Origin of the sequence: Pacificimonas pallii, assembly GCF_019204005.1 — a bacterium.
Classification (GTDB): Bacteria; Pseudomonadota; Alphaproteobacteria; order Sphingomonadales; family Sphingomonadaceae; genus Pacificimonas; species Pacificimonas pallii.
Window position 1 is genome coordinate 1 of sequence record NZ_JAGSPA010000006.1, and the last position, 54,185, is coordinate 54,185.

The 54,185-nt window shown below is 61.3% G+C and carries 54 protein-coding genes and 1 riboswitch; of the genes, 27 read left to right on the forward strand and 27 right to left on the reverse strand.

Annotation, left to right across the window (positions count from 1 at the left end; genetic code table 11):
- The coding region (locus KCG44_RS13965) for a hypothetical protein (protein WP_218446737.1) at positions 1–248 on the forward strand (248 nt) is incomplete at its 5' end.
- A 192-nt stretch (positions 249–440) separates the two neighbouring features.
- On the opposite strand, the gene KCG44_RS13970 is transcribed toward KCG44_RS13965, so the two are convergent.
- The 6 genes from KCG44_RS13970 to KCG44_RS13995 all read right to left on the reverse strand — a co-directional run bounded on the left by KCG44_RS13970 (position 441) and on the right by KCG44_RS13995 (position 7,968).
- Complete coding sequence (locus tag KCG44_RS13970) at positions 441–941, reverse strand: Rid family hydrolase (RefSeq protein ID WP_218446738.1); 501 nt, start codon at positions 939–941, stop codon at positions 441–443.
- Positions 938–2,818, reverse strand: a complete 1,881-nt coding sequence (gene thiC / locus KCG44_RS13975) for a phosphomethylpyrimidine synthase ThiC (protein WP_218446739.1) — start codon at positions 2,816–2,818, stop codon at positions 938–940. Before thiC ends, KCG44_RS13970 begins: the two co-directional genes overlap by 4 nt.
- A gap of 51 nt (positions 2,819–2,869) precedes the next feature.
- Positions 2,870–2,977: riboswitch (TPP riboswitch) on the reverse strand.
- A gap of 34 nt (positions 2,978–3,011) precedes the next feature.
- Positions 3,012–4,793, reverse strand: coding sequence for an asparagine synthase-related protein (locus tag KCG44_RS13980; RefSeq protein ID WP_218446740.1), 1,782 nt, complete (start codon positions 4,791–4,793; stop codon positions 3,012–3,014).
- Between the two features lie 33 nt (positions 4,794–4,826).
- Positions 4,827–6,407, reverse strand: a complete 1,581-nt coding sequence (locus KCG44_RS13985; protein WP_218446741.1) for a lipopolysaccharide biosynthesis protein — start codon at positions 6,405–6,407, stop codon at positions 4,827–4,829.
- A gap of 124 nt (positions 6,408–6,531) precedes the next feature.
- A complete protein-coding gene (locus KCG44_RS13990; protein ID WP_218446742.1) occupies positions 6,532–7,035 on the reverse strand; it encodes a DUF2141 domain-containing protein in 504 nt (167 codons plus the stop codon).
- 180 nt (positions 7,036–7,215) lie between these two features.
- Positions 7,216–7,968 (reverse strand): sterol desaturase family protein, encoded by a 753-nt coding sequence (locus tag KCG44_RS13995; RefSeq protein WP_218446743.1) that lies wholly within the window; start codon positions 7,966–7,968, stop codon positions 7,216–7,218.
- Positions 7,969–8,114: 146 nt separating this feature from the next.
- On the opposite strand from KCG44_RS13995, the gene crtY reads away from it, so the two are divergent.
- The 4 genes from crtY (at position 8,115) to KCG44_RS14015 (ending at position 12,813) form a co-directional block, all read left to right on the forward strand.
- Positions 8,115–9,308, forward strand: a complete 1,194-nt coding sequence (gene crtY / locus KCG44_RS14000; RefSeq protein WP_218446744.1) for a lycopene beta-cyclase CrtY — start codon at positions 8,115–8,117, stop codon at positions 9,306–9,308.
- 153 nt (positions 9,309–9,461) lie between these two features.
- Entirely contained in the window at positions 9,462–10,952 is a 1,491-nt protein-coding gene (locus tag KCG44_RS14005; protein WP_218446745.1) for a phytoene desaturase, read from the forward strand.
- Between the two features lie 149 nt (positions 10,953–11,101).
- Positions 11,102–12,070, forward strand: coding sequence for a phytoene/squalene synthase family protein (locus tag KCG44_RS14010; protein WP_218446746.1), 969 nt, complete (start codon positions 11,102–11,104; stop codon positions 12,068–12,070).
- Complete coding sequence (locus KCG44_RS14015) at positions 12,067–12,813, forward strand: fatty acid desaturase (protein ID WP_218446747.1); 747 nt, start codon at positions 12,067–12,069, stop codon at positions 12,811–12,813. The genes KCG44_RS14010 and KCG44_RS14015 overlap by 4 nt, the downstream gene beginning before the upstream one ends.
- A 120-nt stretch (positions 12,814–12,933) precedes the next feature.
- Here KCG44_RS14015 and KCG44_RS14020 read toward each other — a convergent pair whose 3' ends face one another.
- Together KCG44_RS14020 and KCG44_RS14025 are read right to left on the reverse strand one after the other, a co-directional pair.
- Complete coding sequence (locus KCG44_RS14020) at positions 12,934–14,151, reverse strand: sulfotransferase family protein (RefSeq protein ID WP_218446748.1); 1,218 nt, start codon at positions 14,149–14,151, stop codon at positions 12,934–12,936.
- Positions 14,148–14,660, reverse strand: coding sequence for a sterol desaturase family protein (locus tag KCG44_RS14025; RefSeq protein WP_218446749.1), 513 nt, complete (start codon positions 14,658–14,660; stop codon positions 14,148–14,150). The genes KCG44_RS14020 and KCG44_RS14025 overlap by 4 nt, the downstream gene beginning before the upstream one ends.
- Positions 14,661–14,731: 71 nt before the next feature.
- Between KCG44_RS14025 and KCG44_RS14030 the strand changes: the two genes are divergently transcribed.
- Together KCG44_RS14030 and KCG44_RS14035 are read left to right on the forward strand one after the other, a co-directional pair.
- Positions 14,732–15,031: a GCN5-related N-acetyltransferase gene (locus KCG44_RS14030; RefSeq protein WP_218446750.1), complete on the forward strand. Its 300-nt coding sequence runs from the start codon at positions 14,732–14,734 to the stop codon at positions 15,029–15,031.
- An 82-nt stretch (positions 15,032–15,113) separates the two neighbouring features.
- Entirely contained in the window at positions 15,114–15,461 is a 348-nt protein-coding gene (locus KCG44_RS14035) for a hypothetical protein (RefSeq protein ID WP_218446751.1), read from the forward strand.
- Between the two features lie 77 nt (positions 15,462–15,538).
- On the opposite strand, the gene acnA is transcribed toward KCG44_RS14035, so the two are convergent.
- Positions 15,539–18,226 (reverse strand): aconitate hydratase AcnA, encoded by a 2,688-nt coding sequence (acnA, locus tag KCG44_RS14040; RefSeq protein WP_218446752.1) that lies wholly within the window; start codon positions 18,224–18,226, stop codon positions 15,539–15,541.
- A 224-nt stretch (positions 18,227–18,450) separates the two neighbouring features.
- Here acnA and dcm point away from each other — a divergent pair, with 224 nt between their 5' ends.
- From dcm to KCG44_RS14065, 5 genes are all read left to right on the forward strand, one after another.
- The gene (gene dcm / locus KCG44_RS14045) at positions 18,451–19,680 is read left to right on the forward strand and encodes a DNA (cytosine-5-)-methyltransferase (RefSeq protein WP_218446753.1); all 1,230 of its coding nucleotides are present in this window, start codon (positions 18,451–18,453) and stop codon (positions 19,678–19,680) included.
- Positions 19,681–19,682: 2 nt separating this feature from the next.
- Positions 19,683–20,153: a very short patch repair endonuclease gene (locus KCG44_RS14050; protein ID WP_218446754.1), complete on the forward strand. Its 471-nt coding sequence runs from the start codon at positions 19,683–19,685 to the stop codon at positions 20,151–20,153.
- A complete protein-coding gene (locus tag KCG44_RS14055; RefSeq protein ID WP_218446755.1) occupies positions 20,125–21,366 on the forward strand; it encodes a type II restriction endonuclease in 1,242 nt (413 codons plus the stop codon). The genes KCG44_RS14050 and KCG44_RS14055 overlap by 29 nt, the downstream gene beginning before the upstream one ends.
- 283 nt (positions 21,367–21,649) lie before the next feature.
- The gene (locus KCG44_RS14060) at positions 21,650–21,850 is read left to right on the forward strand and encodes a dodecin family protein (RefSeq protein WP_218446756.1); all 201 of its coding nucleotides are present in this window, start codon (positions 21,650–21,652) and stop codon (positions 21,848–21,850) included.
- 520 nt (positions 21,851–22,370) lie between these two features.
- The gene (locus KCG44_RS14065; RefSeq protein ID WP_218446757.1) at positions 22,371–23,243 is read left to right on the forward strand and encodes a hypothetical protein; all 873 of its coding nucleotides are present in this window, start codon (positions 22,371–22,373) and stop codon (positions 23,241–23,243) included.
- Positions 23,244–23,273: 30 nt separating this feature from the next.
- On the opposite strand, the gene KCG44_RS14070 is transcribed toward KCG44_RS14065, so the two are convergent.
- The 3 genes from KCG44_RS14070 to KCG44_RS14080 are packed head-to-tail and all read right to left on the reverse strand — an operon-like array spanning position 23,274 to position 26,171.
- Entirely contained in the window at positions 23,274–24,380 is a 1,107-nt protein-coding gene (locus tag KCG44_RS14070) for an endonuclease/exonuclease/phosphatase family protein (RefSeq protein ID WP_218446758.1), read from the reverse strand.
- Positions 24,381–24,386: 6 nt separating this feature from the next.
- Entirely contained in the window at positions 24,387–25,100 is a 714-nt protein-coding gene (locus KCG44_RS14075) for a dienelactone hydrolase family protein (protein ID WP_218446759.1), read from the reverse strand.
- A 3-nt stretch (positions 25,101–25,103) separates the two neighbouring features.
- On the reverse strand, positions 25,104–26,171 hold the full coding sequence (locus KCG44_RS14080; protein WP_218446760.1) for a phosphotransferase: 1,068 nt from the start codon (positions 26,169–26,171) through the stop codon (positions 25,104–25,106).
- A 97-nt stretch (positions 26,172–26,268) separates the two neighbouring features.
- Between KCG44_RS14080 and KCG44_RS14085 the strand changes: the two genes are divergently transcribed.
- Positions 26,269–27,105, forward strand: a complete 837-nt coding sequence (locus KCG44_RS14085) for an oxygenase MpaB family protein (protein ID WP_218446761.1) — start codon at positions 26,269–26,271, stop codon at positions 27,103–27,105.
- A gap of 75 nt (positions 27,106–27,180) precedes the next feature.
- Here the strand turns inward: KCG44_RS14085 and KCG44_RS14090 are convergent, their stop codons facing one another.
- Together KCG44_RS14090 and KCG44_RS14095 are read right to left on the reverse strand one after the other, a co-directional pair.
- Positions 27,181–27,771 (reverse strand): peptidoglycan-binding domain-containing protein, encoded by a 591-nt coding sequence (locus KCG44_RS14090; RefSeq protein ID WP_218446762.1) that lies wholly within the window; start codon positions 27,769–27,771, stop codon positions 27,181–27,183.
- Positions 27,768–30,122: a DUF8508 domain-containing protein gene (locus tag KCG44_RS14095; protein WP_218446763.1), complete on the reverse strand. Its 2,355-nt coding sequence runs from the start codon at positions 30,120–30,122 to the stop codon at positions 27,768–27,770. The genes KCG44_RS14090 and KCG44_RS14095 overlap by 4 nt, the downstream gene beginning before the upstream one ends.
- A gap of 485 nt (positions 30,123–30,607) precedes the next feature.
- Here KCG44_RS14095 and KCG44_RS14100 point away from each other — a divergent pair, with 485 nt between their 5' ends.
- A complete protein-coding gene (locus KCG44_RS14100; protein ID WP_218446764.1) occupies positions 30,608–31,000 on the forward strand; it encodes a hypothetical protein in 393 nt (130 codons plus the stop codon).
- A gap of 201 nt (positions 31,001–31,201) precedes the next feature.
- Complete coding sequence (locus tag KCG44_RS14105) at positions 31,202–31,873, forward strand: PEP-CTERM sorting domain-containing protein (protein WP_218446765.1); 672 nt, start codon at positions 31,202–31,204, stop codon at positions 31,871–31,873.
- 145 nt (positions 31,874–32,018) lie between these two features.
- Here KCG44_RS14105 and KCG44_RS14110 read toward each other — a convergent pair whose 3' ends face one another.
- The 4 genes from KCG44_RS14110 to KCG44_RS14125 form a co-directional block, all read right to left on the reverse strand.
- Positions 32,019–32,579 carry a type 1 glutamine amidotransferase domain-containing protein gene (locus KCG44_RS14110; protein ID WP_218446766.1) on the reverse strand — a complete coding sequence of 187 codons (561 nt, stop codon included), beginning with the start codon at positions 32,577–32,579 and terminating at the stop codon, positions 32,019–32,021.
- Between the two features lie 287 nt (positions 32,580–32,866).
- On the reverse strand, positions 32,867–33,154 hold the full coding sequence (locus KCG44_RS14115) for a hypothetical protein (RefSeq protein WP_218446767.1): 288 nt from the start codon (positions 33,152–33,154) through the stop codon (positions 32,867–32,869).
- Positions 33,151–33,471, reverse strand: coding sequence for a TehB family protein (locus KCG44_RS14120; RefSeq protein WP_218446768.1), 321 nt, complete (start codon positions 33,469–33,471; stop codon positions 33,151–33,153). Before KCG44_RS14120 ends, KCG44_RS14115 begins: the two co-directional genes overlap by 4 nt.
- A 16-nt stretch (positions 33,472–33,487) precedes the next feature.
- Complete coding sequence (locus tag KCG44_RS14125) at positions 33,488–33,895, reverse strand: group III truncated hemoglobin (RefSeq protein ID WP_218446769.1); 408 nt, start codon at positions 33,893–33,895, stop codon at positions 33,488–33,490.
- Between the two features lie 100 nt (positions 33,896–33,995).
- Between KCG44_RS14125 and KCG44_RS14130 the strand changes: the two genes are divergently transcribed.
- Positions 33,996–34,466, forward strand: a complete 471-nt coding sequence (locus KCG44_RS14130) for an RrF2 family transcriptional regulator (protein ID WP_218446770.1) — start codon at positions 33,996–33,998, stop codon at positions 34,464–34,466.
- A gap of 102 nt (positions 34,467–34,568) precedes the next feature.
- On the opposite strand, the gene KCG44_RS14135 is transcribed toward KCG44_RS14130, so the two are convergent.
- Positions 34,569–34,859 carry a hypothetical protein gene (locus KCG44_RS14135; RefSeq protein WP_218446771.1) on the reverse strand — a complete coding sequence of 97 codons (291 nt, stop codon included), beginning with the start codon at positions 34,857–34,859 and terminating at the stop codon, positions 34,569–34,571.
- A gap of 300 nt (positions 34,860–35,159) precedes the next feature.
- Entirely contained in the window at positions 35,160–37,043 is a 1,884-nt protein-coding gene (gene sppA, locus KCG44_RS14140) for a signal peptide peptidase SppA (protein WP_218446772.1), read from the reverse strand.
- Between the two features lie 234 nt (positions 37,044–37,277).
- On the opposite strand from sppA, the gene KCG44_RS14145 reads away from it, so the two are divergent.
- The 3 genes from KCG44_RS14145 (at position 37,278) to KCG44_RS14155 (ending at position 40,558) form a co-directional block, all read left to right on the forward strand.
- Positions 37,278–37,565 (forward strand): co-chaperone GroES, encoded by a 288-nt coding sequence (locus KCG44_RS14145; protein WP_218446773.1) that lies wholly within the window; start codon positions 37,278–37,280, stop codon positions 37,563–37,565.
- 65 nt (positions 37,566–37,630) lie between these two features.
- Complete coding sequence (gene groL / locus KCG44_RS14150; RefSeq protein WP_218446774.1) at positions 37,631–39,283, forward strand: chaperonin GroEL; 1,653 nt, start codon at positions 37,631–37,633, stop codon at positions 39,281–39,283.
- Positions 39,284–39,634: 351 nt separating this feature from the next.
- Positions 39,635–40,558, forward strand: a complete 924-nt coding sequence (locus tag KCG44_RS14155; RefSeq protein ID WP_218446775.1) for a beta-1,6-N-acetylglucosaminyltransferase — start codon at positions 39,635–39,637, stop codon at positions 40,556–40,558.
- 411 nt (positions 40,559–40,969) lie between these two features.
- On the opposite strand, the gene KCG44_RS14160 is transcribed toward KCG44_RS14155, so the two are convergent.
- On the reverse strand, positions 40,970–42,580 hold the full coding sequence (locus KCG44_RS14160; protein WP_218446776.1) for an AbgT family transporter: 1,611 nt from the start codon (positions 42,578–42,580) through the stop codon (positions 40,970–40,972).
- Between the two features lie 320 nt (positions 42,581–42,900).
- Between KCG44_RS14160 and KCG44_RS14165 the strand changes: the two genes are divergently transcribed.
- Positions 42,901–43,809 carry a hypothetical protein gene (locus tag KCG44_RS14165; protein WP_218446777.1) on the forward strand — a complete coding sequence of 303 codons (909 nt, stop codon included), beginning with the start codon at positions 42,901–42,903 and terminating at the stop codon, positions 43,807–43,809.
- Between the two features lie 25 nt (positions 43,810–43,834).
- On the opposite strand, the gene nhaA is transcribed toward KCG44_RS14165, so the two are convergent.
- The 3 genes from nhaA to KCG44_RS14180 all read right to left on the reverse strand — a co-directional run bounded on the left by nhaA (position 43,835) and on the right by KCG44_RS14180 (position 45,589).
- On the reverse strand, positions 43,835–45,037 hold the full coding sequence (nhaA, locus tag KCG44_RS14170; RefSeq protein ID WP_218446778.1) for a Na+/H+ antiporter NhaA: 1,203 nt from the start codon (positions 45,035–45,037) through the stop codon (positions 43,835–43,837).
- Between the two features lie 106 nt (positions 45,038–45,143).
- Positions 45,144–45,362 (reverse strand): HP1242/YdcH family protein, encoded by a 219-nt coding sequence (locus KCG44_RS14175; protein WP_218446779.1) that lies wholly within the window; start codon positions 45,360–45,362, stop codon positions 45,144–45,146.
- A gap of 11 nt (positions 45,363–45,373) precedes the next feature.
- The gene (locus tag KCG44_RS14180; protein WP_218446780.1) at positions 45,374–45,589 is read right to left on the reverse strand and encodes a hypothetical protein; all 216 of its coding nucleotides are present in this window, start codon (positions 45,587–45,589) and stop codon (positions 45,374–45,376) included.
- A gap of 115 nt (positions 45,590–45,704) precedes the next feature.
- Between KCG44_RS14180 and KCG44_RS14185 the strand changes: the two genes are divergently transcribed.
- Positions 45,705–46,601: a hydrogen peroxide-inducible genes activator gene (locus KCG44_RS14185; RefSeq protein WP_218446781.1), complete on the forward strand. Its 897-nt coding sequence runs from the start codon at positions 45,705–45,707 to the stop codon at positions 46,599–46,601.
- A gap of 76 nt (positions 46,602–46,677) precedes the next feature.
- Here KCG44_RS14185 and KCG44_RS14190 read toward each other — a convergent pair whose 3' ends face one another.
- Positions 46,678–47,820 (reverse strand): HD-GYP domain-containing protein, encoded by a 1,143-nt coding sequence (locus tag KCG44_RS14190; protein ID WP_369411994.1) that lies wholly within the window; start codon positions 47,818–47,820, stop codon positions 46,678–46,680.
- 263 nt (positions 47,821–48,083) lie between these two features.
- Between KCG44_RS14190 and KCG44_RS14195 the strand changes: the two genes are divergently transcribed.
- Positions 48,084–48,851, forward strand: coding sequence for an ArsR/SmtB family transcription factor (locus KCG44_RS14195; protein ID WP_218446783.1), 768 nt, complete (start codon positions 48,084–48,086; stop codon positions 48,849–48,851).
- Between the two features lie 298 nt (positions 48,852–49,149).
- Positions 49,150–50,520 carry an MATE family efflux transporter gene (locus tag KCG44_RS14200; RefSeq protein WP_255536594.1) on the forward strand — a complete coding sequence of 457 codons (1,371 nt, stop codon included), beginning with the start codon at positions 49,150–49,152 and terminating at the stop codon, positions 50,518–50,520.
- Positions 50,521–50,700: 180 nt separating this feature from the next.
- On the opposite strand, the gene KCG44_RS14205 is transcribed toward KCG44_RS14200, so the two are convergent.
- Positions 50,701–51,024: a hypothetical protein gene (locus KCG44_RS14205; RefSeq protein WP_218446784.1), complete on the reverse strand. Its 324-nt coding sequence runs from the start codon at positions 51,022–51,024 to the stop codon at positions 50,701–50,703.
- Positions 51,025–51,121: 97 nt separating this feature from the next.
- Here KCG44_RS14205 and KCG44_RS14210 point away from each other — a divergent pair, with 97 nt between their 5' ends.
- Complete coding sequence (locus KCG44_RS14210; protein ID WP_218446785.1) at positions 51,122–51,280, forward strand: hypothetical protein; 159 nt, start codon at positions 51,122–51,124, stop codon at positions 51,278–51,280.
- Positions 51,281–52,012: 732 nt separating this feature from the next.
- Here the strand turns inward: KCG44_RS14210 and KCG44_RS14215 are convergent.
- Positions 52,013–52,378 (reverse strand): thiol-disulfide oxidoreductase DCC family protein, encoded by a 366-nt coding sequence (locus tag KCG44_RS14215; RefSeq protein ID WP_218446786.1) that lies wholly within the window; start codon positions 52,376–52,378, stop codon positions 52,013–52,015.
- A 458-nt stretch (positions 52,379–52,836) separates the two neighbouring features.
- Between KCG44_RS14215 and KCG44_RS14220 the strand changes: the two genes are divergently transcribed.
- The 3 genes from KCG44_RS14220 to KCG44_RS14230 all read left to right on the forward strand — a co-directional run.
- A complete protein-coding gene (locus tag KCG44_RS14220; protein ID WP_255536595.1) occupies positions 52,837–53,193 on the forward strand; it encodes a type II toxin-antitoxin system RelE/ParE family toxin in 357 nt (118 codons plus the stop codon).
- 53 nt (positions 53,194–53,246) lie between these two features.
- A complete protein-coding gene (locus KCG44_RS14225) occupies positions 53,247–53,537 on the forward strand; it encodes a helix-turn-helix domain-containing protein (RefSeq protein WP_218446787.1) in 291 nt (96 codons plus the stop codon).
- Positions 53,538–53,662: 125 nt separating this feature from the next.
- Positions 53,663–54,185, forward strand: a 523-nt coding sequence (locus KCG44_RS14230; protein WP_218446788.1) for a hypothetical protein, incomplete at its 3' end; no start/stop codon positions are given.

Below are 54,185 nucleotides of genomic sequence, written 5' to 3' on the forward strand. Positions count from 1 at the left end.
ATCCAGTACGACACCCCGAAATGAATGAAATCCGCGACCGATTTTTTGAGAACGGCTTCAGCGTAGCCCGCAGCTATCGAGACTTTGCAAGGGCTGTCGATAAATCGTCAGTTTCTGACAAGGAGCATTGGTCAGAAGAAGTTCGAAAACAGGCGATATTGAGATCGCCCAAAATCTGTAACATCAGACACTTAAATGATATACAATGTGACATGGCAGCAGCAAGTAAATCTCATCACCAACCATAAATCTGCTGTTCCTGTGGGCATCGACAGGAGAACCGATAGGCCGATCAAAGGATACAAACCTGGAAATTAAGATGCGCGCGCGCAAGATGTGCGTCGCATTGCGATGAGAATTGCAGGGACACTATACATAATTCACTGGTGTTTCCCAGCTACCACCTGCCCACCTGCCCATCTCCCCCATATCTACCATGCTCATTCTGCGTTACCCCGTTGCCGCCGCGCGGCCACCTTTATCTCGACCAGTCCCTCTGGTTCATACAGGCCAGAGACTTCGACGGCGGTCCATGCGGGGAAGGGGGCTTTGATGTAGCGGTTCTTCACTGTCACGAACGGGGTGATTTGCGCCGCGATGTCGGTGTGGAATGTGTCGAACAGGACGACGTCGCCCCAGTCGACACCGGCGCGCTTCAGGATGCTACCGATATGATCGAAGGCGCGGGTGAAGCCGGGCTCCATGCCTTCATCGCCGGGTGCCGGCGCGGCGATGATGCCGGACAAATAGACCATGTCACCGACGATGACCGCTTCGGAATAGCCGACGGCCTCCTGAAAGGCGCGCGCGTCGGCGTTTTCCGGTATCAGCGTTTCGAACGGTTCCTGCGCCGCGGCAGGAAGGGCCGCGATCAGGGACAGGGACAGTGGCAGGGCAAACGCGCCCAAAGCGGCGCATGCTTTGGCGAGGGGACGGGTCATTCGGCTGGTTCCGTCGCGGGCAGGTAAATCTCGCCGCCTTCCTCTTTGAACTTCTCGCTCATCTCGGCCATGCCCTGCTCGTTGGCGGTCATTTCGTCCGTGTTCAGCCTGGCGGCATAGTCGCGGACGTCCTGGGTGATCTTCATCGAACAGAATTTTGGCCCGCACATGCTGCAGAAATGCGCGACCTTGGCGCCCTCCGCCGGCAGCGTCTGGTCGTGATATTGCATGGCGGTTTCGGGGTCGAGCGACAGGTTGAACTGGTCGCGCCAGCGGAAATCGAAGCGGGCGCGGCTGAGAGCGTCGTCGCGCAGCTTCGCGCCGGGGTGGCCCTTGGCGAGGTCGGCGGCGTGGGCGGCGATCTTGTAGGTGATGACGCCGACCTTCACATCGTCGCGGTCAGGGAGACCGAGATGCTCCTTTGGCGTGACGTAGCATAGCATGGCGGTGCCGTACCAGCCGATCTGGGCGGCGCCGATGGCTGACGTGATGTGGTCATAGCCGGGCGCGATATCGGTGGTGAGCGGGCCCAGCGTATAGAAGGGGGCCTCGTGGCACTCCTCCAGCTGCAGGTCCATGTTTTCCTTGATCTTGTTCATGGGGACGTGGCCCGGCCCCTCGATCATGACCTGGCAATCCTGGTCCCAAGCGACCTTTGTGAGTTCGCCAAGCGTCTTCAGTTCGGCGAACTGGCTCTCGTCATTCGCATCGGCAATGGAGCCGGGACGCAGGCCGTCGCCCAGCGAGAAACTGACATCATAGGCGGCGCAGATCTCGCAAATCTCGGCGAAGCGCTCGTACAGGAAGCTCTCCTTGTGATGCGACAGGCACCATTTCGCCATGATGGAGCCGCCGCGCGAAACGATGCCGGTGACGCGCTTTGCCGTCATGGGGACATAGGCCAGACGCACGCCGGCATGGATGGTGAAATAGTCGACGCCCTGCTCGGCCTGCTCGATCAGCGTGTCGCGGAAGATTTCCCAGGTCAGATCCTCGGCCACGCCGCCGACCTTTTCCAGCGCCTGATAAATGGGGACGGTGCCGATGGGAACGGGGGAATTGCGCAGGATCCACTCGCGCGTGTCGTGAATATTCTCGCCGGTCGAAAGGTCCATGACCGTGTCCGCGCCCCAGCGGATGGCCCAGACCATCTTGTCGACTTCGCTGGCGACATCGCTGGCGACCGCGCTGTTGCCGATATTGGCGTTGATCTTGACGAGGAAGTTGCGGCCGATGGCCATCGGCTCGACCTCCGGATGGTTGATATTCACCGGGATGATCGCGCGGCCGCGGGCGACTTCGTCGCGGACGAATTCAGGGGTGACGAGGCCGGGCAGCTGCGCGCCGAAACCCTCGCCGCCCTGCGAGGCCTCCATGGCCTTTTCACGGCCCAGATTCTCGCGAATGGCGACATATTCCATCTCGGGCGTGACAATGCCGCGGCGGGCATAGTGCATCTGCGTGACCTTGCTGCCGGATTTGGCGCGCAGCGGGCGCTGAACGACGTTGGGGAAGGGTAGCGTGCCGGACTTGCGCGTCGGCTTTACGCTATTGTCCTCGGGCTTCACGGCGCGGCCATCGTAACGTTCGACATCGCCGCGCGCCTCGATCCAGGCGGCGCGAACGGTTGCCAGGCCCCGGGTGATGTCGATATCGACGCTGTCATCCGTATAAGGCCCGGTCGGATCATAGACGCGGACGGGCGGTTCCAGCGAGGTCTTCTCAAGCTGGATCTCGCGCACGGGGACGCGGATATCGGGATGCTGCCTGCCGCTCAGGTAGAGCTTGCGACTGGCGGGGAGCGGCCCGGTCGTGACTTTCATTTCGGAAATGTCGCTGGTGTCGGGCAGTTCGGTACGCGCGGGAATGTCGGCCATCAGATTATGCTTCCTCGTCGGGGGACGAGCGGCGCGGACGGCGGGCGCGAACTGCCCGTGGTTCTCCATCCCTACGCCGGTACGACCCGGGTCAGGTTCAAAGGGTTCCGCCGCGGCGGCAGTCTCAGCCCGGAACAGCGGGCACCCCTGGGAACAAATGCTGATCCTAAAATGGGCTTTCGGGCCGTGAGAGTCAATCGGCGGGCGGGTGGTGATCGTGCGGCACATCGGCTCCGAATTTCGCCGGACGGCCGCCATGGGGCACGATCTTCAGATCGCGGGCATAGCGGGCCAGCCGCTCCACGAACGAACGGTCGTGCAGCGGTGTTTTCGCCAATGCTGTGGCCATTTTCAGGCGCAGGGGGGCGACGGCGTCTTTCGCACCGCGCACGCTGGTGCTGCCCAGCGCCGCGATGCTGCTGCGCCTGCGGTCGAGGAAGATATCCTTCTCGAACCGGCCTTTATCCCATTGCAGAACGATATCATCGGGAACGGGTGTCGGTCCGGGCAAATGGCCCGGATAGACCTGCCACGGCACGCGCCAGACATCCTCGTTCAGCCGTCGAAGCAGGTCATTTTGCAGGCGGTGCAGCAACAGATGCTCGATCGGGCTTTCGAACACCGCCCTGATATAGTCGGCATCGAAGAAGGGATGGCTGACCGGCGCGCGGTAAATGTCGATATTTTCGTAATAAGGGTCGCAATGCGTTTCCTGGTCCGTGCGGAGCAGGTACATGCGCAGCCGTGCATCGGGCCATGTCCGGTGGACGTCGGTAAGTTCCGCGACGAGGCGCGCCTCGACTTTGCCGAGCAGGTCATCGCGCGTGGCCGCCGGAAGCAGTTTCGCGAAGCTTAGATATTCCTGCATGCGCCGCGCCGCTTCCTCCCGCGGCGTGCGCCTGCCAAACGCCGCCACGCTTTTGGGTGTCATGTAGATGTGGCCGCACAAGACGCTGCCGCCATCGCCCAGCCACAGCTGGTCCCGCGTATCACTGGCAAGGCGCGGAAGGTTGGCGGCAACCAGCGCGCTGAATGGCATGACCGTCAGCCACGGTGCGGCGTCGACGGCGAAAATATGATGGTCGGTGCCCATGGCCTGCGCCGCCCCAATGCTGAGAACATGATCGGCAAGGCGGGGCGGGGCGACGGCCATGGTGCGCACGGGCTCGCCAAGTTCGCGCAGGGCAAGGACCACCAGCCGGCTGTCAAGACCGCCGGAAAGCGCGGCGTAGCGCAGCTTGCCAGCGTCTCTCAGCCGGCGGCGCACGGCATTGAGGAAGCGGCGCTCGACCAGGGCAAGCGTGTCTTCGAAGCTGCGCTCAATCCGCTCCACTTCGCTCCAGTGAAACCATGCGCGCAGATCAATCCCCGCATGACTGGCGGTTATCGTTTCCCCGCCGCGCAGGCGGCGCATGCAAAGATAGGGGCTGTTGCTGGCGCGGCGCTGTCCGGCGATGAGCGTTTCCGCCGCCGAGACGGGATCCACTTTCAGCCGGTCACCCAGCATCGCCATCAGCGTTCTGAGATTGCTGGCAAAAGCAAAAAGATGATCGTCATGATAGATATGTATCGGCCGGGTTCCGACATGACCCGCGGCCAGGCGAAAGCTGCCGTCAGCGCGCAGCGCCGCGGCGGAATATTCGCCTTTCGCCCTGTGCAGGACATCGTCACCGTCACCCATCAGACCTATCGCCAGCGCGGCACGGCCGGTATTCAAATCGCTGCTGTCGGAAGTCTGCGTCTCGGTTACGACAGGGTCGCCGGCAACGAAACAACGCCCGCCATTATGGGATCGGCAGGCCCCGTCAGCCGGCGTCGATACATAGGTCGCAAAGACCGAGGTATCGACCTGTTCAACCCTGATTTCGTCCGCGGGATCGCGCGAAAGGTTGCGCAGCGCAGCGTTGAGGGTACCGAAATCCTGCGGCGAAAGTCCGCCGGGCGCCAGCTCTCGATAGCCCGCAAAACCACTCATCGCGCGATCGCCGTTTCGCTGGCGGACCCGGTATTAGTCATCCTGCCTTTTCCTGCGCAGCTTCTGCCGAACGGTCTGCAAAACTCCGCCGCCATAAAGAAGAATATTCGCCCGCAATTTCTGCAAAAGTCCGCCGCCATAGTGAAGAATGTTCGCCTCCAGACCATCCTGCGGTCGGCCCGCCATACGCCACAGGACGGACGTGACGATCGTGTAGATGATGATGCCGAGCGCAACATAAGGCAGGGTCCACAGCAACGTCAAAGCGGAACCGAGCGTCGCGGGATCATAGGTGCGGGGCAGCAGGAACAGCGCCGCCGCCATCACCGATGTCGCCACGGCCGGACGAAAAGCGGTCGCCAGCATCGTCAGTATGGACATACCGATCATGCCGCGCAGAAAGAACATATTGAAGATCACGCGGATCAGACGAACGACGCCCACGGCCAGAACACCGCCCAACAGACCCTGCTCCAGCATCGCATAATAGATGAGCGGCCAGCTGATCACGGCGAGGATCACGGCGCGGTAGAAAATGCCGCGCAGCTTTTGTAGCGCCATGGCCAGGCTGTCGACCACGGCGATCGACATGGTGAGCGCGCCCACCGGGGCGAGCACCTGAACGATATAGGCGTCGTCGAGCCACTTTTCCCCGACCAGCACCATCAGCGCCTCGGGCGCGAACAGGGCGAGACCGACGCCAAGAGGCAGGGAAATGCCGAACAGCGTGCCCATCGCGGTCTTTACACTGCGGATCAGCCGTTCGCGGTCGTTCTTGACCGCGCCGAAGCCCGGAAACAGCGTCTGGCGCAGCGGCGCGGTGATTTCGGCCAGGGCAAGGTCCGACACCTCTTTGCCCATGGTGTAACTGCCGACGGGATCCGTGCCAAGATAGCGACCGAACAGGATGCTACCGGCCGACTCCTGCAATTGTGTCGCCATGCCCGCAAATGTGAGCCACGATCCGTAGCTGAAGAATATGCGCCATTCCGACAGACTAAACCATGGGCGGATCGGCACGCGCCACCAGGTGAGCACACTCTCGACGGAGCGGGAGGCAATCATGCCGATGACGATGGCCCAGTAGCTTTCCAGAATGAAAGCGGCTGAGACGGTAAAGATTCCGGCGACGATCTGCGCGACGGTGACGCGCCAGAACTCCTTCGAAAAGTCCACATTGCGCTGGTAGAGGAAGAATGCCGGGTTCTTCAGCCCGTCGAAGATGAGGACGACGGATAGCCAGCGGCAGACGTCCCGCAAGGCAGGCGCGTTGAAATAGTCGGCGATCGGGTCGGCGGCGAAAAACAGCATTGCGGCGATGATGATGCCGCGGAGCACCTGGATGGTGAACGCGGTACTGATATGGCGCTCGTCGATATCGTCGAGCGCGATGAGCGCGCTGGTGATGCGGACGTCGCTGAATACCTGAAGGAGGGCGATCGGAACCAGCGCCAGCGCGGCGATGCCATAGTCCGTCTCCGTCAGCAGGCGGCCAAGCACAGCGAGGTTGATAACAGATATGAAGCGCACGATGAGGCGCGCACCGGCGAGGAACATCGCCCCTTGCAGGACGCGTCCGCCGACATTCTCGTCGCTGCGTTCGAATTGAACCATCTGTGTCGACCTCGGGCAGGCGCATTTGTCGCACCGTGCCGGGGGATAGCCCCTTACATCCTAATATGCCGGAAACGCCGCCCCTAACCGAGAATCGCGATCAGGGGAAAAGGAAAAATGCCCGTTACAGATAGTATTTCATGCGAATGACCTGTTCGGTTTCGCCGGTCAGGGCAAAGCGCACTTTGGCATATTTCGGCGGGCCGAAGGGCGCGCTGGCATTGTTGGAGAAGCCGACGCCCTCCGACGGCAGGCCCATGAAGCCCTTGTCGAGGCGGCGATTGTCATTTTCGTCGTGAATGACCGAGATGCCATAATTGCCCGGCGGCAGGTCGGTGACATCGACCGTGACGGTTTCCGCCGCTGGCGCCGCAAGGCGCGTCACGCCGCTGTTTTTCCTGCAGTCGGGGAATCCATCGCCGTTCGACCACAGACACACGCGGACATGGCCCTGGCTGGAACGAAGCCCGTGCAGGGTCAAATGCAGGCGCGGCCCTGCCTCGGCAGGTGTATCCGCAGGTACGGTTGCGGGGGCCGGGGAGTTTACAGTCTCCGCGGACGGCGCGGCGTCCAGCGCCATCGCCGCCGCAGCACAAGGAAGCAGGACCAGCAGCTTTTGAATGTTCACCGAGATATTTCCCATCGCCTTTACATCGTCACGCCAGACAGTGCGGATGGCGCCGACCGGTGCGCCGCCCCTTCGTTATCGAGGCGACTCATACGGCCAAATGCCTGCGCTACGATGACGCAGGTAGCATCAAGCGCCCGAACGTGCGGTTAACAGGACGGGCCGCTTCGTCGCTTCGTGTTAGGTGCGCTCGCGGGCGCGCCGTTCGTCTTTTCCGAAATCATGTGCGAGACCCTCATCCGTGCCGCAAAGCTGATCCCAGAAGCGGAAGTACAGGCCGTAATTGCTGTTATATTTCTGGTGGTGCCGATGATGATGAGATGCTGTGATCATGATATCGCCAAAGCGGCCATCCAGCCAGCGCCGCGGAAACATCTCCCATCCCAGATGGTTCGTGACGCCGAAAAAAGTGGCGATGGCGAGTACCGCGCCCAGCGCGCCGATGTGGATCGGAATGACGTAGACCAGGGCAGGGATCAGGACGGCGCCCGACAGGGACTCCGTCCAGTGAAAGCTCATCGCGGCCCACGCGGTCGGCGGGCGGCTGTCATGATGAACCTTGTGCATAACCGGAAACAGGCGGCGTCCATGCATGGCGCGGTGGGTCCAGTAAAACCAGGTGTCGTGCAGGAACAGATAGATGAACGCGCTGAGCGGAAGGTACCAAAGCGGGTAGTCGGCAATGTCGGTATAAACCAGCGTCCAGCCAAATTCGCGCCACGTCCAGAAGGCGAGCGCCGCGGGCGCGGCATAGCAAAGTGCCGCGATCAATGACCATCGCCGCTCCGCGCGCTGCTGTTTCCGCGACCGCGCGGAGGCGTGCAGGCCGGGGCGTGCGCGAGACGTGACGAACGCGAAGGCGCCTGACACTGTGAGATAGCGAAGCGCGATGATGGCGGTGAAGCCAAGGATAAGGAGGAGAAGGGAAACCACGAGGTCCGCTTACCTCTTCTCCCGCGATGCGAGAAGGTGCCTTCCCGCCGCGCGGCACCCGGCGCAGCAATGGCAAGGATCCTCGGCGGGCGGAGCGGCCCTAAAGCTCTTTCCATTCCGTCACCGGTTTCGTTAGGGCACCGGATATGCGTGATTTTGATCTGATCCTTGCAGGTGGCGGGCTGGCGGCCGGGCTGATCGCCATGCGCATGGCAGATGTGCGTCCCGGCGTGTCGGTGGGCATCGTTGAAGCAGGCGACACGATCGGCGGCGATCATATCTGGTCAAGCTTTGACACCGATGTGCGCGGGCCGCAGCGCATGTGGACACAGGAGCTGTATGCGCATCGCTGGGACGACGGATATGATGTGAGGTTTCCGCGTTTCGAGCGGACGCTGCGCACGCCCTATGCCAGCGCGCGGTCGGACCTGCTGGACAAGGCGGTCAGGGCGCGCCTGGACCAGGGCGCGCTGATGCTGGGCAAGCGTGTCGAGGCACTGACGCCGACCATGGTGCGCCTGGAGGACGGGCAGGTCCTGAAGGCGGGGGCGGTGATCGACTGCCGCGGTCAGGGCCGCGCGAAACACCTGAAACTCGCCTGGCAGAAATTCGTCGGGCTGGAAATCGAGTGCGACGTTCCGCACGGGCGCACGCGGCCCACCGTGATGGATGCGACGGTCGACCAGCTGGGCGGCTACAGGTTCGTCTATGTGCTGCCGTTTTCGGAAACGAGGCTGCTGGTCGAGGACACCTATTATACCGACGGGCCCGAGCTGGCGGACGATGTCGTGTTGCAGCGCGTGCGCGACTATGTCGCCCGGATGGCTGTGGGGCCGTATCGCGAGGAGCGTGCCGAACGCGGCGTGCTGCCGATCGCGCTTGACGGCGACATAGACGCGCACTGGGCCGAGGATGACATGCCCAAGGCCGGCATGGCGGCAGCGCTCTTCAATCCGATCACAGGCTATAGTTTTTCCGATGCTGTCGCGACCGCCGACATGCTGAAATCGACGCCGCGCCTCGACGCGGGGCCGGTGTTTCAGGCGCTGAGGGACCACAGCATCGCACGCTGGAAGGAGCGCGCCTTCTACCGCCTGCTGAACCGGATGATGTTCGAAGCGGCCACGCCTGAGACACGTTATCGTACCCTGCAACATTTTTACGCACTGGACGAAGGGCTGGTGGAACGCTTTTACGCGAGTCGCTCCACGAAGGCGGACATGGTGCGGATCCTGTCGGGGGAACCGCCGGTCCCGGTTGGAAAGGCGCTGGGTGTGCTGGCGCGTTCGATACCGAAGATCCGGCTGCGGCCACGATGGCGGAGCCGGGACGAGGAGTAGGGATCGGCCGCGCAAGGCACGATCCTCATCACCCCGCGCGAAGTCGAGGGACGCATGAAGGCTCCGCGGTGATTTGGGCGCGTCCCTCGACTTCGCTCGGGATGATATAATTTTTAGGGTGCTGCTTCAGCAGCGATAGATCGGAATTTTTGAATGTCCAAAGTCGCAGTTATCGGTGCCGGATTTGGCGGGCTGGCGCTGGCCGTCCGGCTGCAGTCAGCGGGTCATCAGGTCACGCTGATCGAGGCGCGGGACAAGCCCGGCGGGCGCGCTTATGTCTGGGAGCGTGACGGCTACACCTTCGACGCGGGGCCGACGGTTGTCACCGATCCGCCCTGTCTTGAGGAACTGTTCGAACTGTCCGGCCGCAAGATGGCCGATTATGTCGAGATGGTACCGGTACAACCCTTCTACCAGCTGCACTGGGAAGACGGCCGGAAGTTCGACTATACGAACGATGATGAGAAGCTGTATTCGCAGATCGCCGCGCGGTCGGAGGCCGACGCGGCGGGGTATCGCGAGTTCATGGAATATGCGAAAAACGTCTACCGCGAAGGCTATGTAAAGCTGGGGCATGAGGCGTTTCTGGACTTCAAGTCCATGATTTCCGCCGCGCCCGCGCTGATCAAATATGAGGCGTATCGAAGCGTCTATTCCATCGTTTCGCGCTACATCAAGGACGAGCAGCTGCGTCAGGCGTTCAGCTTTCATACGCTGCTGGTCGGCGGCAACCCTTATAAGACAAGCGCCATTTACGCGCTGATCCATGCGCTGGAAAAGCAGGACGGCGTGTGGTTCCCGAGGGGGGGCACACACGCGCTGGTACGCGGCCTGGTGAACCTGTTCACGGACCTTGGCGGCACGGTGCTGCTCAGTAATGCCGTCGAGGAAATCGAAACCGAAGGCAATAGGGCAAGCGCGGTCGTCATGAAGGATGGCACGCGTGAACGCTTCGACGCGGTCGCCTCGAACGGCGATATCGTCCATACGTATGAGAAGCTGCTGGGGCGGCATCCGCGCGGGAAGAAGGGCGCGAGGGCGCTAAAGCGGAAGCGCTTCTCGCCCTCGCTATTCGTGCTCTATTTCGGTGTGAAGGGGACGTATGACGATGTCCCGCACCACAATATCCTGTTCGGCGAGCGCTATAAGGGCCTGCTCGACGAGATTTACGGGTCGACGGAATTGCCGGACGATTTCAGCCTGTATCTGCATCATCCAACGGCCACCGACCCGTCGCTGTCGCCGCCGGGATGTTCGACTTTCTACGTCCTCGCGCCCGTGCCGCATATGGGCAAGTTCGAGAAGGACTGGGATGAGGTCGCCGAAGGCTATGGCGACAAGATCCTGGACTATCTGGAAGCGCATCTGTTGCCCGGCCTGAAGGACCGCATCGAGGTTCGCCATCACTTCACGCCAAAGGATTTCGGCCGGGAACTGAATGCGCACCTTGGCAGCGCCTTCAGCCTGGAGCCGGTGCTGTGGCAATCGGCCTATTTCCGCGTACACAACCGCGACGACGTCGTGAAAAACCTGTATTTCGCGGGCGCGGGCACGCACCCTGGCGCCGGTATTCCGGGCGTGGTCGGATCAGCGAAGGCGACCGCGAAGCTGATGCTGGAGGATCTGGCGGCGAACACCGGGTGATCCCGCTTTTTGCAGGCACGTCGTGCGTCCCTCGACTTCGCTCGGGATGATACGAAGGGGATTTTGCAAAACGCGATTTTCATCATCCCGAACGAAGTCGAGGGACGCACGATCTTGATGCCACGCGCCAATCGACTAGACGATGCGGCATGACCACCGACCTTGACCGCTGGGCGGCGCAATCCATTGCCAGGGGCTCGAAATCCTTTGCCCTTGCCTCGCGCCTGTTCGACGCGGAAACGAAACGCCGCGTGCGGCTGCTTTATGCGTGGTGCCGACACTGCGATGATGTCGTCGACGGGCAAGAGGGCGGGCGCGGGACTGTCGAGAGCGTTGACAGCGCACTGGAACGCCTCGGCACGCTGCGCGCGCGAACGGCGGCGGGCCTGGCTGATCCGGCGAGCGAAACGGGCGCCTTCGCGGCGATCGGCCTGGTGGCGGCGGAAACCGGCCTGCCGCATGAACTGCCGATGCGGCATTTGGATGGCTTTGCGATGGATGCGCATGATCGGCGCTATCGGTCGCTGACAGACCTCCTCGATTATTGCGAGCATGTGGCGGGCGTCGTCGGGCGCATGATGGCGGTCGTCATGGGCGTGGCCGCGGACCGGACGGACGTGCTTGTGCGCGCGGCGGATCTGGGTCTGGCGTTCCAGATCACCAATATCTGCCGCGATGTGCTGGAGGATGCCGCGAATGGGCGCTGTTATCTGCCCGAGGAAATGCTGGCGGCGCGGGGCGTGACGCCGGGCGATATTGCGCGGCCGGAACATCGCGGCGCGCTGACCGAAGTCACGCGTGAACTGCTGGTGCTGGCGGACGATTATTATGAGAGCGCGCGCATCGGTGCGACCCATCTGCCACCAAAAGCCGCGTGGGCGGTGCTGACCGCCGAGAAAGTGTACCGGGCGATCGGGCACAAGGTGCGGGCCGCCGGACCAGCGGCGTGGGACGTGCGGCAGCATACCGGTTCATGGGAAAAAATCGGTATGCTGATGATGGCGAGGCGCGAGGCGAAGGCCGCGGCGCTGTGCCTCGATGACCGCGCCGATCTGTGGACATATGGCGACACGCCGCCTTGGCGCGAACCTCAATCCCCCTTAGGTGAACTGGTATGACGAAGCGCGCGCAAAGCACGACCGGGCTGACCATTGCCGCCATTTTCATGGTGTCGTGGCTAAGCCTGCATTTTGCCGCGATTTTCCTGATCGATCTGGCGGACCAGACGGTTTGGCCGCTGATCATCCTGGTCGCCGTACAGACCTGGCTGTCGACGGGTCTGTTCATCACCGCGCATGACGCAATGCACGGCGCGCTGGCGCCGAGCTTTCCAAGGCTGCAACGCTGGACCGGCATGACCGCGCTGATGATCTATGCCGGGCTGGATTACCGCCAGATGGAGCCTGCGCATTTTGAGCATCACCGCAATGTCGGCACTGCGCAGGACCCTGATTTCAACGCCGATGATCCGAGGCGTTTCGTTCCGTGGCTGACGCGTTTTTTCACGGGCTATTACACGCACGGGCAGCTGCTGAGAATTACGCTGGTGGCGCTGATCTATCTGCTGCTGGGCGCGAACCTGCTGAATATTGTGCTGTTCTGGGCGGTGCCCGCAGTGCTGGCGCTGTTGCAACTGTTCACTTTCGGCACATGGCTGCCGCACCGGCATGCGGATGACGCCTTTCCGGATCGTCACAGGGCCCGGTCGAACAGGCTGCCCGAACTGCTGTCACTGCTGACCTGCTTTCACTTTGGCGGCTATCACCACGAACATCATTTGTTTCCGTCCGACCCCTGGTGGCGCTTGCCCGCACGAAGAAAGCGGGAAAGGTCGAAGGCCGCGGGATATATTGCGGGGTAGGGTCCCGAGCTTCTATTTGCCCAAATCGACGTTCCGCAATCCTCCCATCCCCGATCATCCTGAGCGCAGTCGAAGGCGGATCGGATTTGGGGTATGGCAGCCGCCAATTCTCGACGCAGTCTAACGCAGGTCGAAGCGCTTACGGTAATCGCCAAGCCGCTCGTCGATCGCGCCAGCGCTTAGGCCGAATTCCTCCAACGTGTAACGATGCGGTGTCTTCAGGTGCGTCCTGGCCGCACGCCGGGAATAGTCACGCATGGCCGCCAGTGGCGCAGGCCCGGTACCCAGCCAGTCGTAAATCCGCGCGATCTCACGCTCCCAATCCTCATTCATCTCGTGAAACCGCACATCGATGGCCGGGACGTCCGGACGAGCGTTGCGAAAACGCTGCGCGGCATCCACACGAAACGCGGTCTTGTGCAGCCATTCCTGTCCGCACCATGCCTTCGTCACCGTCTCCGACTGGATCATCATATAGTTCCACGCCAGCGATGCCGCCGATGCGGTGACGGCGTGCGGATCGCGGTGGATGAACATCAGCCGCGCATCCGGAAAGATCTCCAGCAACGCGGGCAGGTCCTGCATATATTGCGGCGTCTTCATGATCCATGGCCGCTTCGGATCGCCGCCGCGCATATGTCCGGTCAACTGCATCCAGCGTTTCAGCCAGCGATAGGCATGCGTCTGCGGCGTCTGCTCCATCCAGCGCGCCCAGGACGGAACCGGACGCTGGCTCTCGATCTGCGCACCGCTGATCGCGAGTTCGAGCACCGGAAGTTCTTCCTCTGCGTCCAAGGGATCGCCGGGATGGATACGGCGCAGTTCGGGGTTCAGCCGGTCCAGCGCGAATTGCAGCACGCGGGTTTCCGCGATGCGCGCCGTGCGCCCACCCGGCACAGGTGCCAGCGCCTCGTAAAGCCGCGTGCAGGTGAACCTGTCATCGCAGGCGAGCAGGCGTTGCAGCCGTGTCGTGCCGCTGCGCATGGGGCCAACGATGACGATGGGGGCGGCGATGGCGCGTTTGGTGATTTCCGGGTTCGCCGCGATCAACGCTTCACAGCGCAAACGCTGGGTCAGCACGCGGACCATACCGCCATAGGACATCACCCTGCCCAGCGGCGACAGGCCTGCCTCACTTTCAAGGACATCACAAAGCCGCTTCAGGCGTTCGGGCAGGTCGGGGTCACCAAAGTCGCTCAGCCCGGTTTTGCGGACGGCATCGGCGATCATATTGTCGGCCGTAAAGACAGGCGGCGGCGCAAGGCCCTTATCCCACAATTTCGGAAATGCCTGATTTGCCAGCCGAACAAGGCGGCCAGGCCGCCCGCCGCCGTTCACGCGGTTTTCGTATTGCTACTGCCGGGCGCGCGCAGCTTCGCCTGATTGGCAGCCAGCTGCGCCTTCAGCGTGCGAACCGGCGGTGCGTAAAGAAACCCGAAACTGACTGTGCCGTGTTTCGAACTGGCGGCGTGATGCAGTTTGTGCGCCTGCACTATGCGCTTCATCCACGCGGACTTGGGCACATAGCGATTAGGGAGGCGCTGGTGCACCATCAGGTCGTGAAACACAAAGTAAATCAAGCCGTAAAGGGAAATTCCCAGACCTATCCACGCTAGACCGACCCAGTAACCGAGCTGTGTCCCCATGAAAATGCACGCGATCGACGGCAGCGCGAACATGACACCGAACCAGTCGTTCTTTTCAAAAGTGCCGATGCGCGGTTCATGATGGGATTTGTGCAGGCTCCACAAAAAGCCGTGCATGACCCAGCGGTGCATCACGTAAGCGAATCCCTCCATGAAGAGGACAGTAGCGAACGCGAGGAGGAGGCCGGTCAATATGGACATCTTACCGCACTATATAGCGCCTGAAGAATATCAATGCACCCTGCACCACCTGCGACGCGTTGACCGGCGTGATGGAACGCGCGGCGCTTGAGCGGGAATGGTTTGAACTGACGCGGGATGTGCTGCCAGGCATGGCACAGACGCGTGGCTGGCCGGTGTTCCGGGATCACTGTTTTCAGCGCATCTGCCTGGACAATCTGTTCGGAGGCGTCTGGTACGATTTCATTCGGGAGCGGCCCGCCTATCGCGCATTGACCGAGGCGCAGTTGCACGCCGCTGTCGCACTTGCCCGGGAAATTGCCGCGTGCCGCGCTGACCTTTCGGAGTTGAACAGCAGGAGCCTGTCATGGCGCGGAAAATTGGCCCGCTAAGGTGAGCGGACCGGCAATCAGCGTAGGTTCATCAATGGCGGGGCAGGACGGGACCTCTGCCTATGTTGAGGAGACGAGCGTGATGCGTTTTGCCAAATTGTTGCCCGCGGCGGCGATCACTGGACTGGTCCTGACCACCGCCTGCCGTCCGCACCCCGACGCTGTCGAGATGATGCTGGGTGCGAAGGGGCTGAGCGCTGAACAGGCGTCGTGCGTGGCGACTGGTCTTGACCGGATGAGCGATGATGACTGGGCAACACTGGCGGCCCTGGCGGTGGATGCCGGAATGAGCCGGGATGATTTCGAGAACATGACGATCGGCGATCTGAAAGCGCGCCTCGCGCTGCTCGGCGATGGTCAGCTGGTGATGACGGTGATGCGCACGGGGCTTGGCTGCATGATCATGTATGGCGGTACGGAAACGCTCTAGGAACGGCCGCCCGGCCCATCCAATGTGCATATGCCCTCCCGCCCGGATGCGGGGCGGGAGGGCGTGTTCTCAATATTTTACGCCGCCAGGTTTCTGAGGACGTAGTGCAGGATGCCGCCATTCCTGTAATATTCCAGCTCGTTGCGGGTGTCGATGCGGCAGAGGGCGGTGAACGTGCCGGTGGTGCCATCGGCGCGTTCGAAATCGACGGTGATGTCCTGACGCGGTTCCAGACTGGACAGGCCGCGGACCGTGTAGGTTTCGTCGCCCGTCAGACCAAGCGTTTCACGGCTCTGACCTTCCTTGAACTGCAGCGGAAGCACGCCCATGCCGACCAGGTTGGACCGGTGGATGCGCTCGTAGCTTTCCACGATAACCGCCCGTACACCAAGGAGGATCGTGCCCTTGGCGGCCCAGTCGCGGGACGAGCCTGTGCCGTACTCTTTCCCGCCGATGACGACCAGCTGCGTGCCGTCCTGCTGGTAGCGCATGGCGGCGTCGTAGATGGGCATGGTTTCGCCCGTGGGGATGTATTTGGTGACGCCGCCCTCGGTGCCGGGGACCATCTGGTTTTTGATGCGGATGTTGGCGAAGGTGCCACGCATCATGACCTCGTGATTGCCGCGGCGGGAGCCGTAGGAGTTGAAGTCGGCCTTCGCAACCTGATGATTTGAAAGATATTCTCCGGCTGGCGAGTCCTGCTTGATCGCGCCGGCGGGGGAGATGTGGTCGGTGGTGATGGAATCCCCGAACACCGCGAGCGCCCGCGCGCCGATGATGTCGGCGGGGTCCGTTATGTCCATGCTCATGCCCGTGAAGTAGGGCGGGTTCTGCACATAAGTTGACGCCGAGTTGAACTGATAGACCCGCCCGCCGGTGACATCGATGCCCTGCCAGCGCGCGTCGCCGGTAAAGACCTGGCCGTACCGCGCCTTGAACATGTCGGGCGACAGGGCGCCCTCGACCATGTCCTTCACCTCGCGGTTGGTGGGCCAGATGTCGCGCAGATAGACGGGATTGCCATCGCGGTCCTCGCCCAGCGGATCGACGCTCAGGTCCTTGCGCACCGTTCCGGCAAGCGCGAAGGCCACGACGAGCGGCGGCGAGGCGAGATAGTTGGCGCGCACGTCGGGCGACACGCGCCCCTCAAAATTGCGATTGCCCGACAGGACGGACGAGGCGACCAGATCATTATCGTTGATCGCCTTTGAAATCGGCGCGGGCAAAGGCCCGGAATTGCCGATACAGGTGGTGCAGCCATAGCCGACCAGATCGAAGCCGAGCGCGTCGAGATCCTGCGTCAGCCCGGTCTTGTCGAGATAATCGGTCACGACCTGCGACCCGGGCGCGAGCGAGGTTTTCACCCACGGTTTCACGTCCATGCCCTTTTCGAGCGCCTTGCGCGCCACCAGACCCGCGGCGATCAGCACGTCGGGATTGGAGGTGTTGGTGCAGCTGGTGATGGCGGCGATGACGGTGTCGCCGTGTCCAAGATCGTAATTCTCGCCCGCGACAGGCACGCGGCGGTCAAGCTCGTCCCCCTTTTTGAACTGGCCCCGCAGCTCTTTGGTGAATTCCCGGTCCATCGCGGTCAGGCCGACGCGGTCCTGCGGACGCTTCGGTCCGGCCAGCGACGCCTCGACAGTCGAGAGGTCAAGCTCAAGCGTGTCGGTGAACACGGGGTCCGCGCTCGTCTCGTCATGCCACATGCCCTGCGCCCTGGCATAGGCCTCAACCAGGTCACAGCGCCAGTCCTCACGCCCCGTGAAGCGCATGTAACGGATGGTTTCCGCGTCGATGGGGAAGAAGCCGCAGGTCGCGCCATATTCCGGCGCCATATTGGCGATGGTCGCGCGGTCGGCCAGCGTCAGCTTCGAGAGGCCGGGGCCGTAAAATTCGACGAACTTGCCGACAACGCTCTTTTCGCGCAGCATCTGGACGACGGTCAGGACGAGGTCGGTGGCGGTGATCCCCTCCGACACTTCACCGTTCAGCTTGAACCCGACCACTTCGGGGATCAGCATGGAAACGGGCTGGCCCAGCATGGCCGCCTCCGCCTCGATCCCGCCCACGCCCCAGCCAAGGACGCCAAGGCCGTTGATCATGGTCGTGTGGCTGTCGGTGCCGACCAGCGTGTCGGGATAGGCGACGGTCGCGCCCGAACTGTCCTCGGACGTCCAGACGGCCTGACCCAGATATTCCAGATTCACCTGGTGGCAGATGCCGGTGCCCGGGGGGACGACGCGGAAATTGCGGAACGCTTGGCTTCCCCATTTCAGGAACTCGTAGCGCTCTTTGTTCCGCTCATATTCCAGCTCGACATTATGCTCGAACGCCTGCGGCGTGCCGAATTCATCGACCATGACGGAATGATCGATGACGAGGTCGACGGGCACCATCGGATTGATGGACTCCGCCTCGCCGCCCAGCTTCATGACGGCATCGCGCATGGCGGCGAGATCGACGACGGCGGGCACGCCGGTGAAATCCTGCATCAGGACACGGGCCGGGCGATACTGAATCTCGCGATTGACACGCCCCTCGGCCAGGAAGGTCGCGAACGCCTTCACATCCTCAGCGCCGACCGTGTCGCCCGCATCCTCGAACCGCAGCATGTTTTCGAGGAGCACCTTCATGCTGAAGGGCAGGCGGTCCAGATTGCCAAACTGCTCCGCCGCCGCGGCGAGCGAATAATAGGCAAAGGTCTGGCCGTTTACATCAAGGGTCTTGCGGGTCTTGAGCGTGTCGCTGCCGATCTGGGTCATAAAAAGCTTTCGTCGAAAAGTGATCCTTTTCGCCGGATGGGGACTCGCATGGAGCGGGGGACCCGGCGGGCTTGGCCGGGGTGTAGCAGAGGGGGAGGGGAGGGGGAAGGGTGGGGGTATCGTATTCGGACAAGATATGCGTTCACTATTCGTTCTTTGCCTCTTGATTAAATTCGGGGTACGATTAGGACAATCTGTCCAAAGAGGGTCGCAGGAGATGATGAATGCTCGATAAAGCTGGCGCTTTCGCCGATCTTGTCGAAAAAGGCGGATTTTCCATTGACGAAGCGGCAGATATTCTCGATGTAAATCCAAGAACAATAAGACGTTACATCACAGGCGCGACGAAACGCATACCGATGCCGCTATTTGACCGGCTGGAGACCGAAACACATATTCGCCGGAAGCGTCGAGAGCCTGAGAAGGTTCTATTTTCATTTATTGATCTGTTTGCCGGAATTGGAGGTATCCGCCGACCTTTTGAGGAGATTGGCGGCAGATGCATTTTCACGTCGGAATGGGATCGGTTTGCGCGTGAAACCTACGCTGCTAACTTCCCGGAAACACTCGACTCCGGGCACGAACTGGCGGGTGATATTCGACCTTATGCGGCAAATCCGTCACGCGTTCCAAAGCATGACGTTCTGCTGGCAGGTTTTCCGTGTCAGCCTTTTTCCATTGCGGGTGTTTCAAAGAAAAATGCCCTCGGAAGGCCGCACGGTTTCCTCTGTGACACACAGGGAACATTATTCCATGACCTTGCGAAGATCATCGCTTATCATCGCCCATCTGCATTTCTTCTTGAAAATGTCAAAAATCTGGAGCGGCACGATGGCGGTAAAACCTTCGCCACCATCATGAATGTTCTGGAGAACGAACTTGGCTACACGGTGAAACGCAGGGTTATCAGTTCGGAACCATGGGTACCTCAGAAACGTGAGCGCATTTTTATTGCAGGTTTTCGCGAGGAGACTGCATTCAGTTTTGAGGACGTGGACGTTCCTGAAGTCGGCCAACACCTGCTAGGCGACATCCTTGATGATGACGTGCCTGACAAATACACCCTGACCGCGCACATGTGGAATTATCTTCAGGGATATAAAAAGAAACACCAAGCCGCAGGCAATGGGTTTGGTTTTTCGCTGTTTGGTCCAACGGATGTTACCCGGACACTTTCCGCGCGCTATTACAAGGACGGGTCCGAGATCCTCATAAAACAGGACGGGCCAATACCGCGCCGACTGACCCCGCGCGAGTGCGCACGGCTTATGGGTTTTGATGCTCCCGGCGAAAGCAGCTTCGTTATTCCGGTATCAGATACGCAAGCATATCGTCAATTTGGTAACGCGGTTGTCATGCCAGTTGTCCGGGCTGTTGCCGAGGCCATGCAGCCGCATATCCTGTCTGCCGTAAATACGGACGCGGCGGAGAAGCGCGAAGTTATTGCTGCCTAGTCATGGCGGACATTGTTTCGCCAAAAACCCGCAGCTGGATGATGGCAGGGATCACCGGGAAAGATACAAAGCCTGAGGTACAGCTCCGCTCCGCGCTGCATCGTAGAGGCTTCCGGTTCCGACTACATGGCAGGGGACTGCCAGGGAAACCGGATCTTGTATTTCGCAGGCACGGAGCGGTTTTGTTTGTCAACGGCTGTTTCTGGCACGGGCATGACTGTCACCTGTTCCGGCTTCCCGCTACCCGTACCGAGTGGTGGCGCGATAAGATTGAGGCGACAAAAGCGCGCGACAGCGCGCAGTGCGCTGCACTTCAGAATGATGGCTGGCGCGTCGGCACGATATGGGAGTGCGCAATGCGGGGCCGCTCCCGCATTGGGCTGGACGAGGTGGCGGAGCGTTGCGCTATATGGCTCCAAGGCAATGACGAGAGGCTTGAGGTTTATGGACATAAAAAGGGGGCAACTGTCTGACTATTTTGATGGGGTAGGCGTGAAACGGCTGTCGGCAGTTGACGCAGAGCCAAAGACATCGAACCAGCATGAAATCGGCGTCACGAAAGACATGCGTGAGCAGTTTCTCGGCGAGACAAAAACGGTATTTCCGGCGACGTACATCTGGCTTGGAGGTGACCAGGATGGATTTACGGCTGATGGAACCGCCACTTATTATGATGCTCGCGAGAACCAGTACCATCGCGCGGCGGAATGGCGGCTTTACTATCCGCCGAACCCTGTCACGGAGACGATGAGCGCGGGCGACACACTGTTTCTAGCAAAACAGAAAGACGGCACGCTCTACTTTATTGTCGCGGCAGCGGGATCGACCAGTGAAAGCCAGCTGGAATGGCTGTTCGGGCTTGCGCCGAATGACGGTAGATTCGTGTCACGTGAGGTTATGACCGATGGCGGAGAAGAGCTGGATTTTGGCGCTCGGTTCATTCTCGACGAACTGGGGATAGAGTTTGAAGAGCCAGAAGCCGACAAACTGGACACAATCATCGAGCGCTTCGGCCTGATTTTTCCCAAAACGGTCATATTCTCCGATCTTGCCCGCCAGACTCTGCCCGCTATCAATGCAGCTGAAGACCCCGATTTTGCGCTCATGGCGTGGCTGGACCATGAGGAAGCCATGTTCCGACGTCTGGAGCGCCGAATAGTTGGAGAGCGCCTTCATGAGGGGTTTGCTGGAGAAGACGGCGCGGATGTGGATGGTTTTCTAAAATTTTCTCTTGGCGTCCAAAACCGCCGCAAGTCCCGCATGGGACATTCGCTGGAGAACCACCTTGAGGCTGTATTCCGAGCGACCGCGCTGCCCTATCAGCGCGGTGCGGTGACGGAGCATGGTCACAGGCCCGACTTTTTATTCCCAAATCTTGCCGCTTATTCCGCCGCAGCTATTCCTTCGAACTCAGTGATGATGCTTGGCGCGAAATCGAGCTGCAAGGATCGCTGGCGTCAAGTGCTCTCGGAAGCAGAAAAGATCCCGCGCAAGCACCTTCTCACACTGGAACCAGGTATATCCAAGCAGCAGACTGACCAGATGGAATCAATGAGCCTACAGCTGGTGATCCCGGAGCAAATTCATGGTAGCTATGCATCTGATCAAAAGTCGTGGTTGTGGAGCCTCGCCGCATTTATTGATGCCGTCCGATCCAATTTAGCTGCGCCTGCGAACATTAGCTGAAAGCGTTCTGCACAGGGCGACTTCGAGTTACGAGGCGAGTTATGGAGACACTATAATTAGATAATTAATTCAGTGATGGTTTGTGCTGGTCGTTCGTAGTGGCTGCCTTACCCAGGTTTCGGTGTGGGGATGGGTATATACGCTCGGCTCTGCCTCGCGCCCCTCTCCGGCCGCTGCGCGGCCACCTCTCCCCGGCGGGGAGAGGTGTTGGCGCCGTTTTGGCGCGACTTTGGAACGGAACGGCCTTCCGGCCTGTTGGTCTTCTGGAAAAGGAGAACGGATTATGAGTGTTGCACGGGTAACGGAAATTATTGCGAGTTCGACCAAGGGCATTGAGGATGCGGTCGAGCAGGGCATCGCCAAGGCGAGCGAGACGATCCAGGGCATTCAGGGCGTCTGGGTCAAGGATACCAAGGCGGTCGTTGAGAATAACAAGGTCTCCGAATGGCGCGTGACGCTGATGGTGACATTTATCGTCAAATAGCGCGCGGGTTCGCGTGATGTGACGCGGTTGGGGTCCGGTTCCTGTTTTGGGGGCCGGGCCTTTTTTGTGTGCGGGTGTGGGGTGATGTGGTCCCCAGCCTTCACGTCATACCCGCGGAAGGGCGATGTCCATTTTTGCGATGGCGTCTGGTTGCGGGGTCAAGAGATGGGCTCCGGGTTTCACCGGGGCGACGGGATGGGGGTTGGCGGGATGTGCCGGGTATGCTGGGATGCTGGGATGCTGGGATGCTGGGATGCTGGGATGCTGGGATGCTGGGATGCTGGGATGCTGGGATGCTGGGATGCTGGGATGCTGGGATGCTGGGATGCTGGGATGTGGGGGTGTGGGGAGAGGTTTGGACGCTCGGCTTTGCCTCGCGCCCCTCTCCGGCCGCTGCGCGGCCACCTCTCCCCGGCGGGGAGAGGGGGTGTGGGGGCCCGCATCGCTTGCGACCCTTTCCGGGCGGGCGGGGCGGAAAAAGGACTGTCCTACAGGTGGCGGGATCGGTGATACTGCCGGGATGAGCGACTGGATCGAGGGCGGGGCGGGGCCGGATGCCGCCGGGGCGGGGCAGGGTTTGCCCGGATGTGGACATGTGCCTGTGCCGGATACGCACCGGCCCGGGCGGGATGCGGCGCGCGCGCCTGACGGGCTCGCCGAATGCCGGTCCGAACGGCAGCACCGGCATGACGGGTGGACGGCGGTGCGGCAGGCGAAGTTCCTGAACCGGCTGGCGGAGACGGGGGTAATCTCTGACGCATGTGCGATGGTGGGAATGTCGACGACCTCCGCCTATCGGATGCGGCAGCGGAGCGAGGGCTTCGCGCGGGCGTGGGAACAGGCGCTGGACCGGGCGACGGTGGAGCTGGAGGCGATCGCTTTTGAACGCGCGGTCAATGGCGTCGAGGAAGACATTATCCATTATGGCAAGAAGGTCGGGACGCGGCGGCGCTATTCCGACACGCTGCTGAAACTGCTGTTGCAGCGGCGGCGGCCGGAAGCGTTCGGCGCCGCAGAGGGCGCGGGCGGGTCGCTGCGCGATGCGAACGGACGGCTGCCGTGGCAGCGGGAGGTGGCGGCCGTATTGAAGGACGAGCCGGACCTGGTGCTGTGCGATGAACAGGGCGCGCCGATCCTGGACGTGGATACGGGCGAAGCGCTGTCGGCGCAGGCGCGGTCGCTGCAGGCGCTGCAAAGGCTGCGCGCGGGGCAGGCGGAGGCGCATTCGCAGCTGGAACAATATCTGATCGAGGCGGAGGCAGAGCGGGCGGCGAGCGGCTGGGTCACCGTGCGCGTGCGGATCGGCGATGAGGGCGCGGTCTATGATGAAGCGGGCGACGTCTTTGCGGTGATGACGGATGACGCACGGGCGCGGTGGGATGCGGGGCGGTGAGGGGGGAGGCAGGCGCGCGATGAGGCGGCGTTACTCCGCGGTCTGCGTCTCGTCCTCGCCCTCGGCCATTTCCTCGGCCTGTTGCGCGCGGCCCTCGGATAGCTGTTCGGCGGCGTCTTCGATGGTTTCCGCGTCGGCGGTGGGGGCGGTCTGCTCATCCTCCATAACGGCGGGGGCGAGGCAGAGCGTGGCGGTGACCGGAAAATGGTCGCTGCCGATCTTGCCGAGGCGTTCGAAGCTGACCAGGCCGAATTCGGGGGTGAAAAAGATGTGGTCGAGCGGCCAGCGGGCAAGCGGGACCTTCGCATTGTAGGTCGCGAAATAGCCGCGGCCGATGCGCGGGTCGAGCGTGCCCGAAAGCTCCTGAAACAGGCGCGTCGTGTCGGACCAGGCAACGTCGTTGAGGTCGCCCGCGACGATGGCGGGCAGCGGGGACCTGGCGACGTCGCGCGCGGTCAGCACCAGCTCCGCATCGCGCGGGCCGGAATCCTTGCCCGGGATCGGCGGGCGCGGATGAATGGCGAACAGGCGGAACGCCGCGCCGCCCGGCAATGTGACGTCGGCGGCGATGGAGGGAATGTCGGGCTCTACCATGAACCGCGTCGACATCGCCCCGACAGGCATGCGGGAATAGAGCGCCATGCCATAGGTATTATCGAGCGGGTGCAGCCGCTGGTGCGGATAGGCGGCGGTCGCCGGAGCAAGCGCATCGGTCCAGAACCGGTCCGTCTCCACAGCCAGGATGATGTCGGGATCACGCTCGGCAAGGAGGGCGAGCAGAGGCGCGGTGTCGCGGTTGGTCTGCAGGACATTGACCATCAGGATGGTCACCTGCTGGTCCGCGGGGCACTTATCGATGCTGGCCGCCTGTACCGGGGCGAGGGCGGCATAGGGCGCGATGCGCACGGCCTGATACGCAAAGGCGAGCGCGGCAACGGCGATACCGGCCCAGTGCGCGCGCCAGCCGAGCGCGAACAGAACGCCGCCGGAGAGGAACAGCAGCGCCGCGATCTGCACGCGCGGGAACTCCATCGCGCGGACCCACCATTCGTCAGTGGATATCAGCGGCAGGAGCGTGGCGAGCGCGAGGATCATGACGACCGCCCGCACCAGCCATGTGATGACCGACCTCAGCAAGACGGATTAGCTGCCGATATGTTCGGAAAGGAAGGCGGTGAGGGCGCGCCATGAGCGGGCATCGGCCCTGGCATCATAGGCCATGCCGTCGGCCTTGGCATTGGCGTCCCTGTTGGTGAAGCTGTGCACGGCATGGCCGTAGGCGGTGAGCGTCCAGTCCGCGCCGCGCGCGGACAGCTCCTTCGCAACGGCCTCGACATGTTCGGGCGGGGCCATCGGGTCGTCCCAGCCATGGTGGATGGCGACGCTGCTGTGGATCTGCGGCTCGTCCAGACCCTCGGGCGCGCCGAGCAGGCCATGGAAGCTGATGCTGGCCTTCACCCGCGCGCCGGCGCGGGCGGTGTCGATCGCGCACAGCCCGCCGAAGCAATAGCCCATCACGGCCATGCGGTCCGCATCGACCGCGTCATGCGCGGCAAAGGCGTTGACGAGCGAGAGCAGGCGGCCGCGCAGTTTGGCGCGGTCGTCCTTCAGCGGCATCATCAGGGCCGTGTTTTCCTCCTGCGTGGTGCCGCGCTTCGCATCGCCGTAAAGGTCGCAGGCAATGCCGATATAGCCGAGCCCGGCAAGCGCGCGGGCGGCGCCTTCCTCATGCGGGGAGCGGCCTGACCATTGATGGTAGATCAGCACCGCCGGGTGCGGGCCGGTCCCCTCAGGCAGGACGACGAGATTCTTTAGCGTGGCCCCGTCATGGGCGACATCGACGATGAGTTCAGTCATGGATCAGGCTCCGGCTTTTTTGGCTTGTTCCCATGCTAGACGCCCGAGCGGCTCCACCCGTTCCGACATGGCGGCGGCATGTTTGCTGCTGGCGGTGCCGCGAATGTGTCGGCCCTTGATCCCGTGAATGATCGCGCACAGGCGGAACATGTTGTACGCCATATAGAAATCGACGTTCGGGACCGTGCTGCGCCCGGTGCGTTCGCAATAGGCCGTAACATATTCTTCTTCCGTGGGAATGTTCACCGCGGCCAGATCGCGGCCCACCAGTCCGGCGGTTTCCTCGGGCGGCATGCGGTACATCATGGCGTGATAGGTGAAGTCCGCCAGCGGGTCGCCAAGCGTGCTCAATTCCCAGTCGAGGACGGCAATGACGCGCGGTTCGGTGGGATGAAAAACCATATTGTCGGCGCGGTAGTCGCCGTGGACCACGCGGGCGGGGCCTTCGTCGGGAAGGTTGGCGGGCAGCCATTCGCACAGGCGGTCCATCTCCTCGAAATGCCCCGCCTCCTCATCGGCCTGATATTGACCGCCCCAGCGGGAAATCTGCCGCGCGAGGTAGTTTTCTTTCTTGCCGAAGTCGCCAAGGCCGATCCGGTCGGGTTCGAAATTGTGCAGGTCGGCCAGCGTCCTGTTCATGGCGTCGAAATAGAGGTGGCGCTCGGCGGTATCGACTTCGGGGAAGGTCGTGTCCCAGAAGATACGGCCATCGGCCATGTCCATGATGTAGAACCACGTGCCGATGACCGCCTCGTCCTGACACAGGCCATAGGTGCGGGGCGCCGGGAATTGCTGTGCGCCAAGCGCGGTGATGACCTTATATTCCCGGTCGACGGCATGGGCGGATTTCAGCAGCTTGCCCGGCGGCTTGCGGCGCATGACGTAGGTTTTCGCAGGCGTCGTCAGCTTGTAGGTCGGGTTCGACTGCCCGCCCTTGAACTGCGCGACCGTCAGCGGGCCGGAAAAGCCCTCCACATTGGCATTCATCCAGTCCTCAAGCCGGGCTTCGTCGAACCTGTGCGCCTCCCGCACCTCCTGCGTTCCGGAGAACTGATCCTGCTTGCTGGTCATGGTGCCTCCGCTCGGTGCCTGGTCGCGGTCATATGTGACGGGAAGCCGCAGGGTTGAAAAGGGCGCGATTTCGGGAGGTAGTCTATAGGGTAATCCGATGAACCCGCTCCGTGCCTCCATCGCGAAGGAAGTCCGCGCCATGTTTGCGGCGGATGACGCACAGCCCGGTTCAGCGGGAGACAGTTTCGAACCGGGCATCGGCCTGTTCGCTGAGGGCGCGGTCGCGCGCGACGTGCACCGCGACGTGACCACGATGATGATCGGCGGCGTGTCGGCGCTGTTCCTGCAGATGCTGCACCCCGGCGCGCTGGGCGGCGTGTGGGACCATAGCGATTTCAGGAATGACATGCTGGGACGGCTGCGCCGGACGGCGCGGTTCATCGCGGTCACAACCTATGGCCGGCAGGAGGATGCCGACAGGGTCATTGCGCGGGTCCGGCGGGTGCATGACCATGTGCACGGCACATTGCCGGACGGCACGCCCTACAGCGCGAACGATCCGCACCTCTTAACATGGGTGCATGTAACGGAACTGATCAGTTTTCTGCGCGCGTGGCGACGCTACCACAACCCGAACATCAGCCGCGCGGACCAGGACCGCTATTTCGCTGAGAACGCGATCGTCGCCGAGCGGCTGGGCGCGAAGGATGTGCCGCGGACGCTGCATCAGGCGGAAGTCTATTTGAAGATGGTGCGGGAAGAATTGCGCGCCGATGCGCGTGTCCGCGAAGTCGCGGGCGTCCTGCTGGCGCACCGCGCCGACAAGGCGGCGGCCCAGCCGGTCGTCGACCTGCTGATGCGCGCGGGCCAGGACATGATGCCCGACTGGGCCCAGCGCCTGCACCGCGTCCGCTGGCGCCCCGGCGAACGCATCGCCGTGCGCATTGGAGCGGGCGGACTGACGAAAACCGTGGGCTGGGCGATGTCGGGATAGGGCTGGCGGCTGGCCGGTCACGTCACCGGTAGCGATGAGGGGCTGCCGCTGCCCCCTCCTTCATCCGTTTCCCATTCACTTGCCCAGAAGGCGGAACAGGGTTTCCTGATCGGGCATGCCCGTTGCTTCCAGACCTTCGCGCTTCTGAAAGCCGGCAAGGCTGGCGACGAGGTCAGCGTCCGCTTTCGCATTGACCTGGCCGACGAGAAGGTCGCGCGTGGAAAGGGCACGCTTCACCCGGCCGATGGTCGCGGCATAGAGGCGTATCCGCGTTTCACCATTGGCGACGGTCCGCCGCGGGCTCGCCACTTTCAGCCGTCCCGGTTTCAGGCTTTCCACCATCCGGCCGGCAACCTCGAACAATCGCATTGACGGGTTGGCTTTGCAGAACTGGGTGATCGAGGCGGTCAGATAGAGCGGGTCCTGCCAGGGGAGCAGCTCGTACGTATCCGCCTCATAGCGGTTCGCTGCCGACAGATAGCCCGAGAACCAGCCCATGGCCGCCGCCGTCCGCATATTGCGCGAATTCATCGCGCCCGTGAACTCGCGGCAGGGCAGGGCTCCCGCCCCCTTGACGGCGAAGCGGTTCTTGCCGTCGCCGGCCGCGGCCTGTGCTGGCAAGGCCAGCAACAGTCCCGCGACCACGACAAACCAGGCCGCCCTCATACGACCATCCTGCGACGACGCCATGCCAGCGCCGCCACGGACAGGCCAAGCAGGCCCAGTATCCCCGGCGCGGAAACCGCCGCCGCTTCGATCAGGAAACTGGCGATCAGCGCGTCATGGTCCGACGGCGCCCCGAAAAATTCGCTATTCGCGTGCACGATATCGAATTGCGGATCGAGGCCGAGCAGCGCCTGGGTGACAAGGATGTGATCCAGAAGCTGGGAATTGCCGTCAAAGATGAAACTATAGGCGTCGAGCTGACCGGCCAGCAGGTCCGCAAGATCCGTCAGCACCTGTTCACCGCCGATGCCGCGCAGGATTTCAAGCGGCGAGAAGAAGCTGAACTCGTTAAGGTCGCCCAACGTGATGACCTTCGCCAGCGGATTGTCGGCCAGCAGCGTATCGACAAGCGCGTTGACAAAGGCGGCCTGCGCCCTGCGTTCATCCTCGCCGCTATTGATCGGCGGCTGTACGGCACCGAATAGCGGGGACGAGCCCAACTTCGAACTGAAATGATTGTTGATGAGCGTCACGGTCTCGCCGTTGAAGACAAACTCCGCGACCAGCGGCTTGCGGGACCCCGCAAAGGCAGGGTCAGTGGTCGCACCGTCCGGAAACGCGACGGAATCCTCGACAAGGTCGACCCGGTCCGCAAGGTACAGATAGGCGTTGCGGATATTGCCGCCGGGTTGACCGCCGGCGGTACCGTCCTGCGGCGCCACCTCGGCGAAGGCGTAGCGCGGGCCGCCCGCCGCGGCGATGGCCTCGACCAGCGTCTGCAGGGTCAATGTGGCATCCGTCGTACCGTCGTTGAAACTGCCCGAACTGTCCTGGATTTCCTGCAGCGCGATGATATCCGGCGCGCCCATATTGTTGGCGATCTGCGCTCCGAGAGCCGCGAATTTGCCATCGGCGATATCGCTGTCTCCATCCGCGTCATTCGCATCGAGATTGAGAACGTTGAAACTCGCCACGGTCAGGCGGTCTCCGCCCGCATCAATGGTCGTCGTCTCCGGCACGAGATTGCCTGCCTGCACCACATCGACGGACTGGCCGTCCAGGGGCACGATTTCGTAATTTCCGAAATTATAGCCCAGCACGCCCTCAACATCGCCGATCTGGTCGCCGACGCTGGCCGCCGTCGCCTGGCCGCCCTGCAGCTGAATCCGCTCCGGATTGAAATCGCCTTCGGAAATGGTCAGTCCGCCGCGGGCGTTCACGCCCGTCGCGCCGGCACCGCCGTTCGCCACCACGAAGGTTTCTCCGAACCGGTTGGTCGGCCCTACGGCCGCCGCGTTTTCGACGGTGACGATCATGCCCTCCATCGATTCGTAAAAGTCGATGCCGTCATTTTCAGGGTCGAACGCGGCGAAATTATCGTCATCAATAATTTGCGTGGGGGCCATACGGCCCGATGCGCCCAGAACGACGGCGGCCGGAAGCGCGTTGCCGCTGGAATTCACGGTCAGTGAATCGGGCCGCGCGATCTGCGTCTGCGACAGATTGCCGGTACGGGCGCCGCCGGGAATGAATTCCGAGACACGGCCGGAAATGGTGACATCGTCACCCGCGGTGACGGTCGGTGCGCCGCCGGTGAAGACAAAGATGGCGTCCGATGTCGCGACATTGCCGTCACCCGCCGCATCCTGCACGTAAAAGCCATTGCGCGCGATGCTGGTGACGATGCCGGAGGTGGTGACCGTGCGTCCTTCGAGCGGGCTGGTCTGGGCGGCCCCCTGAATGTCGTAAATCGCTGTCAGGTCACCCGATGGCGGCGGCGGTGGTGGTGGCGGTGCGCCCGTGAAGCTTTGGCCGGCATTCACCATGTTGCGAGTCGCGGTCTGCGGCGCGGCCCATGTGAAGTCGCCGGGAGCCGAACCGCTGCCCGTGCGCTGCAACGAGAAACCGACCGGCGTCGAACTCGATTCGCGAACGCCGACATCGACGCTCGTCATTCCGCCCGCGGGGCCGCTGGCGGCTGTGAAACTGCCTTCATAGCTCAGAAATTCAACAACGCTGCCACCGTTGTCGACCAGTGCGAAGCCATCCGGTCCGCCATTCTGCAGGCCCACCGCGTCGAACGACAAAAAGCCGAAGCCGCCGGAAACATCGCCGAACGTTCCGCCAAGATTGATCGTATTGTAAACGCTGCGCCGACTTGCAGTGCCATTATAGAGCGCCAGGGACCAGCCATCCAGACTGTCGCCGGCCGATCCGGCAAGCTCGATGAACTCGCCGACATCGGCATTCCGATTGTCATAATGGAATTCGTTCACGAACACGATCGCGGACGTTGATACCGGCATCGTAACGATTGCGGTGCTCAGCATCAGTTTTGAGATGATACGCATAGTTTCATACCCTGTTTGGCTAGTGCGGTTTTGACAGAAGTGCAGTCTAGGGAAGTTCCGCAATTGCCGGTAGGTAGTTGGTAATTAAGTTTTTAAGACATTTTTGCGCTGCTTTGGGCTTACCGGCGAGACAGCCATTCGCCCCGATCGTGCGGGACAGCGCTTCACCCAAACGGCGAAGGCGCCACGTCCCCTGGCAGACCGAGAAATTTCAGGGACACTGAAGTTACAGCGATGCTACGCCTTCATTCATGGAATGATGGTTGCGGCAGCGCCGCAACCGGAGCCGACCACCGTGCGGGGGCAGCGCAATTGACCGCGCCGGTCGCTTGCGCGGTCCGGCAGATGCAACCGCCCGCCACCGGCGGTGGGCGGCGGCGTGCGGCCGCAAAAATTGGGATGCTGCCGCTATAATCAATAGCTATGGTGTTCCTGTAATCCTACGATCAGGAAAAACCGGGTATCAGGGAAGGGGGGGCGATAATATGACTTTACGCACCATAACAATCAAACATGGTCTGATTTTTATACTGGCAGGGCTGCTGATCACCTATCATGTGGTGACGACTTATCAGCTTTATGCGAATTTTCCTGATTTTTCAAACATACAGTTCATACAATTCATACTGAAAATTGCAGTAGCCTTAAGCTTATGCATGGTCATATGGGGCAGTGTCACAGGCAGGAAGTGGGTATTGTGGGTGATGTGGATCAGCATCCTGTCGCTAATTGCCAGTCAATATTGGCTACACTTTAACCCGCAATCCGCGGAACTTGCGATGGCGGAAGCCCTATCCGAAAAGTCGGTCTTTTCTTATTTGCGGGGGCTTATTTTTCCAAGCGCAATCACTCTGCTTTTCCCTGGCCGGAAGTCATAGGCGTTCGCTGCCGGTTTAGATTTGAATACGGAGGAGGCGTCCGGGGAGGCAGGCATGAAGTGTCGGTGGGCTTTACACTTTTGCCCTGGCGCGGACGCGCTCGTTTTGAAAACGTAACGGAAATGCGTGCTTAGACATCTGGCACGGCGGTTGCATGTTGATGTTCCGTAACGATCATCCGATCAGTAAAGGAATTTCACAGTGAAAAAAGTCCATTATCTTCTTGCGGCCGTGACGCTCGGCATGTCCGGCGCGGCATCGGCGCTCAGCATCACCACCGACCAGGGCGACCAGTGCTTCACCAGCGGCGGCGCCCCGGCGAACTGCGTCGCGGTATCCGCGGCACGCAGCAACGCGGCGTCGATCACCGATGGCGATGCCTCGACATTCTTCTCGCTTGGCGTTGCCAATGCGAACGGGGGCCCCGGTTCGGTCACCGTCAACGTTTCACCGCTGGTTTTCGATGGCGACATCTTTGCCATTGAGATCACGAACGGCAATCCAAACGGCAATTATCCTGAATCGGCGATCTTCACCTTCACGGGCAGCTCGCCATCCTCGACGATCCGCGTGGACAATCTGTCCGCAGCCTTCGCCGGTACGAACGGCCTGACGGCGACGTCGTCAAATGTCGGCAATCAGAGCGTGCTGACCATCCTGCTGGGTGCGAACTCGTTCGATACGCTGGTAATCACCGACAACACATTCGCCGATTATGCCGCTTCCTATGTGAACAGGCGTTCGGACGGTTTCGATCTCGGCGAGCTGCGGTTTGCCACCACGCCGTTCAATCAGGTGCCGGCACCGGGCGCGATGGTCCTGCTCGGCCTCGGCCTTCTCGGCATGGGTGCGATGCGTCGCCGCGCACGCTAAGCCAAGACCGCCGATAAAGAAGGGGGAGTGCGTTCCAGCAAGGCGCACTCCCCCTTTTATGTGGTATTCATAGCCGTACCCGCTGCGCAGGAGCAGTCGTTGGAGCCGGATGCCACCGCGCCCGGAACTGGATGACCGGCGCGGGCTATGCTGCCTCGCGCTGATGGCGGCCTTCGCGCACCTCCTCGATGATCTTCGCGCAAAAGGCGTCGAGATCATCGGGGTTGCGCGAGGTGATGAGCGCCTGATCGACGACGACTTCGCTGTCCTCCCAGATACCGCCGGCATTTTTCACGTCGGTGCGGATGGACGGATAGCTGGTGACGTTGCGGCCCTTGATGACATCCGCCTCGACGAGCAGCCACGGCGCGTGGCAGATGGCGGCCAATGGCTTGCCGCTGTTGAAAAAGTCGCGGACGAACGAAACGGCGTCATCCTCGACACGCAGAAGGTCGGGGTTGATCTGTCCGCCGGGAAGCACGAGGGCGTCGAAATCGGCGACCTGGGCGTCGGCCAGCGTCATGTCCACATCGACCGCTTCGCCCCAGTCGCCATCGTCCCAGCTTTTTATCGAGCCGGTTTCGAGTGAGATGATCGTGACCTTCGCACCGGCCGCGGCAAGCTGACGCCGCGGTTCGAAGAGTTCGGATTTTTCGAAGCCGTCGGTGGAGAGGATGGCGATACGGGCGTTCTGGATGGCTGTCATGGGTGAGATCCTTCATGGGGCCGGGTTACAGGGGCTTCCGATGCGGGAATGTGGTGCCGACACGTCAGGAAGCGTTCGTAAAACTAACCCAGGTCAGCCGCGTCCGGTTCCCGCGCCGCAGGGACTGCGTACTTCTGCCGCACGCATCCTGACCGCGTGAGGAAGCGGCGCAGACCGGCACGCGTTTCGCATTCACCACGGACGTCGGGCGCGTGGCGAACGGTGACGGGGCAATTGCCGGTGATGAGGCCGCATTCAGGACATAGCATGGCGATCTTCTTCCCGGCCTATTCTTCGTCAGGCGCACGCCCCGCGCCGCGCCCGGCATCGTCGTCAACGCCGCTATTGGAACTGAAAAACGCGAGCGCCATGAGGCCGGCGCCAAGAACCACCGAGACGATCACGCCGATGCTACCCGCGATCACCGCCGTTCGCGTCAGCGCATCGGACACCGCCAGATACGCGATCAGCGCAACCTCCATCAGGAGCGCCGCGCCGAGGACATAGCGCATGAGCCGGTTGAAGCTGCTGCGCGCCGTTTGCAGCCGTGCGCTCCTGTCATCTGCGCTGGTCATGAGCTTTCATCTCCATTCAGGGACATTGGCGGCGGACAAGTGTAAAAGTCGACCCGCATTCGCATCCGGTCGCCCGGTACGACCCAGTGCGGCTGATCGGGCAATATGATTCCCGGCCGGTCTGGCGTGACGAGACGTGTCGGCGTGCCATCGGCGAAGTGCAGATCGAGGCTCCCCTCCATGGCGCGCACAACGCCCCATACGCCCGGCTTGGTCCGATGTTCCCTGCGCAGCGCCGCCGGAAGATCGGTCTCGTCGAAAACCGGTGAGGACCTGTACGGCGATGCGTCGTCTATCGGCTGGGCTCTGTCGGTCATCGGCCATGCTCCTCAATCAGGATGTTGCGGGACTGTTCCGGTGGTCGGGTTGCGGAATTTTGAACCAGAGCGCCAGCTTCAGGCTTTCGGAAATACGCTCCGCCTTTGCCTGCATCGCCTGTGCATCGGCGACCGGCAACAGGTCGTTGGTGGTTTGCCGCCACAGGGCAAGCCAGCGTTCGAACATGTCGGGGGTCAATATACGCGCATGTTTCGCATGGGCGGCGACGGGGTTTCCCTTATAGCGTCCGCTGGTCAGCATCACCGACGACCAGAACGCAATCAGCTTTTCCAGATGCGGCCCCCAGTCATCGATCGCATCGTTGAACACCGGCCCGATCAGGTCGTCTTTCCGAACACGGGCGTAGAATGCGGGAATGACCCGTTCGAGGGACGCTTCGGTGAGGGACGATGTATGTGCCATGATCTCTTCTAAACATGTATGTGACATCTATCTATACGAATCCAGAAAAACATGCAATATAAATACATGATAAAAGGAACGCGCTGGATAGGGAGAGCCGATGCGCCTGACGCGCCATACTGATTATGCGATACGGGTGCTTATGCATCTGGGTGCCGCTGACAGGTTGGTGTCGATATCGGAAATCGCCAGCGCCTATGGCATTTCGCAGAATCACCTGATGAAGGTGGTGCACAATCTGGGAAAAGCGGGATATGTTGCGAGCGTTCGCGGCCGCGCGGGCGGTGTTCGTCTGGCGCTGCCTGCCAGCGCCATCAACCTGGGCGACCTTATCCGGGATACGGAGGAGAGCCTGGATCTGGTGGATTGCGCACATTGCGTTGTGGCGCCCGCCTGCGGTTTCACGGCGATCGTCGATGAGGCCCTAAGCGCGTTTCTGGCCGTATTCGACCGTTACACCCTTGCGGATGTGCTGACGCAGCCAAGTGCGCTGCTCGCGCTTCTGCGCCCTATGGGTTTTGCGGCGACCACGCTTGCGGAACCGCAGGGCGAAACGGGTGCGACCGGGTGATGGTCCGGCCCGCCGCCGACCTTAACGAATAAGCGGCCGGCAGCCGGAGCCGCGCATGCGTTCGCGCAGGACAATTCCGCAGGAAAATTCTTCTGCGCTGGCTTACCGGTTCTTGGCTTCCTGGCGGTAGGCGGCGCCGCGGCGTTCGGCGACGCAGATGGAGTAGGCCACCTCATCATCCTTGGAACGCGCGCGGCATTCGGCGCGGGCGCGTTCGGCGGCGGTCATGGCGCGTTCCGACTGCTCCCTGGAAAGACCGGGCTTTTCATGGGCGACGAGGGCCGCGTGCTTTGCCTGGGCAGCCATGATCGGTAGCGGAGACAGAGCGACAGCGATTGCCGCAAGAATCGCGGTGCGCGTCAACGTCGGTACTTTCGTGCCTGTCAGTGCCATGATTCTCATACATCCTTATATCATATTCTAAATGGGAGCGCGCGGTGCCGCCTAGGTAATCGGACAAAATGTCCATCAGCCGCGCAGCGCTGCTCCCGAGTAGAATTTCCGGTTTGAAAAACCGGCCCCTGTGCGGTGCCACCTCTTCAAACCGCGACGATCAAGTCTCTAGCGAGTCGCGCCGTCGTATGTCTTCTTACGAAGACTGACAGATAAACACCGTGACATGAATCACGGATAAACAGGAAAACTTAATGTGCCGGCAATTGTTCCCGCCGACAGACCGTCCCGACCGGATCATCAGCGCACCGCCGCCCTGCCCATCTTTTCGATCAGAACCTGTATATCGTTACTGTGGGCAGCGGGACGCAGGCCGCTGCATTCCAGGCAGGTGGCCTGAACGGTGGGGCCGGTCGCGATGCCGAGCGCCTCGCCAAGCTGTCCGGCCGCCGCCATGCGGGCGCGGCGAACGGCAAGATCAAGCGCGCCGCGCGGTCTGTCCGCATCCGTATCGGACGTCATGAAATTTTCGAGAAACTGGATCGGAAATGGCGGCGGCGTCTCGATATCCTTCACACGAAGCTCGCCAGCCTCGAAACCGGCAAGCTCTTCGGCGACGGCGATGGCATCGTCCAGATTGCCAAACCGGTCGACAAGGCCAAGCTGCCGCGCGGCGCCGCCGGACCAGACGCGGCCCTGGCCGACCGCGTCCACGCGGGCCGCGTCCAGGCCGCGCGCTTCGCCGACGACAGCGATGAAGCGGCGATACACATCCTCGACGCCAAGCTGGAAAAGCTCTTTCGTTTCCGGATTCAGGCCAGCGAATATGTCCGGCGCGCCGGAATAAGGCGTCGTCTGAATGCCGTCGGCATTGACGCCCAGATCGGCAAGCGTCCGTTCGAATGAAGGGATGATACCGAAAACGCCGATGGACCCCGTGATGGTCGATGGCTGCGCGATGATCTGGTCAGCGGCGGTGGCGACCCAGTAACCGCCCGATGCCGCGACATTGCCGAAACTGGCGACAATGGGAATGCCTTCGGCTTTTGCGGTCAGCAGGGCCTGGCGAATGTCCTCGGATGCCGTGACGCTGCCGCCGCCGGAGTCGATACGCACAACGATCGATTTCACATCCTCGTCCGCCACGGCGTCTTCGATAAGCGCGGCAATGGTGGCCCCGCCGGCGGTGCCTGCCGGTGCTTCACCATCGACAATGGTGCCAGCGACATAGATGATGCCCACTGCATCGCCCGACGTTCCGAGGAGAGACTCCTTCGCCTTGAGATAGTCGGCATAGTCGATGCTGGCGTAAAGGCCGGGCTGGTCATCGTCGCCGCGGCCATATGTTTCCGCAAGCTGGTCGCCAAGCGCGGTGCGGGTGCCGACCCGGTCGATCAGGCCAGCGGCCATTGCCGCCTGCGCGAAGTCGCCGCCGGCGGCACGAACATTGTCGCCCATATTGGCGATGTAACCGGTAAGATCGGCGGCCGGGCGCGCGGCCTGCGCATCCTGCTGATAGTCGCCCCAAATGTCTTCATAGACCGCGCGGATCGCGGCCTCCGCCTCTGGCGACGCCTCCGACCGGGTGTAAGGCTCCACAAAGCTCTTATAGGTTCCCACGCGGAAAACATTGACGTTGATCTTCAACTGTTCGAGCGCATCCGCGAAATATAGCCGCGAGCCGCCAGGGCCGCCGATCAGCACCTGACCAAGCGGGTTCAGCCAGACTTCATCGGCATGCGCGGCCATCAGCCAGGAGCCGTCGAAATAGGCGGTGGCGTAGGCCGTGACCTTCTTGTCGGCACTGCGGAAGTCGGCCAGCGCATCGGAAACGGCCTGAATGTCCGCCTGTCCGCCGCCCAGAAAACCGTCAAGGTCCAGGTGGATCGCCGCGATGCGGTCATCATCCTTCGCGATTTCGATGATCGAAATAAGCTCGCGCGTTTCCGTCTCGCCCATCGCTGGTGCCCCGGAAAGAAGGTCGATCGGGGAAATTTCCGTCGCCTGCGTGACCAGGAAGCCGGACAGGGGAATGTTGAGCACGCCGCCATCGGGAACACCCGGGGCATCTCCCTCGGCACTGCGCGCGGTGATGATGAGCGCGAAAATCAGCACCATCAGCAGAAGGACGAGGAAGTCCTTCACACCGACAAGAAAATGCCAGAAGCCTTTTACGATCGCCATCTTCGGAACATCCTTCGCATCCTGTCCATTCGTGATGTAGGGACCCGCGCCGGATCGTCCAGTCCGCCGCATCATTTAATGACAGGCACGCAGCCTTAAAATGAAGTCATTAAAAATTCTCATTCGCCGCCGTTGACACGGCGTCGGCACCTACACATATCGCATTCCGTTGGCACTCTCGTCCAGGGAGTGCCAATCTCTTATCTCCACTCCAATTAGAAGGGTGACGCAATCATGAACTTTCGTCCTCTGCACGACCGTGTTCTTGTCCGCCGCATCGAGGCCGATGAAAAGAGCTCGGGCGGCATTATCATTCCCGATTCCGCCAAGGAAAAGCCGCAGGAAGGCGAAGTCGTCTCCGCAGGTACGGGCGCCCGCAACGACGCAGGTGAGATCTCTCCGATGGAAGTCAAGGCCGGCGACAAGATCCTGTTCGGCAAATGGTCCGGTACGGAAGTGAAGATCGACGGTGAAGACCTGATCATCATGAAGGAAAGCGACATTCTGGGCATCATGTCCTGAAGCTAGCTGCTCCGAAAGGGGCGTTTTTCCTGTTTCCCGTTAATTCAATCGAAAGGTAGTCAATCATGGCAGCCAAAGACGTAAAATTCGGCCGCGACGCGCGTGAGCGTATTCTCGCCGGTGTCGATATCCTCGCCAATGCCGTCAAGGTCACGCTGGGTCCCAAGGGCCGTAACGTGGTCATCGAAAAAAGCTTCGGCGCGCCCCGCATCACCAAGGACGGTGTGACGGTCGCGAAGGAAATCGAACTGAAAGACAAGTTCGAGAATATGGGCGCGCAGATGCTGCGCGAAGTCGCGTCGAAGACCAACGACATCGCCGGTGACGGCACCACGACCGCAACGGTTCTGGCGCAGGCCATCGTGCGCGAAGGCATGAAGTCGGTTTCCGCCGGCATGAACCCGATGGACCTGAAGCGCGGCATCGACATCGCCGTCACGAAGGTCGTCGAGAATCTGCAGTCCCGTTCGAAGCCCGTATCCGGCAATGACGAGATCCGCCAGGTTGGCACGATTTCCGCCAATGGCGACACCGAGGTCGGCGACATGATCGCACAGGCCATGGAAAAGGTCGGCAAGGAAGGCGTCATCACCGTCGAGGAGGCCAAGGGCCTCGTTTCCGAACTGGAAACCGTCGAGGGCATGCAGTTCGACCGTGGCTACCTGTCGCCTTACTTCATCACCAACCCCGACAAGATGCTGGTGGATCTGGAGAATCCCTATATTCTCATCCATGAGAAGAAGCTCTCCAACCTGCAGGCGATGCTCCCCATATTGGAAGCTGTCGTTCAGTCCGGTCGTCCGCTCCTTATCATCGCGGAAGATGTCGAGGGCGAAGCGCTCGCAACGCTGGTCGTCAACAAGCTGCGCGGCGGTCTGAAGATCGCAGCGGTCAAGGCGCCTGGCTTCGGCGATCGCCGCAAGGCCATGCTGGAGGACATCGCCATCCTGACGGAAGGCCAGATGATTTCCGAAGACCTCGGCATCAAGCTTGAGAATGTCACGCTCGACATGCTGGGCGGCGCGAAGAAGGTCACGATCGACAAGGACAACACCACCATTGTCGACGGTGCCGGCGGCGAGGGCGAAATCAAGGCCCGCGTCGAGCAGATCCGTGCCCAGATCGAGACGACGACGTCCGATTACGACAAGGAAAAGCTGCAGGAACGTCTGGCGAAGCTTGCTGGCGGTGTTGCCGTGATCAAGGTCGGCGGTGCGTCCGAAGTCGAAGTGAAAGAGAAGAAGGACCGCGTTGACGACGCGCTGCACGCAACCCGTGCCGCCGTTGAAGAAGGCATCGTCCCTGGCGGCGGTACCGCTCTTCTCTACGCGACGCGTTCGCTTAACGGCCTGGAAGGCGGAAACGATGACCAGACGCGCGGCATCGACATCATCCGCAAGGCACTGACGTCTCCCGTGCGCCAGATCGCCGCGAATGCCGGCTTTGACGGTGCGGTTGTTTCCGGCAAGCTGATCGACGGTAAGGACGACAATTACGGCTTTAACGCCGCAACCGATGTCTATGAGGATCTCCTCAAGGCTGGTGTCGTCGACCCGACGAAGGTTGTCCGCGCTGCCCTGCAGGACGCGGCCAGCGTCGCAGGCCTGCTGATCACGACGGAAGCTGCGGTTTCGGAAGTGCCCGATGACGGCAAGTCCGGCGGCGGCATGCCCGACATGGGCGGCATGGGCGGCATGGGCGGCGGCATGGGCTTCTAAACGAAGCCAAGCCGGACGTTCAGTCCAAGCAATAAGAGGCCCGGAGGGAGCAATCCTTCCGGGCCTTTTTTGTTTGATATGTTTGTTTTAGCCTCCGATAGCGGACCCTCAAGCTGATGATCCCTTTTTGTTAAAAGCGGACACTAACGAATTACGAGTTAAGACCACCGCACACCGACGATCACGGTACCACCTCTAACATTCTCGATATCTCATCCTATATGGAAGATACTGCGGCGGTTTCACCCCAAACGCGGTGTCTCCTTCCAGCGATATTTTCGATGGTGGACCTGAGGCGGGTCCACAACGCATGCCCTTTATGCGGCGTGTGCTTCCATTGGAGTATCAAGAATGATCGCATATTTCATTTTGGTTCATCGCTATCCCGAGCAATTCAAGCGCATGTTTCGCGCCGTTTATCAGCCGGGCAACCAATATCTGGTGCATATAGATAAGATGTCCGGGCCGGAACTTGCCCGTGACATTTCAATGTTTCTGCAGCCATATCAGGGCACCGAAATCCTCCCGGCCAAGGATGCGTTATGGGGCGGTTTCAGCCTGGTAGACGCTGAGCTACGCGGAATGAAGCGCCTGCTGGAGATGAACTCGCATTGGACGCATTTTATCAATTTGAGCGGTCAGGATTTTCCGCTGAAGAGCCAGGACGAGATCAAGACTTTTCTCGCGGACAACCCCGGCAAGCAGTTTATCCGCGCTGTCGATCAACACACCAAGCGTCCTGAGACACTGAACCGGATAAAGTACCGTTTCGTTGAAGCCTTTGGCCGAATGTTCCACACAGGCATCCCGCGTAAATTCCTGACGGGCGTGACGCCATGGATCGGCACGCAATGGAAAGTCGTCGATCGGAATTTCTGCAAATTTGTCACCAGCGATCCGCGTGTTGTACGCTATCGCAAATTCTATAAGGGCAGCTTCATCGCCGACGAGAGTTTTTTCCAGACCGTCATGATGAATGTCGGGGAACATGGGGAAGTCATGAATGACGATCTGCGGACCATCGACTGGATTCCTGACGGTGATGTTAAGCTACGTCCGCGCAATTTTGGTATTGCTGATGCGCAATGGTTGATCAAAGGAAGGAACCTGTTCGCAAGAAAATTCGACAGCACAGAAGACAATGCTGTCCTCGATTTTCTCGAAACTCATCTCAGTAAGATAAATCTGCCAGTAACTCCGATATCGGTGAACACCCGTAAAACAGTAAAAATCATACACCCGTTCGGGCCAGAGCCGAGCCGAGTGGCGGCTTAAGCCTGGCACGTATGAGGCGATGATTCAGGAACGGTCGGCGCTTAAGCGATTAACAAATATACCGGTTCTTGAATCTTCCCTAGAGCCGCAGCGGTTGAGGGCATCGCCCGCCACGACTCGTAGTGCGGGATCGTGAACGATGAAGGCTCGCCGTTGCGTATCCACGAGTCGTCATTACGCCAGTTTTATCGGCAGGCATCAATAATTCGGTGATACGAAGCTTGCGATGCAGTTTTCCACATTAATTCCTTAGCAATTCAAATACTTGCCCGGCGTGGCAGTGCGGCTCGTACAGTTCAACCATCTACTTCCTGCGGGAAATTAGGGCTAGCAGACAGTCAGCTACCCATCCAATTCCGGATTTCCACGCTTCGGCGGGACTGTCGGCGTCCATATGCACCGACTCCTGGTTCAGCCGACCGGAATGAACACTGGCGCGCCTGGCCCCAGCGGCAGCGACAGGCCGACCCAGATCATGATGAGAACGACGCCGGTTCCCAATAGCCACAGCGAGTAGGGCAGCATCGTTGCCATCAGGCTGCCGATGCCGAATTCCGGCACCCAGCGCTGGCAGAAGACCATGATGAGCGGGAAGTAGACCATGAGCGGCGTGATGATGTTGGTGGCGCTGTCGCCGACACGGTAGGCCGCTGTTGTCATTTCCGCGCTGATGCCAAGCAGCATGAGCATGGGGACGAGCACGGGGGCGAGGAGGGCCCATTTCGCGCTGGCGGAGCCGACGAACAGGTTAAGCACGCCGGTGAACAATACGATAACGGCCAGTAGCACAGGCGCGGGCAGTGCCAGCTCGCGCAGGCCATCGGCACCGTGGACGGCGATGATGAGGCCGAGGTTCGACCAGGCGAACATGGCCACGAAGTGCGCCGCAGCGAAGGCGAGCACGAGATAATAAGCGAGGTCGCCCATGGATTCGGACATCATTTTTACCAGATCACGGTGCGTGCCAATGGTGCCTGCGGCTTTGCCGTAGGCCCAGCCCGCGACAAGGAACAGAATGAAGAAACCCGCGACGAGCGACTGGTAGAAGGGCGTCAGGCGCGCCTCCGCCGTCGCCGTTTCGTCGATGAGCGGCGTGCCGGGGCCGAACACAAAGAACAGCCACACACCGATAATCGCCAGCGCCGCGAACCCGGCATTGCGGAGGCCGCGCCGTTGATTGTCGGCGATGGGCGCATCTTCGGCTTCGGCGTTATCGACGCGCGTTTCGGCGGCTGCGTCAGCAGGCTGGCCTGCGGCGACGGCGGCCTTGGCGGTGGGCGTATATTTGCCGAGACGGGGTTCGATGACGCGGTCTGTCACGAACCAGATGGTCGGGAGATATACGAATGTCATGGCGAGGATGAAGAACCAATTGCCAGCAATGTTCGCCTGAAAATCCGCGAAGACGGTTTCCACCGCGGCCTCGGTAATGCCAAACAGCAGCGCATCGAGCTGGCCCGGAAACAGATTGGCGGAAAAGCCGCCGGAGACGCCGGCAAATGCCGCCGCAATCCCCGCGATCGGGTGCCTGCCCGCCGCAGCGAAGATCACGCCGGCCAGCGGGATGAGGACGACATAGGCGGCATCGGCGGCCAGATTTCCGACCATCGCCGTCAGGGCGACAAACGGGGTCAGCAGCAGCGTCGGCGCGTTGCTGACCGCGGCGCGCATGGCGGTGCCGAACAGGCCGGACCGTTCCGCGACACCGGCGCCCAGCATCACGACAAGGACATAGCCAAGCGGATGGAAATGCGTGAAGGTTTGCGGCATTTCCGTCAGTAGGCGGCGTATATTGTCAGCTGACAGCAGGCTTTCGGCGGTAATCACGAGCGGCGCGCCCGTCGCCTCGTCCACCGCGGTGGGATGAACGGCCGACACGCCGGTCCAGGTGGCGGCAATGCTGATCAGCATCAGGACGGCCACCAGATACAGAAAGATGAAAACCGGGTCCGGCAAACGGTTGCCGGTCCGCTCCACCCATTTCAGGAAACCACCCTGCGCGTCTGCCGTCCGTGTCGCCAATGTTCCCGCCCCTTATCGCATATATTTCACGCGACCTTATGCAGGAGATGGATGCCCGCCAAGGCGAAAGGGTGCCAAGGGGAAGTGAAGATACGCCTTTTTGGCCGGTTCCCTTCATTTCGCGGCACGTCTAGGTATCGCACCCTGATGAAGGAAGCGCGTCAGCTGGGGGCGGTCAAATGGCAAGAAACGGACCTGAGTCCGCGGGCGAACCGAACGGAGAGGGGCGTGGTGGCGGGTTGTTGAGAGCCGGGATAGAGGCATGCGGCCGGCACCCGTTTGCGACTGGATTATTTGCGATTCTCGGGGCGCTCGGACTGGTGTTTTCCGTCTACAGCTTTTGGGTTGGCCAGGTACAAAGCCAGGAGAGCGGCCGTAAACAGGCCGCGCTCGAAGACAGGGCCGTATCCATCGAAGGCGGCGTTTCCGCACTGAACAAGAGCATTTCCGGACTGCCGGGTGCCGTGCCGGAGCCTGCCGATTTCAATCCGATTAAAGCCAGTTTCGATCCCGTCGAAGAGTTCAGGTTTAATGACAATCTGACCTTTTCCCGGCGGTATACCGGGCTGTTCGACAGCAGCGTTAGCGTGGGTGCCTGGCAGGAAAAGGGCGAATGGCTGCTGCGGAACGACCCGAATGCCGTTGCGCATATCTGGTTCATGCAATTCACGGTGGAATCGCAATCGGACCGAAATTTCACGCAGGTCGCACCCTATCTTGTTGTCGAAGTCGCGTCCGCCCAGCCGCTGCCCGACGACCTGGCGTTCGTCTATGAGGGCGGCCGCGGCGGAGCAGCGCTTGTGCGTGAATTCCGTGGTTCCATTCCCGCAGAACCGGGCGTGTACTTCGCGCCGTGGATCGACAGGCAAACGCAAGAGGCGAACAGGTCGGCGGACTATTTTTCGCTGATGCCGCGCGAGCCGGAAATGTTCTCATTCTCGCTAAACATTGATTCGGGATTTCTTTATGAAATGCGTGTCGGCGTGCATTACCGATATCAGGAAAAGCACAGGATCCACTGGGTCACGCCGTTCTTTCGCAACGGGATTCCCGGCACGCCTTTGCCAGGCTGGGATTTCGCCGACGCCTTTCCCGTGCAGCTGCATCCGGATGCGGAGGGCGATGATCCCGCCGCCACGCAGCGGCGCGCACGAGAAGGCGCGGCATTTGCGAATGGCGGCAAGTTGTTCCGGCCAGATCAGATCGTGTTTTCCAAGCCTTCCGACTGACACGCATTCGGGCTGGCGCTGCGGACTATGCGCTAACCTTGGGGGCGTCCAGTGTCGCGGCGCTCCGCCGGCCGCTCATCATCAGGATCAGCACGCCCACCAGTCCCGACAGAAGTGAGCCTGTGAGGACGCCGAGCTTCACGGCGTCGATCTGGGCCGGGCTGTCGAAGGCGAGGGTGCCGATAAAGAGGCTCATGGTGAAGCCAACACCGGTGATGCAGGAAAGGCCGTAAATCTGGCGCCAGGAAAGCGAGGCCGGCAGCTTCGCAATGCCGGTTTTCACTGCGACCCAGGCGAAGCCGAAGACGCCGATCTGCTTGCCGATGAAGAGACCCGCCGCGATACCGAGCGGTAGCGGCGCCAGAAGATCCGCGAAACCGATGCCGGACAATGATACGCCCGCATTGGCAAAGGCGAATATCGGGAGGACGGCGAACGCAATCCATGGATGAAGACTGTGTTCGAGCGTTTTCAGCGGGGAATGGCCCGCCTTTCCGGTCAGCGGGATGGCGAGCGCGACGGCCACACCGGCAAGGGTCGCGTGAACACCGGATTTCAGCACGCAGACCCAGATGATAAGGCCGATAAGCGCATAAGGGGTGATCGCGGTGACGCCGCGGCGGTTCAGGATCACCAGAATGGCAAGACCGGCACCGGCAAGGCCAAGCGACAGGACGCTGAGCTGGTCGGTATAGAACAGCGCGATGATCGCAATGGCACCAATATCGTCGATGATCGCGATCGCGAGCAGCAGAACCTTGAGCGCCGCCGGAACGCGGTTGCCCAGCAATGCGAGGATGCCGAGCGCAAAGGCGATATCGGTGGCAGCGGGAATGGCCCAGCCGGACATGTTTTCCGGACTGCCCTGATTGATGAACAGGAAGGTCAGCGCCGGTATCGCCATGCCGCCAATGGCCGCAACGATCGGCAGGCCCGCCTTGTCCAGGCTGGAAAGTTCGCCGACCAGGATTTCGCGCTTCACCTCCAGCCCGATCAGAAAGAAGAACAGCGCCATCAGGCCGTCATTGACCCAGAGCAGCAGCGGCTTGTCGATATTGAGCGCGCCGACGCGCACCTGTGCGGGCTGCTCCCAAAGCGCGGTATAAAATGCCGCAAGGCCACTATTCGCGAGAATAATGGCCAGCGCAGCGGCGGCGAACAGCAGCAGACCACCGCTGGATTCTTTTTGCAGGAAATCGCGCATCATCGGGGTGAAGCGGGTCGGCATGATGGCGAACTTTCCTTGTCAGGGACGGTTTGGCAGAACTATGGGCGGCACGGCGAGAGTGGGGAAGGGTTTGCCGGGCCGCCCATCAACAAAAAGATGTTCCGGATCAGGTTCCGATACGACCTTCCTGTTGGACGACCTGCTGCCCCGGTTGCAATCTTGCACGTCCGCGCAGACGCTGCAATTCGTCTTTCAGGGCAAGGCGCAGGCGCTTGAGACGGGCCAGATTGTCAGTCCAGCCACCGGAAGGGCGACTGCGTTCCGCCTTGATCTGGCGGCTGATGGCCCTGCGGCGTTCGGCCAAGGCGATTATACGAGCTTTCATATGCGTATCTCCTAATATCGGGGGGTGAGGGCGAGGGGGTCACTTGCCGGAAAACTGGCGCAGAGCGCGTCATCGAGGCGACGCTCCGTCTCGTCGCGTTGCTGCTGGTCGCGCCGCGAGGTCAGGCGCATAGATCCGCGCTTCATAAACGCGGCGAGCATAAGCGCCGGTCGGCCTGCCATATTGTCGGTGACCCGCTTGCGGGCGCGATACGTGTTGCTTGCCATGACATTCTCCTTTCAAGCCAGCTTTTGCCGGTAGGAAGAAGATGGAGGGTTTCGCGCAATCCGTCCAATCGATTATAGAGTGGTTATTTGATAGTCATAGGCTATAATCCGTGGAATGCCCACATTACGCCAGCTGGATTATCTCGTCGCTCTTGCCGATACCGGTCATTTCGGCCGTGCCGCCAGTCAGGCCGGTGTGTCGCAGCCGACCCTGAGCCAGCAGGTAAAAGCACTGGAGCAGCGCCTGGGCGTAACGCTGATCGAGCGGCGCGGACGCGGAGCATTGCTGACACCGGCAGGGCGCGACATTGCGGAGCGGGCGCGAATGGTCGTCGTGGCGGTGGGTGATATTCGTGATTTCGCGGTGCGCGCGGAAGGACGTCTGGCCGGTACGCTGCGTTTCGGTGTGACCCCGACACTGGGGCCGTACCTGCTGCCCGCGGTTGTGGCGCAGCTGCACCGCGATGCCCCGGACCTGAAGCTGTTCATGCAGGACGGCATACCGGACGAGCAGTTGCAGGCGCTGACAAGGGGACAGCTGGACCTGTTATTGGGGCCATTGCCGCTGGATGCGCCGGGCGTGGTGGTCGAACCGCTTTTCCGTGAGCCGCTGCGCCTCGTGGTGCCGGCCGATCATGTGCTGGCCGCCGGAGCGGATATTCGCGAACTGGCGGAGCAGCAGGTCCTGTCGCTGGACCGGCGACATCATTATCACCGGCAGGCCGAGGCGCTGTGCGCGGAATATGGCATGCGGCTGATCCGGGGCTATGAGGGAACGAGCCTGGACAGTCTGCAACAGATGACCGCGTCGGGCCTTGGGCTGAGCATATTGCCGGAATTATATCTTCGCTCAGAGGCGGGCGGACGCAGCGGAACGGAAGTTCCCGACATCAAGGGCTGGTCCGCGTTTCGCAGCATCGGGCTTGCGTGGCGCGAGGGTGCGGCGCTGACAGATGCGTTCCGGGCCGTCGGCGAGCGCATATCCGCGCGGGCAAGGACGCTGCTTGCGTGATGGGTAGCCCCTTATTTCGCCGGAGACATTCCCGCCCTGACGTCCATGATCGGCGCGGGCGGGATCTTTCGGATCATCAGGCCAGGCCGACGATATCGACCGATCTGACGTTCTTGACGACCGGGCGGCCTTCGATGTTATTGAGTTCCTTGCCCATGATGTAAACGCCGTGAATCATCGGATTGGCGCTCTCTCCGACGACCAGCGCGATTTCGCCGCTCTTCAGCCGCAGATGGGCACCGACGGGATAGATACCGAGTACTTCCTGAAACATGACGAGAAGCTGCGGATCGAAATGACCTTCCCAGCTGGCCATTTCGCGAAGCGCCTTTTGCGATGACCAGGCGTCCTTGTAGGCCCGGTCCGACGTGAGCGCGTCGTAGACATCGCAGATGGCGGCCATGCGCGCGGCCTTGCTGAGCTTCTTGGCGGGCAGAGCTTCGGGGTAGCCCTCACCTGACATTCTTTCATGGTGGTGCAGGCAAACGTCGAGGACGACTTTCGGCATATCAGGCGCTTTGGTGAGTTCCGCATGCCCGCGGGCCGGGTGTTCCTTAACCAGCTTGAATTCTTCGTCGGTAAGACGACCGCTTTTGTTCAGTATCTCTTCGGGGATGAAGGCTTTCCCAACATCGTGCAGCAGGCCCGCAAGGCCGAATTCGGGAATTTCCTGTTCCCGGATGCCGAGTTTCCGGCTGAATTTTATCATCATCGCGCATACGGCCACCGAGTGCAGATAGGTATATTCGTCGCGGGATTTCAGGCTGAGGACGTTATGGAACGTTCCCCTGCTGCTCACGATGACGTCGGAGATCTCGTCGACCAGCGGCGACAGTTCCTCGGTTCGCACCATCTTCCCCATGCGCAGATCGGCGAAGGTGGCCATGATCTGTTTCTTGGACTTGTCGAGAAGTTCCCGGGCACGCTTTTGCTCGCCGGGAAAACCGATTCCCTCTTTGCCGACAAGAATCTCATCAGGCAGGGTGATGGTATGTCCGCCGATCCGGATCTGTTCGCCGCCACCCGCAGCGCCATTGAGGGCGTCCTCAATCAGCACAGCGTCCACGCTGCTATTGCGGATTTTCTTCAGCTGGCGTTCGGTTTTCACTTCGAAATTTGAACGAAAAAAAGGGTGGCTCAGCCAGGAACCCTCAAATCCTCTAACCTGCATACCGAGCTCTATCTCGGCTGGTGAAATGCGCCTCATGATGACGCGCATAGCGCAAAAATATTTAAAAAATTATTCCCGCACCCATGTTCATTCCAGCTGCGGAATATCACGACAGGCCGACGTTCGCGGCGCAGCAGCGCCCCAAGTCCGCCGGTGTTCCTCCCTTTCCCACGTCACCGCCAATACACCCGGATCACCGCTTCGCGCGCTTGCCATTGTGGAAGACGGCGTGGCGGGTCCTTGTGGGTCGTCTGACGATCGATATAGGTGACTTTATTGACACATATAAAAAAGTGACATAATGGTCACATATGGGTAACCTGTTTAAAGCACTTTCCGATGAAACACGGCGCGCTTTGCTCGATTTGCTGAGACGGCGTGACGGACAAACCCTGTCGGAACTGGTTGACGCCACGCCCGGCATGACACGCTTTGGCGTGATGAAGCATCTGAAACAGCTGGAGGCCGCCCACCTCATCACCAGTCGCAAAATTGGCCGGGCGCGCCATCATTATCTGAACGCAGCGCGGCTGCAGACGATGGTGGACCGCTGGATCGCGCCGTTCGGACGTCCGGCTGCGCGCACGATGAGTGACCTGAAAACCCTGGTAGAGGAGAAGAGTAACATGTCGGAAGCGCCACCCGCGCTCGTTTACGAGCTGATTATCAAGACAACGCCGGCGGACCTGTGGGACGCCATGACCAATCCGGAAAGGACGCCGGTCTACTATTTCGGAAGCCGTATCGATACGGAACTGCAAGTTGGCGCGAAGATAGCGTATCGCATGCCGGATGGGAGCCGCCTCACCAGCGGCAAAATTCTGGAGCTGGTCCCGGAAAAGAAACTCTCAATGTCGCAGATCGCCATGTGGGAGGAGGGGCTGGAGACGGACCCGCCAACACGCGAGACGTGGACCATAGAAGAATTGGAGGGCGGCCTTTGCAAGTTGACGGTCGTGCATGACGGTTTCGACACGAAGACGGCAACATACACCTCTGCTGCGGATGGCTGGCCGATGATCCTGTCGGGCCTGAAGACCTATCTGGAAACTGGCGAAGGCATGATGCAGGCGGCTTAGGCCCTCATCCTCCCTGAAAAAATGGCCGGACGCCGGCATGAAGGCGGCGTCCGGCCCAGGCGGGGAAGTTGAAGTGTCGGCGGGCAGCGCCGCGCGTATGACAGAGATAATAACCGGGTAGGCGGGGGCATGGTGAGTGGGGATCCGTTCCACACCCCCGCCATAAGCTCTGCCTCTTATTAACCGCGATTCGAACAGGCCCGCGTGATACCGATCACACCCGGGGGCGTAACGACCCGGCCAGTCAAATTGGACGGCACGGCTTCCCATCACTCCGGTTCCCGCTAAGCGGGCGGAAATGTCCGACGATGCAAAACTCACCCGGGGCCCGATCAGACGCCATTTGATCGCGCAGACCCTGCCCATGCTGATGGGGATTGCGTGCATGATGTCGGTCGGCATCGTCGATGCCTATTTTGTCGGTCAGCTGGGGCCAGACCCCTTGGCAGCGATCAGTTTTATCTTTCCCGTCACAGTCGTCCTGTCGAGCCTGGGGGTCGGGGTCCTGGTCGGGATCAATTCCGTCGTGGCGCGCGCGCTTGGCGGCGGCAGGCGGCCATTGGCGGAACGGCGGGCGGTGCAGGGGATCGCGTTTGCCGCCGCTTTCGGCCTGATCGTGGGGGCGCTGCTGTTGCTGTTCGAAGCCCCGCTTTTCCAGCTCTTGGGAGCGGGCCGCGACCTGTCCGGCCTGATCTCCGATTATATGGGGCCCTATGCGCTTGGCATTCCCATTCTGCTCACGGGGATGGGCGCGAATGCGACGCTGAGGGCGCAGGGCGCGGCGAACCGGTCGGCGGTCATCCTGTTGATGACGGCGGTGACCAACTGGGTGCTGGACCCGCTGCTGATCGCGGGGTGGGGGCCGTTCCCTTCCTATGGGATTGCCGGGGCGGCCTATGCCAGTGTCGGGGCCTTTGTGCTGTCGGGGCTGGTCGGGCTGGTGCTGGCGGCGCGCAGTGACCTGGGCGTGAATATGGCGCGGTTGAAGGAGGGCGACTGGGGCGCCGGGGCGAAGGCGCTGATCGGTGTCGGCGGTCCGGCGGCGCTGTCGAATTCGATCAATCCAGTCGGGCTGACGATCCTGACCGGCATGCTGTCGAGTTATGGCAATGACGCGGTTGCCGCATTCGGTGTGGCCGGGCGGTTGCAGAGCATGGCGGTGGTGCCGCTGCTCGCCATGTCGTCCTCCATCGGGAGCATCGTCGGGCAGAACTGGGGCGCCGGGAAGCCGGAAAGATCGCAGGATGCGCTGAAGCAGGCGAGCATGTTCTGCCTGGTCTACGGCGTTGGCATCGCGGCGCTGCTGGTGCTGTTCCGGGATGCGGCGGCCGGGCTGTTCACGGATGATCCGGGCGTCATCGGGCAGATCGGGACCTATTTGATGATCGCGGCGTGGGGGTTTGCCGGTTACGGCATCCTGATCGTGACGAACGGCGCGCTGAACGCGGTCGACCGGGCACCCCATGCCACGCTGGTAAGTGCGGCGCGTGTCCTCCTCATCATGGTGCCGGTGGCGTGGGCCGGGTCGCGGATCGGCGATGAGACGGGGATCTACGCCGGAGAGCTGGCGGCGAACCTCGTCGGCGGGGCCGCGGCGTATTTCGTGGGGGTCCGCATGCTGAAGGCAGAGAATTGCCCGGCACCATCACCGGCTACGAAGGCCGAATAAGAGGGCAAACCCCGCCTGCGAAAACCACCCCCAAAAGCAACGGCCTGCCGCCGGTAACCCGCAACCCGTCACCTGCCGGACCCGTGAGACGGAAACCGCCGCGAACCCGGGCGGGGCGCGCGGCGGTTCCTCCTGTTCACCGTGGACGGCCCAAAAGCCGTCCGGCAGGTGAAAGAGCGATTACATCTCTTCTTCGATGTCCGCTTCCATCTGTTCCATTTCGGCGTCGACTTCGGCAGCGGCATTGTCGGCAGCGGCATCCATTTCGGCGCCCATTTCGTCGAATTCAGCACCCATCTCGTCGCCCATGGCGTCAAGCTCTGCGCCCATTTCGTCCATGCCGGCTTCCATGTCGTCAATGGCGGCCTGGCCAGCCATCTCGGCATCGTCGCCCGCGCTTTCCAGTGTGGCTTCGGCGTTGGATTCCGTGCCTTCGGAGCATGCGGAAAGGCCAAGTCCGGCCACGAGCACGGCGGCGGCAAAGCCCTTGGTCAGGTTGGTCATGAGAATATTCCCCTAAAACTGGTTATGGTTTCCTTTGGCAATACGCACCAAAGGTGACGTATCATTGCCAAAACGCGCGGCAAAGGAAAGAAGTTTCATGCCCCTCTATAGTGAACGCCTCTTCCGGGCACTGCGCGGCGGGACCATGCGCGCACCGGAAATACAGGGCGGGCGGCGGCGAATGCTTGCCCCCGTCGGCGGCAATGCGCTGGAAAGCGATTTGGGAACAGGGCCTTCCGCAAAATTGCAGCCTTAGGCCGCCCCAAAGGGCGGGCCGCGCTGGAATCGCCGGACGGTCCGTCGGCGCGCGCGGCGGCGCATGCAAAAAACGTCCGCCTCCATCAAGATGATGAGGCCGGCGAGCGAAAACCCGCCCTTTGACGGCACCCCGCCGGCGGCGGAACCGGTATGTTCGTGCGGGAACCCGTTCGCGATCGCACGCGGCGCGGCGCGGGGGGCGGGGCAGGGCGCGGGCCAGCTTCACACCCGCTTCACACTATGTCCGCGAACATGCGGACGCACGCGCGGATCGGTGCCGGGGCCGCGGCGCCGGGCGCCGGGCGCATTGGGGATGCCAGACCGTTCGCACCGCGGCACGCGCCGCCCGGAAACCCGCATTTCCGCACCCATCATCATCATCCATGCCTCCCCGCCATTGTCCCGCCCCGGTCACCCGCCGTGCCGTCACGATACAGCATGGCGCGGGGTGTAGGACAGCGCGTTTTCACCGGGAGGGTGGCAGCGGCGGACATGCCGAGGGGCGGACGGGGTCTGCGCCGCCAAGGGAGCGCGCCGGGGCAGGCCGCGAAGGTGATGAAGGTGCCACGGGCCCCGCACCTATAATCCGTGCGCGCCCTGCGCGGCGACGGCGCACGCATGGCGGTAAAGGTGACAGCGGGACGGGATAAGGCGGCGGGGCGGGGCGGCAAAGGTTGCGCGGGGCCCGGGATAAGGCGGCGCTACCCTGGTCGGCGCGGACCCCACAGCCCTACCAGCGCCCCCGCCGCCGGTTCCACCAATAGAGCAGGTCCGCGAAGCGGTCATAGGCAAAGCGCGTCACCGGCAGGATAACGGGGTTCCCCAGCAGCGGCACCAGCCAGCGCTGCCCCGGCGTCGCGCGCGCCAGCGCCAGAAACGCATCCGCGCCGATACGCATCTGGCCGTCCTCCACGACATGCAGGCTGTGCCGCACCCGCTCAATCTCCAGCCCCAGCGGCGCGAGCACATCGGTATCGCAGGCAATGTCCACCCATTCCGCATTCCCGCGCACGTCACGCCTGGCCATGCGGGTCCGCTGATCCTCAATCCCGGCTTTGCAAACCGGGCAGGCGGAGTTGTAGTAGACGGTGAGCATGGGGTGGCGTTTGGCATGCGGGCGTGTCGTTGCAAAGGATCGAGGGTGTCGCAGGCGGCGTTAGAAATTGAGGTAATTTAGTATAGTGTCCCCCGAACTGCCCTAGTATAGTGTCCCCCGAACTGCCCCCCCCCGAACTGCCCCGAACTGCCCGAACTGCCCGAACTGTAATTTAGTATAGTGTCCCCCCCCCGAATAGTGTCCCCCCCCGAACTGTCCCCCGAACTCCCCTAGTGTAGTGTCCCCCCGAACTCCCCCCGAACTCCTAGTAGTGTCCCCCGAACTCCCTAGTGTCCCCCGAACTCTCCTCCCCGAACTCTCCCCCGAACTCCCAGTAGTGTCCCCCGAACTCCCAGTAGGGATAGAGTTCCCAGAACAAAGCCAGAGCGACCGAACTCGGCTCTGCCAGTCAACATATACGGCAATGCCGGAACAAATCCGCTTGCAGAGGTCCGGCAATGCCGTATATAAGATACATGCAGACCGTGATCGAAACCGAAAGCTATCTGCGCGCCGTTAAGGACGCGAAGATGACGGAGGCGGAGCGGGAAGCCGCGGTGGCGCTTGTGGCCACCGACCCGGAGGCTGGCGATGTGATACAGGCAACGGGCGGCGTTCGAAAGGCGCGGCTGGCCGGTCGTGGAAAGGGCAAGTCGGGCGGCTATCGCATCGTCTGGTACTATGGCGGCGGGGACATCCCGGTGTTCCTGCTGACTGTTTTCGGCAAGGGCGAGAAGGCGAATTTGAGTCAAGGCGAACGGAACGCCCTGCGCTCGCTGACAGGAACATTAAGGCGCAGCCTGGGCGCAAAGTAACGAATGAAGGTCCTTTTTCCGGACCATGTAACGGCCAAGGAGGGCCATTTGTAATGAGCACGGCATTTGAAAAAATCGCTGGCGGATTGACCGACGCCATCGCCTATGCGGAGGGCGACAGCCGTAAGGGCCGCGTCGTGGCAGGACCAGACGTTAAGGCCATCCGCGCGAAGACCAGGCTAACCCAGGTCAAATTCGCTGAACAACTGAATGTGCCCGTGGCAACGATACGCGACTGGGAACAGAACCGCCGCTGTCCGGATGCCCCGGCACGGACGCTTCTCGGGATTGTGAAGGCCGACCCGAAGGCCGCGCTAGCTTTGATCGGAAAGGCGGCGGAGTAGGGGAGCCTGAATATAGTATAGTGTCGCCAGATTTGACGATGTGGTTCGGTAGCTCGTCTCGCGGTACGGGAACTTTCATGCGTAAGCCAAGACGGACGAGAATACGATCGAAATCAGGACCTGTCTTGCAGAAGATTGGTGTGGAATTTGAAGGCTCAGAGGATGTGCGGGCGGCCATGGTGGAGGGCGCTGCTGCACGAGCCGGAACCTTGCCAAACGTTGTTGCGTCCATCCGAGACCGCCTTACCGAATGTGACCCCTCCTCCGCACTTGCAATAGTCGCACTTTATGGTGGCAATATTAGTCCGCAGAACCGTAAACTAGAATACGGCTCCTATCTAACTGACATTAAACAAAATCACATAGAACTACTACAAGCAATCACGCTCACTATTCCGAAAGAAAAATGGGGTCAGGGCGTACCTACGCCTGAAAAAATTCAGGTCATTATTGATTCACTGAAAGAACTTGGAGGAATTTTTTTAGCTTCAAGAATTGCCGTTTCCGACACTTCATCTAACGAAGAAAGCGTACTTGCATTGATTCAAGAACGTATACGACTTCATACACAAGCGGTTAGAAACTGGGGCTACTTCAAGGAGGTTTTAGAAACGCTTGGAAAACTCTATTCAGAACATGATATTATAT

Bases quoted from the DNA above. Each gene is read 5' to 3' on its own strand.
- KCG44_RS13970 (WP_218446738.1), bottom strand. From the start codon at position 941: ATGACCCGTCCCCTCGCCAAAGCATGCGCCGCTTTGGGCGCGTTTGCC.
- thiC (WP_218446739.1), bottom strand. From the start codon at position 2,818: ATGGCCGACATTCCCGCGCGTACCGAACTGCCCGACACCAGCGACATT.
- KCG44_RS13980 (WP_218446740.1), bottom strand. From the start codon at position 4,793: ATGAGTGGTTTTGCGGGCTATCGAGAGCTGGCGCCCGGCGGACTTTCG.
- KCG44_RS13985 (WP_218446741.1), bottom strand. From the start codon at position 6,407: ATGGTTCAATTCGAACGCAGCGACGAGAATGTCGGCGGACGCGTCCTG.
- crtY (WP_218446744.1), top strand. From the start codon at position 8,115: ATGCGTGATTTTGATCTGATCCTTGCAGGTGGCGGGCTGGCGGCCGGG.
- KCG44_RS14005 (WP_218446745.1), top strand. From the start codon at position 9,462: ATGTCCAAAGTCGCAGTTATCGGTGCCGGATTTGGCGGGCTGGCGCTG.
- KCG44_RS14010 (WP_218446746.1), top strand. From the start codon at position 11,102: ATGACCACCGACCTTGACCGCTGGGCGGCGCAATCCATTGCCAGGGGC.
- KCG44_RS14015 (WP_218446747.1), top strand. From the start codon at position 12,067: ATGACGAAGCGCGCGCAAAGCACGACCGGGCTGACCATTGCCGCCATT.
- KCG44_RS14025 (WP_218446749.1), bottom strand. From the start codon at position 14,660: ATGTCCATATTGACCGGCCTCCTCCTCGCGTTCGCTACTGTCCTCTTC.
- KCG44_RS14030 (WP_218446750.1), top strand. From the start codon at position 14,732: ATGGAACGCGCGGCGCTTGAGCGGGAATGGTTTGAACTGACGCGGGAT.
- KCG44_RS14035 (WP_218446751.1), top strand. From the start codon at position 15,114: ATGCGTTTTGCCAAATTGTTGCCCGCGGCGGCGATCACTGGACTGGTC.
- acnA (WP_218446752.1), bottom strand. From the start codon at position 18,226: ATGACCCAGATCGGCAGCGACACGCTCAAGACCCGCAAGACCCTTGAT.
- dcm (WP_218446753.1), top strand. From the start codon at position 18,451: ATGCTCGATAAAGCTGGCGCTTTCGCCGATCTTGTCGAAAAAGGCGGA.
- KCG44_RS14050 (WP_218446754.1), top strand. From the start codon at position 19,683: ATGGCGGACATTGTTTCGCCAAAAACCCGCAGCTGGATGATGGCAGGG.
- KCG44_RS14055 (WP_218446755.1), top strand. From the start codon at position 20,125: ATGGACATAAAAAGGGGGCAACTGTCTGACTATTTTGATGGGGTAGGC.
- KCG44_RS14060 (WP_218446756.1), top strand. From the start codon at position 21,650: ATGAGTGTTGCACGGGTAACGGAAATTATTGCGAGTTCGACCAAGGGC.
- KCG44_RS14065 (WP_218446757.1), top strand. From the start codon at position 22,371: ATGAGCGACTGGATCGAGGGCGGGGCGGGGCCGGATGCCGCCGGGGCG.
- KCG44_RS14075 (WP_218446759.1), bottom strand. From the start codon at position 25,100: ATGACTGAACTCATCGTCGATGTCGCCCATGACGGGGCCACGCTAAAG.
- KCG44_RS14080 (WP_218446760.1), bottom strand. From the start codon at position 26,171: ATGACCAGCAAGCAGGATCAGTTCTCCGGAACGCAGGAGGTGCGGGAG.
- KCG44_RS14085 (WP_218446761.1), top strand. From the start codon at position 26,269: ATGAACCCGCTCCGTGCCTCCATCGCGAAGGAAGTCCGCGCCATGTTT.
- KCG44_RS14090 (WP_218446762.1), bottom strand. From the start codon at position 27,771: ATGAGGGCGGCCTGGTTTGTCGTGGTCGCGGGACTGTTGCTGGCCTTG.
- KCG44_RS14095 (WP_218446763.1), bottom strand. From the start codon at position 30,122: ATGCGTATCATCTCAAAACTGATGCTGAGCACCGCAATCGTTACGATG.
- KCG44_RS14100 (WP_218446764.1), top strand. From the start codon at position 30,608: ATGACTTTACGCACCATAACAATCAAACATGGTCTGATTTTTATACTG.
- KCG44_RS14110 (WP_218446766.1), bottom strand. From the start codon at position 32,579: ATGACAGCCATCCAGAACGCCCGTATCGCCATCCTCTCCACCGACGGC.
- KCG44_RS14115 (WP_218446767.1), bottom strand. From the start codon at position 33,154: ATGACCAGCGCAGATGACAGGAGCGCACGGCTGCAAACGGCGCGCAGC.
- KCG44_RS14120 (WP_218446768.1), bottom strand. From the start codon at position 33,471: ATGACCGACAGAGCCCAGCCGATAGACGACGCATCGCCGTACAGGTCC.
- KCG44_RS14125 (WP_218446769.1), bottom strand. From the start codon at position 33,895: ATGGCACATACATCGTCCCTCACCGAAGCGTCCCTCGAACGGGTCATT.
- KCG44_RS14130 (WP_218446770.1), top strand. From the start codon at position 33,996: ATGCGCCTGACGCGCCATACTGATTATGCGATACGGGTGCTTATGCAT.
- KCG44_RS14135 (WP_218446771.1), bottom strand. From the start codon at position 34,859: ATGGCACTGACAGGCACGAAAGTACCGACGTTGACGCGCACCGCGATT.
- sppA (WP_218446772.1), bottom strand. From the start codon at position 37,043: ATGGCGATCGTAAAAGGCTTCTGGCATTTTCTTGTCGGTGTGAAGGAC.
- KCG44_RS14145 (WP_218446773.1), top strand. From the start codon at position 37,278: ATGAACTTTCGTCCTCTGCACGACCGTGTTCTTGTCCGCCGCATCGAG.
- groL (WP_218446774.1), top strand. From the start codon at position 37,631: ATGGCAGCCAAAGACGTAAAATTCGGCCGCGACGCGCGTGAGCGTATT.
- KCG44_RS14155 (WP_218446775.1), top strand. From the start codon at position 39,635: ATGATCGCATATTTCATTTTGGTTCATCGCTATCCCGAGCAATTCAAG.
- nhaA (WP_218446778.1), bottom strand. From the start codon at position 45,037: ATGCCGACCCGCTTCACCCCGATGATGCGCGATTTCCTGCAAAAAGAA.
- KCG44_RS14175 (WP_218446779.1), bottom strand. From the start codon at position 45,362: ATGAAAGCTCGTATAATCGCCTTGGCCGAACGCCGCAGGGCCATCAGC.
- KCG44_RS14180 (WP_218446780.1), bottom strand. From the start codon at position 45,589: ATGGCAAGCAACACGTATCGCGCCCGCAAGCGGGTCACCGACAATATG.
- KCG44_RS14185 (WP_218446781.1), top strand. From the start codon at position 45,705: ATGCCCACATTACGCCAGCTGGATTATCTCGTCGCTCTTGCCGATACC.
- KCG44_RS14190 (WP_369411994.1), bottom strand. From the start codon at position 47,820: ATGCGCGTCATCATGAGGCGCATTTCACCAGCCGAGATAGAGCTCGGT.
- KCG44_RS14195 (WP_218446783.1), top strand. From the start codon at position 48,084: ATGGGTAACCTGTTTAAAGCACTTTCCGATGAAACACGGCGCGCTTTG.
- KCG44_RS14200 (WP_255536594.1), top strand. From the start codon at position 49,150: ATGTCCGACGATGCAAAACTCACCCGGGGCCCGATCAGACGCCATTTG.
- KCG44_RS14205 (WP_218446784.1), bottom strand. From the start codon at position 51,024: ATGACCAACCTGACCAAGGGCTTTGCCGCCGCCGTGCTCGTGGCCGGA.
- KCG44_RS14210 (WP_218446785.1), top strand. From the start codon at position 51,122: ATGCCCCTCTATAGTGAACGCCTCTTCCGGGCACTGCGCGGCGGGACC.
- KCG44_RS14215 (WP_218446786.1), bottom strand. From the start codon at position 52,378: ATGCTCACCGTCTACTACAACTCCGCCTGCCCGGTTTGCAAAGCCGGG.
- KCG44_RS14220 (WP_255536595.1), top strand. From the start codon at position 52,837: ATGCCGTATATAAGATACATGCAGACCGTGATCGAAACCGAAAGCTAT.
- KCG44_RS14225 (WP_218446787.1), top strand. From the start codon at position 53,247: ATGAGCACGGCATTTGAAAAAATCGCTGGCGGATTGACCGACGCCATC.